The following is a 57,671-nucleotide window of genomic DNA, read 5'->3' as shown; positions in this document are numbered from 1 at the left end:
CCCGTAGGTCTGACCAGATTATGTCACGGCTCAGTCGACAGCCGCGAGCTGGCTCACCGGTTCATAGGTCTCTTCGTAGTGATCAAGCTCCGCCTGATACCAGGCGGTGCCGCGCGTTGCGCTGCCCAAGGCCTGGAATAACTCGTCTTCGGCGGTGGCCGGCAAGAGCGCGTTGAACACGTCCCAACCGGAGGCATCCGGATTGGCCTCGAAGCCCAGAACCTGCCCCTTGAGCCCGGTGATCAGCGGCATCAGCCCGCCGGAATAGATGCTCGGCACATGGACCGCGATCTTGTCGATCGGCTGCAGCACCACCGGTTTGCACTCATTCAAAGCCTCACGCACGGCAGATTTCGCAGCGACGCGGAAGGCATAGTCGGAACTGTCCACCGCGTGGTGTTTGCCATCTGTGAGCGTGACCTTGAGATCCACCACCGGCAGGCCATTGGGTCCGGCCTCGAGCGCATCCCGCACACCGGCCTCGACCGCCGACATATAGTTGCGCGGCACCGCGCCGCCCTTGACGATCTCCTCGAAGACAAAACCGGCACCGCGCTCGAGCGGGGTCACTTCGATCACCACATCGGCAAACTGCCCGGCGCCGCCGGATTGCTTGCGATGACGGTAATGCGTCCCGCCCGGCTTGGTGATGGTCTCGCGCAGCGCCGGCGGAATATGCTGGGTCTCCACCGCGACGCCGAACACATCGGCAAGCTTCTCGATCACATGGCGCTGATGCAGCGCCCCTTGCGTGGCAAGGATCGCCTTGCCGCTCTGCGGATCCTGTTCGACCGCGAGGCCCGGATCGATATCTGCCAATTTGCCCAGCGCCACCGAAAGCCGCGCCTCATCGCGTTCGCTCTCGGGCGTCACGAGAACGCGGTTCTTCGGCTTGTGCGGCACCGCCCAGTCGGGCGTGTCGATGGCCCCCCCTGCCCCGTAAATCGGGGCCCGCAAGGCAAGGTGATCGGTTTTCACAGTGAGCGCAATTTCACCCAAGGCAAGTTCGGTCACGGCCGTCTTGGTGTCGATATCGACGAGCGACCCGATCGCGCCGCCCATCAGCTCGGCCCCGGGTTTGAGCGCGGCCCCCACGGCGCGGATCAACACGGTCTTGCCGAGATGTTTGACCTGATCGGCGAATATGCCCACGGCCACCGGGGTCTCGCCGAACCGTTCGGTCAGCGCCGCGACACCGGGCACCTCATGACGCAGGCTTTTCATCAGGCGGGTCAGCCCGTTGCCATGGGAGGCAGAGCCGAGAAAAGCCGGGATCAGATCGTGATGCTGCAACACCCGGGTGGCGACATCATAGAGCTCGTCGCTCATCGGCTTCTGATCTTCGATCAGCTCTTCGAGCAAACGATCGTCGAAATCCGCGAGATGCTCCAACAACTCGGCACGCGCCTCTTCCTCACGCGCCCGCGCAGAGTCGGGCATCTCAACCAGAGACGAGCGTTCGCCCTCATGGAAGGCCCAGGCGCGTTCGGAGATCAGATCGACCATACCGGTGATTTCGCCATTTTCGCGGATCGGAATTTCACGGAGCACGATGCCATGGGCAGAATAGGTCTGAAGCGCCGCGGCAATGTCGGCGGTGCGGTCGCTGGCGGCATCCACCTTGTTGATGAACAGAAGCGTCGGCACGCCGGACGCTTCCAGAAGCCGCAGGTAAGGCGCGGCCAGGACCGCGGCATCGGCCTCGGCCGGTACGCAGAGCACAGCGGCATCGCTCACCGCCAGCGCCGAGCCGGATTGTGCCAGCCCTTCGGCGCCACCGGGACAATCGAGGAGGCTCCAGTCCTGATCGAGATAGTTGAACATGGTCACCGCGGTCTCGCCGAACAGGCTCAGGGAGCGGGGCTTGCCCGTATCCAGCCCGGCCAGAGCCGCGGCCAATGACGATTTGCCGGATTGCGAAGGTCCAAGGATTGTGACGGTCTTCATGGCGAGTGCCTCCCGATGATTGTGCACCCACCACGGGCGCTGTCCGGGTCTACGCTATACGTCCATGGTGGGGGCTGACCTTGGCTCAGGTCAAGTTTCTCGGGTTTTGTTCAGCCATTCTCCGCCCTTCACCCGGTGTTGCGATAGTCCTGAACCGCGAAATCGATCAGCGCCCGCACCTTGCGCGGCAAACGTCTCCCCTCGAGATAGACCGCGCTCACCGGGATGGCCGGCTTGGTCACTTCGGGCAAAAGTTCGACCAGATCCCCGCTGGCAAGCGCCTTTTCAAGCACGAAACGCGGGCAAAAGGCCACGCCCATGCCCTCGGCGGCAAGATCCCGCGCCACCCGTGCGCTGTTGACCATGAACCGGCTCGGCACATCCACCACCTCTTCCTGACCTTCGGCGCCGAATTCCCAACGAGTCGCGCGCCGACGATTGGTATCGACGATACAGCTGTGCCCGGTCAGGTCCTGTGGCCGCTCTGGCGTGCCATGGGTGGCGAGATACTCCGGCGAGGCGACCAGAACCGAGCGGATTTCGCCGAGCTTCCGCGCCTTCAACACCGAGAGATCGGAGCGCCCGATGCGAAAGGCCAGATCGATGCCCTCGCGCGCCAGATCGACAAAGCTGTCGCTCAGGCGCAGATCAATGGTGAGATCGGGATGCCGCACGGTGAAACGGCTGAGCAGATCCTTGACGTAGATCTCGCCAAAGGTCACCGGCGCCGAAAGCCGCAACACGCCGGAAAAGCCGCGCGAATCCTCGGTGACCGCACCCAGCATCTCGTCCATTTCATCGAGAAGCGCAGGCGCCCGGGCCAGCAATTCCTCCCCCGCGGCGGTCAGTCCGACCCTGCGCGTTGTGCGCTGCAACAGCCGCACTCCCAGACGATCCTCCAGCTCGGCGACATATTTCGAACTCAGCCGGTTCGACATGCCAAGCCGTTCGGCCGCGGCGGTGAAAGAGCCGGTCTCCGCCGTCGCCACAAAAGCGCGCAATCCGTCGATCAGATCCATGAGACCTCCATTAAGAACAATATGACGAAAGTCATTCCACACCTTCACCATTTTATTCCGCCGAGACAAGGCGCATCTTGAGCCCATCGAAAGAACACATGGCGTCAGCAACGGCAGACAGGCTGGGACGCAAGCAACACATAAGGATCAAGACCATGAACATCGCAATTATCGGCAGCGGCAATATCGGTTCCGGCCTCGCCCGCACCCTCGCCAAGACCTCGAACGGCATCGTCATTTCCGACCAGAACGGTGGCACGGAGGCCGCCGCGAAACTGAAAGATCTGGGCGTGACGGTTCAGGCCGCCGATGTCGCCACCGCCATCAAACAGGCCGAGGTGGTGATCCTCGCAACGCCGTACAACGCCAGCCTTGAGATCGCGAAATCCAACGATTTCAGCGGCAAGATCGTCGTCGATCTGTCGAACCCGGTGACCGAGGATTTCTCTGCCCTGCAGCTGGGCCATTCCTCTTCCGCCGCCGAAGAGATCGCCAAGCTGGTCGATGCGCCGGTGGTGAAAGCCTTCAACACCGTCTTTGCCGAGCTTTACGCGGGCGATCTGACCCTCGAAGGCCGCAAGGTACAGACCTTTGTCGCCGCCGACGACGCCGCGGCCAAAGCGCGAGTGATCGAACTGGCCAATGATGCTGGCTTCGACGCCCGCGATGCCGGCGGGCTGTCGAATGCCCGTTACCTCGAACCGCTCGGCTACATGAACATCAGCTTCGGCTACATGCTCGGCCAGGGCACCAATATCGCGCCCGTCTGGCTCGCCGCGTAACCCTTTGATCGGAGACATGACATGATCGACCTGAAAACCGCCCCCTACGCCGCCCTGCTGCTGCGTCTCACCACCGGCGCCCTGTTCCTCATCCACGGGCTGACCAAGCTTTTCGTCTTCACGCCCGCCGGCACCATGGGCTTTTTCGAAAGCCTCGGCCTGCCCGGCTGGCTCGGGGCCCTGACCATGATCGTGGAAATTGCCGGTGGCATCGCGCTCATTCTCGGCATCGCCACGCGTCTGGTTTCTGCCGCTCTGATCTTCCCGCTGCTGGGCGCTGTGATCTTTGCCCATTGGGGCAATGGGTTCGGTTTCGGCAACCCGGGCGGCGGCTGGGAATACCCGGCGATGTGGGCGCTGGTGCAGGCCGCACTCGCGCTGATCGGGGATGGCGCCTATGCGCTCTACCCGCTCAAGCGCCGGTAAATGCGCGTCAGAAATTTGCGCTCATAAATTCGCACAATCATCGCGCGCTGCCGCGTCTATCTCGACGCGGCAGCGCCGGTTACCCTAGACACATCTTCCTCTGAAAGGAGCCTGCCATGAGCATCGTACAACAGCTTCAGCGTCTCAAAGACAGCCTCAAATCCTCCGACCGCCTGCCGGTCGTCTTCCTCGGCCATGGCAGCCCGATGAACGCCATCGAGGACAATGACTATTCCCGCAGCTGGAAGAAACTCGGCGAGGCCCTGCCGCATCCGCAGGCGATCCTCGTGGTCTCGGCGCATTGGATGACCCGCGGCTCGACCCTGGTCAATATCTCGAAAATGCCCAAGACCATTCACGATTTCTACGGCTTTCCAGACGAGCTTTTCGCCCAGCAATACCCCGCCCCCGGGGCGCCCGAGATGGCGCAGGAAGTGGTGAGCCTTTTGGCCAGCCACCATGCCGAGGGCGATGACACCTGGGGTCTGGATCATGGCGCCTGGTCTGTCTTGAAATTCCTCTACCCCGAGGCCGATGTGCCGGTATTTCAGCTCTCGATCGACATGAGCGCCGACCTGCCGCATCACCTCGAGATCGGTCAGAGCCTGAAAGAGCTGCGCAATCGCGGCGTGCTCATTCTCGGCTCCGGCAATATCGTCCACAACCTGCGCACCATGCGCTTTGGCGGCAAAGCCTATGACTGGGCGGAAGAATTCGACACGCTCTTCGCCGACCGGCTGCAAATGCGCGACCATGCCACGCTCACCGACCGGACCGGCCTCGGCAATCTGCTCAAGATGGCGCACCCGTCGCTTGATCACTACCTGCCGGCCCTGACCATCGCGGGCGCCTCCGACAAGGAAGATCAGCTGTTGTTCATGAATGACACGATCGACATCGCCTCTGTCTCGATGCGCAGCTTCATCTACTACTGAGGAGCCTGACATGCTTGTAGACGGCAAATGGACGAAGAAATGGGACCCGGTGCAAAAGGCCGATGCCAAGGGCCGCTTTGTGCGGCAGGTCTCGAGCTTTCGCAACTGGATCACCCCGGACGGCACAAAAGGGCCGACCGGGGAGGCCGGGTTCAAGGCGGAAGCCGGGCGCTACCGGCTCTATGTCGCCTATATCTGTCCCTGGGCCTCGCGCACGCTGATGGCGCGGAGTCTGAAAGGGCTCGAAGAGATCATTCCGGTGACCGTGGTGAACCCGGTGATGACCGATCAGGGCTGGCAATTCGGTGGCTATGACGACGCGGATGAAGACCCGCTCTTCGGATCCACCTACATGCACGAGCTTTACACCCAGGCCGATCCGAACGTGTCCGGCCGGGCCACCGTGCCGGTGCTCTGGGACACCAAGACCCAGACCATCGTCAACAATGAAAGCGCTGACATCGTCCGCATGTTCGACACGGCCTTTGACGAGCTCATCGCCCTCGAATTCAAACAGGTGCGCCTCTACCCCGAGGATCTCGCCGCTGAAATCGAGGCGCTCAACCCGGAGATCTATGACAAGCTCAACAATGGCGTCTACAAGGCCGGGTTTGCCTCGTCTCAGGAGGCCTATGACGAGGCCGTCGCCGGCGTGTTCGAAACCCTCGACATGCTGGAAGCCCGGCTGACCGGCGAGTATCTGTTCGGCGGCCGCTTCACAGAAACCGACATCCGCACTTTCGTGACGCTCATCCGCTTTGATGCCGCCTATCACGGCGTGTTCAAATGCAACCGCAAACAGATCGCCGATTACCCGCGTCTCTCGGCCTATATGGAACGGATCTACCGCCTGCCGGGCATTCGCGAGACGGTGAACATGGACCATATCACCCGCGGCTATTACGCGATCAAAGCGCTGAACCCGACCCGTATCCGCCCCACCGGACCGAAACATATCGAGGCGCTTCTTGCGTCGGCCTGAGCCTCGGTTCGGCTCAGTGCCGCTCAGCGCGGCGCGCTGATCTCCAGCGGCAGGACATCGACCGCCTGTTCGCTGTCCTGCCCGCCCGAGGAGCGCAGCGCACCACGCACCGGTGCGACATCGCCATAATCGCGCCCGTGCCCGAGCGTGATGTAATCCGACCCGGCGAATTGATTGTTCGTCGGGTCGAACTCAACCCAGCCCAGCTGTTTGCCGGCCCAGGCACGCACCCAGGCATGCATCGCATCCGCCCCTTCGAGACGTGGCTGACCCGGCGGCGGAAAGGTCCGCAGAAAGCCGGAGACATAGCCCGCCGGAATGCCGATGCCTCTGAGCGCTGCGATCATCACATGGGCGAAATCCTGACAGACCCCGTGGCGGTTCTCGAACGCCTCCTCGGGGCTGGTATCCACATCGGTGGCTTCCGGATCGAAGCTCATGTCGCGATGAAGCGCCCGGCCCAGGGTCTCGACCGCTTTGAGCACCGTCACACCCGGCTCTGCCGTCGTTTCAAGACAGTCCCAGCCATAGTCGGTGATCTTCGGGGACAGCCTGACGCGTGGCGAGGCCGCCACAAAATGATGCGGCGAGCCGGGCGCGATCGAGGCCATCTGAATCAACTCCTGATGCAGCTCCTCCAGCGGCGGCGACAGATCCAGCAGCGGCGCCGGTTCGAACCGTTCGATTCGCGCCGAAAGATGCAACATCAGCGCATCGATGGGGCGATGCCAGGCCACCATACAGGTCTCATTGCCGAAGAAATCCCGCCCGTCGCGCCGTTCCTGCGGCTGCGGTTCGATGGTCAGACGCCGCTGCACCAACCGCTGCACGCCGGCGACATCACCGGGCAAAAGCCGCAAAATGTTGCGCGTCCGATCCGACGACGCATCATAGCGGTATTCGATGGTCAGGCGCAGATCATACAGCATCGCTCACCTCAGATAGATCGAGGACAGGAGATCTGAAATCCCCGCAAGTTCCGCGCGGATCTCGATCAGACGCTGCGAGCTCACGTCCTGCGGCGCGGCACAGGCCAGCCCCGCCTCGAGCGGCAGGATCGCCCGCAACAGCGCCGAGGGCCGGCCATGCTCATGGGCATGCGGCAGAGCTTCGGCATGTCTGCGCAGCTCCCGGATCTGGAACAGAAGCGCGCGCGGATTGTCGGCATCGAGCGCCAGAAGATCGACCACCGCATTGCGGCTGGTCTCAACCCGGTAGCGCCGCTGATGGGTGATGATCGAATCCCCGACCTCGACCGCCAGATCGAGCGAGCCATCCGGGGCGCCGGGATCGGCAAATTCGGCCAAGAAGGCCGCCACCGCATCGGCGCGCTCGAGCGCCCGGCCAAAACTCAGGAACCGCCAGCCGCTCGAACGGTACATGTTCTCATGCACAAGCCCGCTGATCCCGGCGATCTTGCGCACCAGAACCGACATGGCGCGGGCGCAATCGTCGCCGGGCTGCACCGTCTTGGTCATCCGGCGCGCGGTTTTCAACAGATCGCCCAGTGCCAGCAACCCGTCGGTCGAAAACCGGTCACGCACCCGCATGGCACAGCCGCGCGCCGCCACGATCCGGGCGATCAAAGCATGGGGCAGAGGCTCCTCGAGATTGATGCCGAAACCGGCGAGATAGGCGCGCACGGACTTGAGCCGCGCATCGCCACGATTGTCGGTCGCCGCCAGCCGCAGATGATAGGCCCGGACCAGACGTGCCGCATCCTCGAACCGTTCGACATAGCGCCCGAGCCAGAACAGATTGTCGGCGGCACGTGCCGGCAAGGTTCCCGGGCTGACCCGCAGATAGGATTCATCCCTGTCGCTTTGGGTAGCATGCCGTGTCAGAGGCCGGTCGGAGACCACCCAGACATCGGCCACGGACCCGCCGCGCTGCATCGCCAGTGCGGTTGAATCGCCCGAGCGTCCGATCCGGGCGTAACCGCCTTTCATGAATTTCCATCCGCTCGACGTTCGCGCCGCGAACACCCGCACCGTCATCGGCTTGGGCACGACCGAACCACCGCCCGCGCCATCCTCCTGCCACGCCGGTGTGGTCGAGAGGGTCACCGCCTCCTGACCGACCAGCCGGTCGCCTTCGCGATCGAGCCAATCGGCGATCGAACCCATGGCGGTGCCGCGAAACTCTCCGCCCAGCGCCGTGGTCGCGCCGAGATCGAAGGGCAGGTTCACCGCATCCGCCGGGCTGATCAGCATATTCTGGGCATTGTCATGCACATAGGCGCGCTCGGCGGCACCGCCGCACCACCATGTGGCGATATTCGGAAGGCGCAAAGATGCCCCGGTCAGCACCTCGCTAATCCGCGGCATGAAGGCCATCATCGCCCGCATTTCCAGAACCCCGGACCCAAGCGCATTGGCCATCGCCAGATGCCCGGTCCGCACCGCTTCCATCAGGCCCGGTGTGCCGATCTGGGAATGCGGGTTGAATTCCAGCGGATCGGCGAAACTGGCATCGATCCGCCGCCAGAGCATGCCCAAGGGCTGCAGCCCCTCGATGGTGCGCACCATGGCCTCGCCATTCTCGACCACGATATCCTCACCCTCGAGCAGCATCATCCCGAGATAGCGGGCGATATAGGTGTGCTCGTAATAGGTGTCATTCGAGGGGCCCGGGGTCAGGATACCGCTCACCCGCGGGTGTTTGAAAGATGGAGAGGCGAGATCCTCCATCGCGTCGCGAAAAGCACTGAAGAAGCCGGCGAGCCTGTGGATATGCGCCCGCGGGAAACGTTCCGGGAAAATGCGCCCGGTTGCCATCCGGTTCTCCAGCGCAAACCCTGCACCCGAGGGCGCCTGTGTCCGGTCGCCCAGCACGAACCACGATCCGTCGGGCGAGCGCCCGATCTCGAAAGCGATGAAATGCAGATAATGGCCGCCGCGCGGCTGGACCCCGACCATCGGACGGAGCCATTGCGGCGAGCGGGCAATGAGTTCAGCCGGCAAATGCCCGTCCGAGACCAGTTGCCCCGGCCCGTAGAGATCGGCCATCACCCGTTCCAAGAGATCCGCGCGCTGTGTGAGCCCTTCGCAGATGTGCTCCCATTCCTCCTCGTGCAGGATCACCGGGATATGCGAGAGCGGCCAGTCGCGCTCGGTCAGCGGATCATTGGAATATTGCCGGTAGAACACACCGGCATCGCGCAGATATTGATTGCCGCGCTCAAACCGCGCCTGAATATCCTCGGGCGACAGCCGGGAAAACCGTTCCACGAAACGGCGCCAGACGGGCCGCATCTGGCCCGAGGCATCAAACAGCTCATCGGCCACGCCGGGGGTTTGCCGGTAGGCGGCAAACAGATCCCTTTGTGCGGAGACCCCTGTCGGGCTTTGCGTCATCTCAGGTCGGCTACGTTGCTCAGGTGTTTCACAAGAGCCCAATGGGCCGCCGGAGGTCAAGCGTCAAGGGAAACTCCGGATGCGGCATCTCTGTCGCGGGCGTATAGCTTCCCGGCGTATGACCATAGGGTTCGAACCGCGCCAGACGCCGCGCCTCCGCCTCGTTGCCATTGACCGGGAAAGTGTCGTAATTGCGCCCGCCCGGATGCGCGACATGATAGGTACAGCCCGCGATGGCCCGTCCGGTCCAGTCGTCATAGATGTCGAAATGCAGCGGCGCGTTGACCTTGAGCACCGGATGCAGCGCCTCGGGCGGCTGCCAGGCCTTGAACCGCACGCCAGCGACCGAAACGCCCGAGATCTGGGTACGCGCAAGCGGCACCGGCCGGCGGTTGCACATGACCCGATAGCGATCCTGATGCAGGGTCGTCATCTTGACCTGAAGCCGCTCGACCGAGCTATCCGTATAGCGCACCGTGCCGCCAATCGCCCCGGTCTCGCCCAGCACATGCCAGGGTTCCAGAGCCTGACGCACCTCGAGATGCACGCCTTCCGCTTCGATCTGTCCACAGAAGGGGAAGCGGAACTCGGCCTGCGCCTTGAACCATTCGGGGTCCATGTCGAACCCGTGGTGTTTCAGATCGGCCAGCAGCGACAGCAGATCTTCCCAGAGGTAATGCGGCAGCATGAACCGGTCGTGCAGCACCGTGCCCCAACGCACCGGCTTGCCCTCGACCGGCGCATTCCAACAGCGGGCGATGATGGCGCGCAGAAGGAGCTGTTGCGCCAGAGACATGCGCGGGTCCGGCGGCATCTCGAAGCCGCGGAATTCCACGAGACCCAGACGCCCGGTCGGCCCGTCCGGCGAAAACAGCTTGTCGATACAGATCTCCGCCCGGTGGGTGTTGCCGGTGACATCCGTGAGCATGTTGCGCAGGAGCCGGTCCACCAACCAGGCGGGCGGCACGGCGGCCTCCGAGGGAGGCTTGATCTGCGACAGCGCGATTTCCAACTCGTAGAGCGTGTCATGGCGCGCCTCATCGATGCGCGGCGCCTGAGAAGTCGGCCCGATGAACAGCCCCGAGAACAGATAGGACAGCGACGGATGGCGCTGCCAGATCAGAATGAGCGACTTGAGCAAATCCGGACGCCGCAGGAAAGGGCTGTCCGGAGGGGTCGCGCCGCCGACCACAACATGGTTGCCACCGCCGGTGCCGGTGTGGCGCCCGTCGATCATGAATTTATCGGCACCGAGCCGCGACTGGCGGGCTTCCTCATAGATCGCCTCCGTGGTGGCGACGCAATCATCCCAGCTGTGGGCCGGATGGATGTTCACCTCGATCACGCCGGGATCGGGGGCCACACGGATGACATTGAGCCGCGGGTCCTCGGGCGGGGAATAGCCTTCGACATGGATCGGCAGACCCAGCTCAGCGGCGGTCTCCTCCGCCGTGGTCAGCAGATCGAGATAGTCCTCGAGCGTCTCGCATGGCGGCATGAACAGGCACAGGCGTCCGTCGCGCGGCTCGATCGCGATCGCGGTCCGGACCTGACTGGTTTCGGGATCGACACCCTGCGCAATCAGGGCCTGACGCACGGTGTCGTCGTGCTGCGCTTCAGAGACCGGCTGGCTGTGGCCTTCGGAGGTTTCCGGCAGAAGCTCGGATTTCTCCTTGGCTTCCCGCGCTGCCGCGGCCTCTTCCTCTGCGGCAAGCTTGGCGATCTCGGCCTCGATCCGTTTGCGACGCTCGGAAACCTCCGCATGGAAATCCGGCAGCGGCGCATGATCCTGCATCGGATCGGACGGATAGGAATAGGGGTAGGAGGCGGGTGGAATATGCGGCAGCGCCCCCAGTGGCAGACGGAAGCCCACCGGGCTGTCTCCGGGAATGAGGAACAGATGCCCGCGCCGGGTCTTCCAAACCTCGGACAGCCAGGTCGACCCGGCCTTCGACTGCCAGCGCTGGATCGGCAGGATGTAGCCAGAGGGTTCGGTCAACCCGCGCTCGAACACCCGGGCATAGCGGGCGCGATCCTCCGGGTTCTTCAGCTTGCTGTTTTCCGGGCTGACATTCTCCGGCAGGAGCGATTCCTTCAAAATCCATTCGCCCGGATCCTCATAGGCCGGCTGGGCACAGACCGGATCGACGCCTAGATTGGCGGCAAAGCGGGTCATGAACGCCCCCGCGTCCTCGGCACCCGCCGGGCTCGGCGTGTCTTCCCGGGCGATCAGCTCCGGGTTCTTCCACACCGGTTTGCCATCGCGACGCCAGTAAAGCGAGAAGGTCCAGCGCGGCAAGCTCTCGCCCGGATACCATTTCCCCTGACCGTAATGCAGGAAGCCACCGGGGGCGAAACGGCCCTGCAACCGGCGAATGAGCGTATCCGCCAGCGCCCGCTTTTGCGGCCCGACCGCTGCCGTGTTCCATTCGTCGCTCTCGAAGTCATCGATCGACACGAAGGTCGGTTCACCGCCCATGGTCAGGCGCACATCGCCTTTTTCAAGCGCCTCATCGACCTTGTGGCCCAGAGTGTTCAACCGCTCCCAGCTTTCTTCCGAGAAGGGCATGGTGATCCGCGGATGTTCGGCGACGCGCTTGACCTGCATGTCAAAGTCAAACGTGACCTCGGGCGTGCCGACCGCGGCAAAGCCCCCGGCGATCGGTGCGGCGTTGCGGTAATGCGGCGTGGCGGAAAGCGGGATATGGCTCTCCCCGGTCAAAAGCCCCGAGGTCGGGTCGAGCCCGACCCAGCCGGCCCCGGGCAGAAAGACCTCGCACCAGGCGTGCAGATCGGTGAAATCATGATCCGTGCCAGACGGCCCGTCCAGCGCCTCGAGATCGGGTTTGAGCTGAATGAGATAGCCGGAGACGAACCGCGCGGCAAAGCCCAGATGCCGCAGCACCTGCACCAGCAACCACGAGGAGTCGCGACACGACCCGGATTTGCACGACAGCGTCTCGTCCGGCGTCTGAACCCCCGGCTCCATCCGGATCGTGTAATCAACATAGTCGGAGATCTTCGCGTTCAATCCGACGAGAAAATCAACCGTGCGCTCCTTTTCCCCATCTTGTGGAAAGTCGATCGAACCCATGAATTGCGCCAGAAGCGGGCCTTCGGGTTCCGGCGTCCGATAGATCACCAGATCGTCCTTGAGATCATCCGGATAGTCGAACGGCCAATGTTCGGCACTTTCTTCGACGAAGAAATCGAACGGGTTGTAGACCGTCATATCGGCGACCAGATCGACCTCGATCTTGAATTCGCGCACCGGTTCCGGAAACACGAAACGCGATTGCCAGTTGCCATAGGGGTCTTGCTGATGATTGACGAAATGCTCTGCCGGCGTGACTTTCAAGGAATGCGAAATCACCCGTGTGCGGGAATGCGGCGCGGGCCTGAGACGGATGATTTGAGGCCCCAAGTCGACGTTGCGGTCGTATTTGTAATGGGTGACGTGATGGATGGATGCATAGATCGCCATGGCCCTGAAATCGCCCTTTCCCGGTCTGTATTGCCTTTGAGCCTATAAGCCCACCCAAGGTGCATCACGAGCAAAACGACCGGTTGCCCCGGCATGGGCCTAATTTCGAGCCGAACGTCTATTTTTTAACCAGAGCAAACAACAAAGCCGTGCCACGCAGAGACGCGGCACGGCTTGTTCTTTCCCCGTGAGAGATCAGTTGAACTTCTTGATCTCGCCGGTTTTCAGACGGTCGAGATAGGACCAGACCTCGCGTTTCACGATCGGCATCAGGGCGTAGAGCGCGATGATATTGACCACGGCCATGGCAAAGATCGCCGCATCCGAGAAATCGATCACCGGGCCGAGGCTCGCCGCCGCGCCGACGACGACGAAGAGGCAAAAGATCACCTTGAAGCTCAGGGCCGCGCCCTTGCTCTCACCAAAGAGAAAGGTCCAGGCCTTGAGCCCGTAATAGGACCAGCTGATCATGGTCGAGAAGGCGAACATCACCACGGCGATCACCAGAATGTATTTGAACCAGCCGAAGCTCGAGGAAAACGCCGCCGATGTCAGGGCCACACCTGAGGACCCATCGAGCGTCTGGATCGTGCCGCCCTCGGTCAGGATGTAGCGACCGGTTTCCGGGTCGGCGACGAGTTGACCGGTGATGATGATCACCAGAGCGGTCATGGTACAGATCACCACCGTGTCGATGAACGGTTCCAGAAGCGACACGAAGCCTTCGGTCGAGGGCTCCTTTGTGCGCACGGCGGAATGCGCGATGGCGGCGGAACCGACACCGGCCTCGTTGGAAAAGGCGGCGCGTTTGAAGCCCTGGATCAGCGCCCCGGCCATGCCGCCCGCGACCCCGAGCCCGGTAAAGGCGCCGGCAAAGATCTGTCCGAAAGCCCAGCCGATCATGTTGAAATTCATCAAGAGGATGATCAGCGCGGTGCCGACATAGAGCACGCCCATGATCGGCACGATCTTTTCGGTCACCTGGGCGATGGATTTCAGCCCGCCGACGATCACCGCAAAGACCAGCGCGGCAAAGATCACCCCGGTGATCACCCCCGGATAATCGCCGATCACGCCGGAGATCTGCGCATGAGCCTGATTGGCCTGGAACATGTTGCCGCCACCGAAAGAGCCCAGAATGGTGAAGATCGAAAACAGCACGGCGAGCACCCGGCCACCGGGCAGGCCACGTTCCTTGAAACCCTTGGTCATGTAATACATCGGCCCGCCGGAGACGGTGCCGTCGTCCAGCTCATTGCGGTATTTCACGGCGAGCGTGCATTCGGTGAATTTCGAGGCCATCCCCATCAGCCCTGCAAGGATCATCCAGAAGGTCGCCCCCGGGCCACCGATGCCGACCGCCACCGCGACACCAGCGATATTACCGAGCCCGACGGTGCCGGACAAAGCCGTGGCGAGCGCCTGGAAATGGCTCACCTCACCGGCATCATCCGGATCGGAATAATCGCCTTTGACCAGCGCGATCGAATGCGGAAAGGCGCGGAACTGAATGAACCCGAAATAGAGGGTGAAAATCGTCGCCGCGACGACGAGCCAGGCGACGATCCAGGGAAAGCTGGTGCCGGGAAACGGGCTGAAGATCAGGTTGACGAACCAGCCCGTGGCGCTGGCGAAAACCGAATTGATTTTTTCATCGATGGATTGTGCGAATGCGGGTGTTGCCGTGGCTGCAAAGAGCAATGGCATCAAACCCGCGCGTTTGAGAGTGCGTTTCATGAGTGTCCCCAAAATTGTCTGTGCGTTACGGCAGGATCGTCAGAGCGACCGGGCAGGATTGCGCCAGCGAACTGGCGACGGAGCCAAAGAGCCGGGTCGACAGGTTGGATTGACCGGTGCGGCCGACGACCAGTTGCACCGCCTCTTCCTTTTTGACGATCTTGATCAGCGTCTCGGCCACATGGCCGTAGGTGATGACGGGTTTGAGCGGCACGCCGCTGTCGGCGTATTTCGCGATCATCGGGCTGATCACCGCCTCTTCGGCGCGTTTGAGCTCTTCCTTGCGGCGCTTGTGCCGCTGTTCGATCTCGTCAGGGGTCAGGAACTGGTAAGGGGACCATTCCAGCACATAGGCCACAACGACGGAGCCGTTGAGATGTTTGGCGCGGTCGACGGCAAATTCCAGCGCCCGAACTGCGCTGTCACTGCCGTCATAGGCCACGACGATAGTATTGGTCATATGACTTCTCCTGGTTGGGTGAAATGGGCCCTTTGGCGGGCCACTTATTGGTGTTCAATATGTCAAAAATGCTGAGGGAAGGGGCGCTCCCCTGCCCTCAGCATGCGGCTCAGACCGGCCCGTCACCAGACAAAAGCGCCGCATTGCCGCCCGCGGCGGTGGTATCGACGCAGAGATGGCGTTCATGCAGGACATGTGCCGCATCGGGCAGCGCCGTGAGAAACGGCAGGATCGGCCCCAGACGCTGCGCCAGCGCCGTGGCATAGGCCCGCGTGTTCGGATGATCCGCCCCGCCCCACCAGATCGCACCGCCGAATCCGGTGACGGTCTTGAGCGCATGGCTCGGCAAAAGCCCCTCGGCCCGGACCGCGACACCGCCCAGCGCCTCGACCGCCTCGGCCTGCGCGCGGGTGGCATCAAGCCCCGGCCCGAGACAGAGGAAAGGCGGCCGCACATGGGTCGAAAGCGTATTGGCCTCGCCGGTCGGGCCGGGAAGCTGTTCGGAGGACAGGGCCTCCGTCGGCACCGTCACCGCGTTGATCGCGCGCTGGATCGCTGCGGCATCCATGGGGGCCTCCCAAGTTCCGGCCACTTGCGGCCCCTGCGGCGTTGCAAACCGGTCGAGATAGCACGGCCCGCCGGCTTTCGGCCCAGTGCCCGAGAGTCCCTCACCACCGAACGGTTGCGAGCCGACAATGGCGCCGATCTGGTTGCGGTTGACATAGAGATTGCCGACATGCAGCCGATCGCAGACCTGTTGCACCCGGTCATCGATCCGCGTGTGCAGCCCGAAGGTCAGCCCATACCCCGTCGCGTTAATCGCATCGATCACCTTGTCGAGATCGCGCGCCTTGTACGTGGCGACATGCAGCACCGGCCCGAAGATCTCGCGTTCCAGCTCCTCGATCCCGGCGACCTCGATCAGGGTCGGGGCGACGAATGTGCCAGCATTCGGCGCCTTGAGACGGTGGAGCACCTGAGCGCTGCGCCCGGCGACATAGGCGTCAATCTGCGTCTTGGCCTCCCGATCGATCACCGGACCGACATCCGTGGCAAGCTCCCAGGGGTCACCGACCGCAAGTTCGTCCATCGCGCCCTTGATCATCTCGATCAGCGCAGGCGCGATATCTTCCTGGACATAGAGGCAGCGCAGCGCCGAACAGCGCTGACCCGCCGATTGGAAAGCAGAGGCGACAATGTCACGTACGGCTTGCTCCGGCAGGGCGGTGCTGTCGACAATCATTGCATTGAGCCCGCCGGTCTCTGCGATCAGCGGCGCGCCGGGGGTGAGGTTTTTCGCCATGGCGCGCTGAATGCGCTTGGCCGTCTCGGTCGAACCGGTGAAAACAACGCCATCGATCCGCGGATCAGAGGTGAGCGCCGCACCTACGGTCGGGCCATCGCCGGGCAGAAGCTGCAAGGCGCTCCGCGGCACACCGGCCTCGTGCAGGAGCGCCACCGCATGCGCGGCAATGAGCGGAGTCTGTTCGGCGGGTTTCGCCAGAACCGCATTGCCCATCGCCAGCGCGGCGGCGATCTGGCCGGTGAAAATGGCGAGCGGGAAATTCCACGGCGAAATGGCCGTTACCCGCCCGAGCGGCAGGGCGTCGGGACGGCGCTCCGCCTCCCCCGCATAATAGCGCAGGAAATCCACCGCCTCGCGCAATTCCCCGACGGCGTCGAGCTGGGTCTTGCCCGCCTCGCGCGCCAGAAGCGCAAAGATCACGCCGAAATCGCGCTCGTAGAGATCCGCGGCCTTGCGCAGAATGGCGGCGCGTTCCGTCACCGGCGCGTCCCAGATCGCAGCATCGGACATCGCCCGGGCGACACAGTCCTGATCGGCCTGAACCACCGAGCCGATAACCTCACCTGTGGCGGGGTTGCGCAGGTCCACGGCACCGCCCGTCGCTTCACCCACCGTGAGCGGTGTGGCTTGCAGGGGTGCAAGGCTCTTGCGCCCGTTCTCGATCCGGGCGAGCGTCTTGTCATCGCTCAGGTCATAGCCTTCGGAATTGCGGCGGCTTTCTCCGAACAGCGTGGCGGGTGGCACCAGCCCGGCAGGGGCCATGGCCCCCGGCAGCATGTCGAACGGATCGCCGGCGATTTCCTCGGGGCTGACCTCCTCGTCGACGATCTGATTGACGAAGGAGGAGTTGGCACCGTTTTCCAACAGGCGCCGCACAAGATAGGCCAGAAGATCGCGATGCGCGCCCACCGGCGCATAGATGCGGCAACGGCTGCCCTCTTCTTTCAGGACGATGTCATGCAGACGCTCGCCCATGCCGTGCAGGCGCTGGAACTCGAACTGCGTGTCGCCGGCCAATTCCAACACGGCGGCAACCGTATGGGCGTTATGGGTGGCGAATTGCGGATAGATCCGGTCGCTGTAGCGGATAAGCTTTTTCGCATTGGCGATATAGCTGACATCGGTGGCGGTCTTGGAGGTGAAAAGCGGAAAATCCGGATGACCCTCGACCTGCGCGAGTTTCATTTCCGTGTCCCAATAGGCGCCTTTCACCAGCCGCACCATCAGACGGCGGTCCAGCACCTCGGCCGTTTGATAGAGCCAGTCGATGACATGACCGGCGCGTTTGCCATAGGCCTGCACCACCACGCCGAACCCGTCCCAGCCAGCCAATTCCTCATCGGCCAGGACCGCGCGGATCACCTTGAGCGACAGCGTCAGCCGCGCCTGTTCCTCGGCATCGATGTTGAAGCCCATATTGGCGGCACGCGCCTGTCGCGCCAGATCGCGCAGAACCGGCACCAGCTCGTCCATGACACGGGCTTCTTTCGCCACCTCGTAGCGCGGATGCAGGGCGGAGAGTTTCACGGAAATCCCCGGGTTCTCGGCCACCGAGTCTTTGGTGCAGCCCTTGGCGATCTCAACCATCGCCTCAGAGTAGGCCCTTGCATAATGCTCCGCATCCTTGCGGGTCATCGCCGCCTCGCCCAGCATGTCATAGCTATATGTGTAGCCCTTGGCCTCCTGGCCCTTGGCCCGGGACATCGCCGCTTTGATCGTCTGACCGAGCACGAATTGCTGCCCCATTTCCTTCATCGCGCGGGACACGGCGGCGCGGATCACCGGCTCGCCCAGACGTTTGACCAACCCGCGCAGCGTTCCCGCCATGCCCGGCTGCTCATCGTCCAGCACCCGGCCCGTCAGCATCAAGGCCCAGGTCGAAGCATTGACCATGGTCGAGGACGAATGCCCCATGTGCTGGCCCCAGTCCGAAGGCGCGACCTTGTCCTCGATCAGATCATCGATGGTCTCGCGATCCGGCACCCGCAGCATCGCTTCGGCGAGACACATCAGCGCCACGCCTTCGCGGGTCGACAGCCCGTATTCGGCGAGGAAATATTCCATCAGTGTCGGCGCAGAGTCCTTGCGGATGCGTCGCACATAATCGGCGGCCCGATCGGAAATGCGATTGCGCAAAGACAGGGGCAAAGCGGTTTCGGTCAGCAACCGGTGCAGAACCACCGCCTCATCGCTGAACTTTTCAGAGGACAGAACAGAGCTCAGATCGCTGAGAGACGCAGAGTAACCCATGGTGAAATCCTGAAGCTAGGGGATATTTACCCTATGATACACGGTTTCAACCTAGTGATTTTCCCATATTATGTGATATGGCATGACATAATCACCATTATTAAGGAAATTTTTGGTCCAATGCTAAAGGACATCGATTCCTATGACCGCAAGATTCTCGACTGTCTCGCCACCGATGCCCGTATGTCGATCACCGAACTGAGCCGTAAGGTCGGCTTGTCAAAAAACCCGGTGACCCTGCGCGTTAAGGCGTTGGAGGCCGCCGGGATCATCACCGGTTACCGGGCGATCCTGTCGACGCAACAGCTTGGGCTGAGCCATGTTTCCTTTGTCGAGGTCAAGCTGACCGACACCCGCGACACGGCACTCAGAGAGTTCAACGACGCGGTGAAAGCCGTGCCCGAAGTGTCGGAATGCCACATGATCGCCGGCAATTTCGATTACCTGCTGAAAGTGCGCACCGCCTCGATGGAAGACTATCGCGAGGTGATGGGACGGAAGATCTCGAGCCTGCCGCATGTACAGGCCACCTCGACCTTCGTGGTCATGGAAGCCGTGGTCGAACAGACCAACCCGCCGTTGCCCGATCTCTAAAGACATGAAAAGGGCGCCCGAAGGCGCCCTTTCACAGATTGGATTGGTCCAGTCTTAGAGCGAGGCGTCCAGCGCCGCGATAATCGCGTCGCCCATGCCGGAGGTCGACACCGGGGTGACGCCTTCATCGGCCAGCAGATCGCCGGTGCGCACACCATCGGCGAGCACTTTTTCGATCGCGGTCTCGAGACGGGTCGCCTCGTCGCCCTGATCGAAGGAATAGCGCAGCGCCATGGCGAAGCTGAGGATACAGGCGATCGGGTTGGCCTTGCCCTGACCGGCAATGTCGGGCGCGGAGCCGTGCACCGGCTCGTACATCGCTTTCGGGCGACCGTTTTCCATCGGCGCGCCGAGAGAGGCGGAGGGCAGCATGCCCAAGGAGCCGGTGAGCATGGCGGCACAGTCGGAAAGGATATCGCCAAACAGGTTGTCGGTGACGATCACATCGAACTGTTTCGGCGCCCGCACCAGCTGCATCGCGCCATTGTCGGCATACATATGCGACACGGCAACTTCCGGGTAATCCTTGGCCACCTCTTCGACGACTTCGCGCCAGAGAATGCCGCTCTCCATCACATTGGCCTTTTCCATCGAGCAGAGTTTCTTGCCCCGTTTCATCGCCAGCTCAAAGGCGGCGATGGCAACGCGACGGATCTCGCTCTCGGTGTAGCGCTGGGTGTTGATGCCGACACGCTCGTTGCCCTCGGTGATGATGCCACGCGGCTCACCGAAATAGATGCCCGAGGTCAGCTCGCGCACGATCATGATGTCGAGACCGGCGACCACGTCTTTTTTCAGGGACGAGAAATCGGCCAGCGCGTCGAAACACTGTGCCGGGCGCAGGTTGGCGAAGAGGTCCATTTCCTTGCGCAGGCGCAGCAGACCGCGTTCCGGTTTCACGGAGAAATCGAGCACGTCGTATTTCGGACCGCCCACGGCGCCCAGAAGCACCGCGTCCACCTCCTGGGCTTTCGCCATGGTTTCATCGGCGAGCGGCACACCGTGCTTGTCGTAGGCGGCACCGCCCACGAGATCCATGGTCACATCGAATTTCAGGTCGCGCTTTTCGCCGTACCAGTCGATGATCTTGACCACTTCGGCCATCACTTCGGGGCCAATGCCGTCACCGGGGAGAATGAGAAGAGAAGGCGTGCTCATGGTCGCGTCCAGTCCTTGGTTTTCTTAAGGTCGGCTCGGCGTAACGGCTGCATGCCCCTTCGTCAAGGAATGGGAGCGATATCAACCCAGACGAGCCCGTGCCGAAAGTCGTTTTTTTCCGATTTTCCCGTGTGCCAGGCGATACCCGAGGCCAAAACCGTCAAATCGGCAGAGGGTAGGACATAATCGACCCGCAGATTCCCCGGCACCGGATCGCCCCAATCCGCCGTGTCCAAAGCCGGATCGCCACGCTGGCCGGGATTGGCCATCTCTGCCCCATGATCGGCGACGGGACGCGGGTCCTGCAAGCGCGGGTCAGTGAGCAATGCCTGCATCTGGTCGCGCCGCCCGTCACCATCCATCGGGTCGAGATTGCTGTCGCCCAGAAGGACAAACGGACCTTCGGGCGCCGACACCGACAGGTTCCCGTCGAGATAGAGCGACCAGAACCGCGTCTCGTCACCATTGCGCCGCCCGTTGCGATCCTCCTCGCCATCGAACACCGGCGAGGTGGCGGCATAGGCGAACAGATGCAGCCGGGCCTCGCCCCAGACCAGCGGCACATCCCAATGCACATGCGAAGAAAGCCGCAACACATCGAGATCTCCCTCATCGAAATACCCCTCCGGCAATTGCGCCCCGGGCAGATCGTGCCAGAGCATCTCGGAGAAATCGCGAAACCCCGCCATGTCAACCGGCAGTCGCGACAGCAATGCCACGCCCCCCTGCCCCGTAAACTCCCCGTAGGATTGCGCATCTTCCGGCTCGCCCAGATGCCCATCCTTGTCCAAATCACGCCCCGTCGGGCGCCCGGAATTGCCGAGCCGGGTCAGGAGATAGGGATAATCGAGCCCTTCGGCGAAAGCCCGAAGCACCACCGCGTCGGGATCGGTGTCGAAGCCGGTGAGCAGGATCACATCCGGTGACAGCTCCCGAAGATGCGCCTGCGCCGCCGCGACCTGCGGGTCGCCCTCGAGAATATCCTGTAGCAGCAGCCCCGGCCCCTTGCGGCTCAGCTCGACATGCCAGGTCGCCACGCGCAGCACATCCTGCGCGCAAGACGCATGAGAGAGCCACAAAAGAACAAGTGCTAGAAGGGTCCGGATCAGGCCGGCATCTGTTCGAGATCGGCACGGGCGTAGGCCTGACGCCGTTTCTCCATGATCATCGAGGCCACACGCCCCATGGCGATGCCCCGCATGAACAGAGAAGATGGCAGGAAGGCCCATGCCGCAACGACCCAGATCATCGATTGATCATTGAAAACGCTCAGACCTCCGAACAGGTCCGAGGCCGAGTCTATCACGGCCGGGATCACGAAAGGCAGCAAAAATCCGATCACCACATTGACCCGCGCATCGCGGCGCAGACGCGCCACCACATCGCCGCCGACAGTCGGATCGAACGTCGGCAGGTTGATCCAGACATTGAAAGAGCCGGAGCGCGACGGCCAATGTCCGAGACGCAGCACGATCAGAAAGATCGACAGGGCCATGAGCGAAATCAGATAGCTCATACCCGCGGCCTCGCGCATCATTTCGATATCGGTGAGCGAACTGCCCTCGGGCAGAGCCAGCAGCATCAGCCGCACCGGCGAATAGGGAAAATCGAGCACATAGCCAATGAGCGCTCCGATCGCGGTGACGAATTCGGAAATCGGCCCCGGCGTGGTGGTCCCGCGCAGGATCATCGTCAGCAACAGCACGGTGATGAACAAAGAGCCGAAACGCAGCCGGTTGAACGGCGGCGCATCGCGGAACTCGATCAACCCGGGATAAGCGGACACATATTCGAAAAAGGTGAGCGCCGCACCGAACAGGGCAACCAGAGCAACAACCTGAGCCGTGTCGCTGGGCACGGAGGGCAATAGCACAGAGGGCATCGTGACCAGCAAAATCACGAAAGCCGCACGCACAAGCGCTCCAAGAATCCGCTGAATCACGGTCCACTTCCCTTCAAACTGGTCGAGTGCGATACGAAGCCGCGCTCTTTTCCCATTTTGATTCCGCCAAATATGGCAGGCTGCCTCAATCTTGCCCAACTTTTGCCCCTTTTCGACTTGCGCAGCAAGGAATGGTTAAGGTTAACGATTGAAATTGGGCGGTTTCGTGGACAAAGCGGTGCGATTTTGCATCATTGTCCGCCATCCTTGTGGTCGGCAGAACAGCCCACACCAGATCTAGCGGCGCGCCGGGTCCCTTCTCTCCTTTATCCTGCTTTCACCTATTTTCGCACATGTTTGACCCAGAGCATGGAATCGCTGCCTTTTTAGGCATGATATCCTCCGCGCGAGGAAAACCACTGGAGGAGACAATATGCATCTGGCCATATCTGTAGAGGAAGCCGTGGATCTCATCCCGGACGGGGCGACGGTCATGCTCTCGGGCTTCATGGGAGTCGGCGTCCCCGACGGGATCGTCCATGCGCTGGCTGGCGCCGGCAAAAGGGAGTTGACGCTGATCTCCAATGACACGGCCCGCGATGCCACCGGCCCCGGCCCGCTGTTTGCCGCGCATTGCGTCAAGAAACTGATCTGCAGCCATATGGGGCTCAACACCATCGTGCAGGCACAATTCGCCTCCGGTGAGCTGGAAGTCGAGCTGGTGCCACAGGGCACGCTGGTCGAACGCATCCGCGCCGCCGGCGTCGGGCTTGGTGGCATTCTCACCCCCACGGGCGTCGGCACGAAAGTGGCCGAAGGCAAGGAGATCGTCACCCTCGATGGCAAGGATTTTCTGCTGGAGAAACCCTTGAAGGCGGATTTCGCGCTGATCGCGGCGCGCAGCTGTGACTATGTCGGCAACCTCGCCTATATGCTGACCGCGACGAATTTCAATCCGATCATGGCGCTCGCCGCCGAGACGGTGATTTGCGAACCCGAAGAGATCGTGCCCGTCGGCATGATCCCACCGGATCTGGTCAAAACCCCCGGCGTGCTTGTCGATCACGTCATCAGAGCATCGGCATAAGGAGGCATGATCATGAACCCGAAAGAACTCATTGCCCGCCGCGTCGCTCAGGAAATCGCACCGCGCAGCCTGGTCAATCTCGGCATCGGCATCCCGACCCTGGTCTCCGATTATCTCGATGAATCCCTTGGCGTGTTCTTCCAGGCCGAAAACGGCGCCGTCGGCATGGGCCATCGCCCGCCCGAAGGCATGACCGACCGGCATCTTACCGATGCCGGTGGACGCTTCGTCTCCTTCGTTCCCGGTGCCTCGACGCTCGACAGTGCCTTTTCCTTCGGCCTCATTCGCGGTGGCCATCTCGATCTGACCGTGCTTGGTGCGTTGCAGGTGGATGAAAAAGGCCATCTGGCGAATTGGGCGATCCCCGGTCATTACACCCCCGGCATGGGGGGCGCGATGGATCTGGTCACCGGCGCGAAAAAGGTCATCGTCGCCATGCAGCACACCGCCAAGGGCGAGTCGAAAATCGTGCCGGAATGCACATTGCCGCTGACCTCGCAGCGCCAGGTCGACCTGATCGTCACCGAATTGGCGGTGATGAAACCCGAAGAGGACGGGCTGCATCTGCTCGAGCGTGCTCCGAATGTCCCGGTCGAGGTGATCAGGGAAATGACTGCCGCGACCCTCATCACCTCGGGGGAGGTGCCGGAAATGCAATTGAACGCCTGTCCGTAACGGCAAAACCCAAACGACGGGGGGCTTCGGCCCCCTTTTTGATTTCAAGACCCCGGCGCAGACCACTTGGCCGATCTGGCAAGCTGTTGCCGAAAACCACCGGGGCTTTCCGCCGAATTGCCGAAACCCGCCGAAAAACGCGCGGGTTTCCGCATGTGGAAGGCGATAGGACGCGCAAAGTCTTCCCAATGATTTCCAACACTTGAGCCTTTCTCAGCCACACGTATCTCTCAGGGCAGCGGTTCAAACCCGTTTCGATTTGCCCGCCGGAAGACCCGCGGGCAACAACCCAAGAAAGGATACTGAACATGAAAAAGATTGCATTCACCCTCGGCGCTCTGACCCTCGCTGCCGCACCGGCTTTTGCGCAAACGGAACTCGTCGACAGCGACGAGAACGGCACCTATTCGATGGCGGAGATGCTCGTCGCCTATCCGGACATGAGCGAAGAGACCTTTGCCGCGATCGACACGGATGAGAGCGGCGAGATCTCCATCGAGGAACTGGCCGCGGCCCAGACCGACGGTCTGCTCCCGACCATGGAATAATCCCAAGGCATGGCGGCTCGAAAGGGCCGCCATTTCTCCCAAAACTTGTCGAACAGCTTATCGACGATTGCGCAGGAACAGGCCAAACCCGATGAGCCCCATGCCATCGACCAAGAGATCGATGCCAAGGAGAAGCCCCAGGAGCGAGAGCGAGATCGCAGCGAAATAGGCGACGATATAGCTGCCAAGAAGAACCGTTGCAGCCCCCGAAAAAAGCAACATCCAGAAATAGCCGGTCTCGCGCATCCGCCACGCCATCATGAGCCGGATCACCCCGGAGGCGAGAAGAAACCCGGTGACCACAATGGTCAGGGACACGGTGCCCTCGACCGGATTGGCGATGAAACTCACCCCGATCATCAGGCTCACCAGCCCCCAGAGCAGAGAGAACAGCCGATGCTCCTGAGATGCCTCTGCGGAGAACCCGGCCCAAAGCTTGGCCGCCCCGGCAATGGCAAAGACAGTCCCCAGAAGGATCGTCACGGCCAGCGAGGCCACGATGGTATTGCCGAGCGCTAGGAGGCCGAAGACAAAACTCAAGGCACCGATGCTCACCCAGGTTTTCCAGTTGGTCATGAGACCCTCCTCTGCGTAGAACCTCTGACCTTCATATATGACGGCTGCGCCAAATAAAAACGGCGAGCCCGGGCCCGCCGTTTCAATCTTTTGATGCTCCGCGTGAACGGATCGCGATCAGGTCAAATACGCCCCGGTCAGACCCAGGGACGCTCCTGTGCCATCTTGCCCTCGAACGCATCGATATCCTTGACGTTGTTCATCGTCAGGCCGATGTCGTCGAGACCTTCGAGCAGGCAGTGTTTCTTGAACGCGTCAACCTCGAACGGGAAGCTCTCGCCATCCGAAGTGGTCACGGTCTGCGCTTCGAGATCGACCACCATGCGGGCGTTGGAGCCTTTCTCGGCATCCTTCATCAGCACATCCACAACCTCTTGCGGCATCACGATCGGCAGAATGCCGTTCTTGAAGCAGTTGTTGTAGAAAATGTCGGCGAAAGACGTGGAGATCACGCATTTGATGCCGAAATCCGCAATCGCCCAAGGCGCGTGTTCGCGCGAGGAGCCACAGCCGAAGTTGTCGCCGGCGACAAGGATCTGCGTGTCGCGATACTGCGGTTTGTTCAGGACGAAATCGGGGTTTTCATTGCCCTGACGGTCATAACGCATCTCGTCAAAGAGATTCACACCAAGGCCGGAGCGCTTGATGGTTTTCAGGAACACCTTGGGGATGATCATATCCGTGTCGATGTTCACCAGCGGCATGGGCGCCGCGATACCGGTCAGTTTTTCGAACTTTTCCATTCTGCTGGCTCCTTACATCAGCTCGCGAACATCGGTCAGGTGACCGGTAATGGCAGCGGCGGCAGCCATGGCCGGCGACACGAGATGGGTGCGGCCCTTGTAGCCTTGCCGCCCCTCGAAGTTGCGGTTCGAGGTGGACGCGCAACGCTCGCCCTCGGCCAGCTGGTCGGGGTTCATCGCCAGACACATCGAGCACCCCGCAAGGCGCCATTCGAACCCGGCCTCTTTGAAGATGTCGGCGAGACCTTCCTCTTCGGCTTGCGCGCGCACGAGACCGGAGCCAGGCACGACCATGGCCCGCATACCGTCCTTGATCTTCTTGCCTTTGAGGATCTCGGCGGCGGCGCGCAGATCCTCGATCCGGCCGTTGGTGCAGGAGCCGATGAACACCGTGTCGATCTGGATGTCGGTCAGTTTCTGACCCACTTCGAGCCCCATGTATTCGATGGCGCGTTTCGCCGCGTCCACCTTGCCGCCTTTGAACGACTCGGGCGCGGGCACCACGGCGGAAATCGGCAGAACGTCCTCGGGCGAGGTGCCCCAGGTCACGACCGGCTCGATCTCTTCGCCCTTGAGCGTCACGACCTTGTCGAAATGCGCGCCCTCATCGGTGTAGAGGGTTTTCCACCAATTCAGCGCCGCTTCCCATTGCGCGCCTTTCGGGGCGTGCGGGCGGCCTTTGACATATTCAAAAGTGACCTCATCCGGGGCGATCAGACCGGCACGGGCGCCACCCTCGATCGCCATGTTACAGACGGTCATCCGGCCTTCCATCGACAGATCGCGGATCGCTTCGCCGCAATACTCAATCACGTAGCCGGTGCCACCGGCGGTGCCGGTCTCGCCGATCACGGCGAGGGTGATGTCCTTGGCGGTCACACCGGGCTTCAGCTTGCCGGTGATCTCCACCTTCATGTTCTTGGACTTCTTCTGGATCAACGTCTGGGTCGCCAGAACGTGTTCGACCTCGGAAGTGCCGATACCATGGGCCAACGCGCCAAAAGCGCCGTGCGTCGCTGTGTGGCTGTCACCACAGACCACAGTCATGCCCGGCAGGGTCCAGCCCTGCTCCGGGCCGACGATGTGCACGATGCCCTGACGAATGTCAGACACCGGGTAGTAATTCACACCGAATTCCTTGGCGTTCTTGTCGAGGGCTTCGACCTGAATGCGGCTCTCTTCGTTGGCGATCACACCGGACACGCGGTCCAAAGTGGTCGGCACGTTGTGATCCGGCACGGCGATGGTCTTTTCCGGCGCGCGCACCTTGCGGCCCGCCATGCGCAGACCTTCAAAGGCCTGAGGCGAGGTCACTTCGTGGACGAGGTGGCGGTCGATATAGAGCAGGCAGGTGCCATCCTCTTGCTCATGGGCCACATGGGCGTCCCAGATTTTATCATAGAGTGTCTTCGGGGCGGTCATTTCGCTCTCCCGTGGATGTTCTTGGAATATGGAATTACGTCAACAGGCGTGCAGCCACGCCAAAAGGCCCGACTTCAAAGTCGGGCTAGGACGGACTGCATTGCGCCGTGGAATCTCCATGGCAGCCATGCACGGTCTGCGATCTCAAACATACGTTCCATGCCCGATCACATATAGGCTGCCGATGAGTCCCGCAAGGGAGATGCTGCCGCCATCCGTGCAAGCGGAGCGCCACGCTTGCAGGGGGCGGCCCGCCCGTGCCAAGCTGCGAGAAAAAGGGAAGGCGCATTGGACCCGGCACAGCTCTCTGACCAGCTCTCGAACCAGCTCACCGGTATTCTCGGTGACACCGGCGGCGATATGTTGTCATTCCTGCAAGGCTTGCTGCGCCGGTGGAACCTTTACCAGATCGTGATCTCGGCGGCGGCGCTGATCATCGCCCTGGTCCTCGGACGCACGCTCTCGACCCATATGCGGGGCTGGATGCGCAGCCTAGAAGGTCGACCGAAATGGCAGCTTCGCGCTCTGTTGGCGGTGGAAAAGCGTCTGGCACTGATCGTCTGGGCCCTGCTCCTTTGGGCCACCTACCTGGTGATGCACGAGATCACTTGGCCGTCGCGATCCTATCTGATCGGCATCCTCGCCAAGGTCGTTTCAGCCTGGATTGGGGTCGAATTCGTCGTCCATCTGATCCGCAACCGGGCGCTCAGACGTCTCAGCCGCTGGGGGCTCTGGGCCTATGTGACGCTGTATTTCTTCGGTGGGCTCGACTCGGCGGCGAGCTTTCTCGACAATCTGGCGATCTCCTTCGGCACCTTCCGCCTCTCGGCGCTTTCCGTGCTCAAGGCGCTGGTGGTCACCGGGCTTCTGTTCACCTTCGCGCGGTTGATCTCCGGTCAGACGTCGACCCGAATCCGGCGCAATGAAGATATCTCCCCCTCGATGCGCGAGTTGATCATCAAGGGCGTGCAGGTCTCTCTCTATGGCGCCGCCTTCTTTATCGGCCTCAAGGCCGTGGGCTTCGATCTCACCGGGCTTGCCGTGCTCTCGGGGGCCATCGGTGTCGGGCTCGGCTTCGGGCTTCAGAAAGTCGTCTCCAACCTGGTCTCCGGCGTGATCATCCTGTTGGACAAGTCGATCAAGCCCGGGGATGTCATTTCGCTGGGCGAGACCTTCGGCTGGATCAACACGCTGGGCGCACGCTACGCCTCGATCACCACCCGGGACGGCAAGGAATTCCTGATCCCCAATGAGGATCTGATCACCGGCCAGGTGGTGAACTGGTCGCACACCAATGATTTTGTCCGGCTCGACATCTATTTCGGCACCGCCTATGGCGACGACCCGCATAAGGTGCGCGAGATCGCCATCGAGGCGGCAAAATCCGTGGATCGCGTGCTCACCAGCAAACCGCCGGTCTGTCACATCGTCGGTTTTGGCGACAGCTCGGTCGATTACATCCTGCGCTTCTGGATCACCGACCCGACCGGCGGGCTGACCAATGTGCGCGGCAATGTCTATCTGGCGCTCTGGGACGCCTTCAAAGCCCATGAAATTTCGATCCCCTTCCCGCAGCGCGAAGTCCGTGTGCTCGAAGGGTCCAGCCTGAGCACCAAAGCGCTCGATTGATTGCAGATTCATCCCTGATCAGGTCCACTGTGGCCCAAATATTGAGATTTGACCGAAGCGATGCTACATTTGACCTATGCCCAGCGCCGGGGCGGAACGGCGCCTATCCCAAGGAGGACTATGTCCTGTCTCACGCACAGAGCGCGGCAACGAATGCCGCAACCCCGGAGACGCTCATGACGAGTGCCATGCCGGAACAAATCGGTGGCGAGCAATTGCTCGACTTCGTGACCCATTCCCTCGATCAAGACAAAGCCGAAGACCTCGTGTCCATCGACCTTCAGGGCAAATCTGAAGTCGCCGATTACATGGTCATTTGCTCGGGCCGCTCAACCCGTCAGGTCTCGGCCATGGCCGAGAAACTCTCCGACACGCTGAAACAGCGCTTCGGCATCTTTTCGCGGGTCGAGGGCAAGGACCAGGGTGACTGGGTGCTGATCGATGCGGGCGATGTGATCGTCCATATCTTCCGCCCGGAGGTCCGCGACTTCTACCAGCTCGAAAAAATGTGGATGTCCCCGGAAGAGGCCAAAGAGGCGCTTGCCGGCAAATCCGCGACCCTGTCGACCGAGAGCTGATGCGGGTCCAGATATGTGCCGTGGGCCGGCTGCGCGCCGGTCCCGAGGCGGCACTGATTGACGATTACACCACCCGGTTCGACCGTACCGGGCGCGCTCTGGGGCTCGGCCCTCTGACCATCTCCGAAGTCGAGGACAAGAAGGGCGGCGGCATGAAAGCCGAGGCGCAGCTCTTGGAACGAGCCCTGCCGAAGGGCGCGGTGATCGTGACGATGGACGAGCGCGGCAAGCTGATCTCCTCGCCGGAATTTGCCAACAAACTCGCCGAGTGGCGCGACACCGGCCGCTCGGATGTCGCCTTTGTTATCGGGGGGGCGGACGGCATCGACCCGAGCCTGCGGACACAGGCGGATTTTTCCATTTCCCTAGGCAAAATGGTCTGGCCGCATATGCTGGCCCGCGCCATGCTGACCGAACAGCTCTACCGCGCCGCCTCCATTCTCGCCGGCGCACCGTATCATCGCGTCTGATCAGAGGAAATTTACCCGCTCAGGAACCTTCTTGGTTCAACTGCAAGACGTCTGGCGTTAGACAGAGGGCAATTGCGTTGCTCTCGTGAAAAGGAAGCCCGTCATGGCCACACCGAAACCCGTCGTTCTCTGTATTCTCGATGGTTGGGGGATTGGCCCGACCGATGAGGCCAACGCCCCTGTTCTGGCAAAAACGCCAACCTTTGACCGGCTGATGGCCGAGTGCCCGAACAACACGCTGATCACCTTTGGTCCCGATGTCGGCCTGCCCACCGGACAGATGGGCAACTCCGAGGTCGGCCACACCAATATCGGCGCGGGCCGGGTGGTGGCAATGGATCTGGGCCAGATCGACCTCGCCATCGAAGACGGGTCGTTCTTCAAAAATGAAGCCATTCTCAAATTCGCCGCAGAGGTCAAAGCCGCGGGCGGCACCGCGCATCTGATGGGGTTGATCTCGGATGGTGGCGTGCATGGTCATATCGAACACACGCTGGCCGCCGCGAAACTGGTCACCGAGCAAGGCGTGCCGGTGGTGATCCACGCGATCACCGACGGGCGCGATGTACCGCCGCAATCCTCGGACAAGTTCCTCGCCGATCTCGCCGCCCGCCTGCCCGAAGGGGCCAGCATCGGCACGGTGATCGGTCGCTATTACGCCATGGACCGCGACAACCGTTGGGAACGCGTGTCCCAGGCCTATGACGCGATGATCCATGGTAAGGGCGTCGAGACCGCGCCGGATGCGGTGACGGCGGTCAAAGCCTCTTACGCGCGTGGCGATGTGGACGAATTCATCAAGGCCACGGTGATCGACGGCTACACCGGCGTGAAAGAGGGCGACGGCTTCTTCTGCAACAACTTCCGCGCCGACCGGGCGCGCGAAATCCTGCGCGCCATCGGTGAGCCGGACTTTGCCGAGTTCGACATCGGGGATCGCCCGACATTCTCGGCGCTCTTGGGCATGGTGGAATATTCCACCGATCACAACGCCTATATGCAGACCGCCTACCCGCCGCGCGACATCCGCAACACGCTGGGCGAATGGGTGGCCAAGAAGGGCCTCAAGCAATTCCGTCTCGCCGAGACCGAGAAATACCCGCATGTCACCTTCTTCCTGAACGGCGGCAAGGAAGTGCCCGAGGTGGGCGAAGACCGGTTCATGCCCAAATCGCCGAAAGTGGCGACCTACGATCTGCAACCCGAGATGAGTGAACCGGAAGTGGCGGAGAAATTCGTCTGGGCGATCGACGAGGGCTATGACCTGATCGTCACCAATTTCGCCAACCCGGACATGGTCGGGCATACCGGCATTCTCGAGGCCGCCATGGCCGCTTGCGAAGCTGTGGACGATGGTCTGGGCAAGGTCGTCGCCGAACTGGAAAAGGTCGGGGGCGCAATGCTGGTGATCGCGGATCACGGCAATTGCGAAACCATGGTGGATCCGGAGACCGGCGGGCCGCACACCGCGCATACGACGAACCCGGTGCCGGTAATCCTGTTCGGCGGCCCCGAGGGGGCGAAACTGCGCGATGGCGGTCGCTTGGCCGATGTCGCACCGACGATCCTCGAACTCATGGGGCTCGAGCAGCCCCCCGAGATGACCGGCGTGAGCCTGATCGTCAAATGAGGTCACGCATCTCCGCACTCTGCGCCGCAGTGCTGTTTACCGGCCTGTTTGCAGCCCTGTCCGGCCCGGTGCTGGCACAGGAAGCAAGCCCTGCGGCGCTGGCGGAAGATGCTCTGGCGCAATTCAACGCCGCCCACGCCCGGCTGGAACAGGCCGAGTCGGCCCCGGATCGGGTCAAGGCGCTCACCGGTGTGGTGCAGGCCTATGAAAACGGACTTGAGGCGATGCGCGCCGGCTTGCGGCAAGTCTCGCTACGCGAGGCGGAACTGTCGCGCCAGTTTGCCGATGAAAGCGGCCGGTTCTCGCAGCTTCTGGGCGTGTTGATCGGTATGAAACCCGATGCTTCTCCCGAGGCGCTGGTACATCCGAACGGGCCGCTGGGGCAGGCCCGCGCCGGCATGCTGGTCTCCGCCGTCACCCCCGGGCTTCAGGCCGAGGTCGAGAACATGCGGGTACGGCTCGAAGAGGTGCAGATTCTGCGGGAATTGCAGAGCGATGCGCTCGACACCCTGTCGAAAGGGCTGCAGGACGTGCAACAGGCCCGCACGGACCTGTCGCAGGCCATGTCCGATCGCACCGATCTGCCGCACCGCTTCACCACCGATGCGGAGCGGATGCAGGTGCTGATCGACAGCTCAGAAAGCCTCGAAAGCTTTGCCACCGGCCTGGCGGTGATGGATGTGGTCGATGGGATCACACCGCTGCCGAACCTGGCCGCGAGCCGGGGCACCTGGCCCATGCCCGCACCCGGGCGGTTGCTCCGGAGCTATAACGAGGCCGATGCTGCGGGCGTCAAACGCCCCGGCTGGCTCTGGGCCACCCGCCCGCTGTCTCTGGTCACCACACCCTGGCCGGCGACCCTGCGCTACAAGGGGCCTTTTCTCGACTACGGAAACGTGATCATCCTTGAGCCCGGAAATGACGTATTGCTCGTATTGGCTGGTCTCGATGAGGTCTATGGTGATGTCGGTGCCGTGCTTCCTGCAGGCACTGCTGTCGGCCTCATGGGCGGCGCAGCCCCCGATCTCGACGCCTTTGTCAAAAATGCCACCCAAGGCACTGGCGCCGCTTTGTCGGAGACGCTTTATATAGAGGTAAGAGAGGGCGGGCAGCCCGTGAACCCGGAACGCTGGTTTGCCGATGCTCCGCTTTGAGACGGTCAAGGGCACGCTAACACGCGTACCGGAGAGAGGAAAGAGATGAAGAAATATCTGATGGCTGGCGTCGCCGGCATTTTGGCAGGCACGTTGATCTCGACGCAATTCGCCGGTCCGCTTCTGGCTCAGGAGGCCGAGAAGAACACCAATGTCTATGAACAGCTCGATCTGTTCGGCGATGTCTTCGAACGCATCCGCGCGCAATATGTCGAGGATGTCGACCCCGAGGCGCTGATCGAATCGGCGATCGACGGCATGCTTTCCTCGCTCGATCCGCATTCCTCCTATCTCTCTCCAAAAGACGCCGCCGATATGCGGGTGCAGACTTCCGGCTCCTTTGGCGGTCTGGGTATCGAAGTCACCCAGGAAGACGGGATCGTCAAGGTCGTCGCCCCGATGGACGGCACGCCGGCCGATATCGCCGGTGTCGAGACCGGGGATTTCATCACCGCTGTCGATGGCCAGAGCGTCATGGGCATGACCCTCGACCAGACGGTCGAGCTGATGCGCGGGCCGGTCGGCTCCGAGATCGTGATCACCGTTGTGCGTGACGGGGTCGAGGAGCCTTTCGACATCTCCATCATCCGCGACACGATCAAGCTGACCGCGGTGCGGTCCCGCGTCGAAGGCAACGCCATCGTGCTGCGGGTGACCACCTTCAACGAACAGACCTATCCGAATCTCGAAAGCGGGTTGAAAGACGGCATCGAGGAGCTGGGCGGCATCGACAACGTGAACGGCATCGTCGTCGACCTGCGCAACAACCCCGGCGGCCTTCTGGATCAGGCGATCAAGGTCTCGGATGCTTTCCTCGACGAGGGCGAGATCGTTTCCACCCGTGGCCGCTCCCCGGAAGACAGCACCCGCGCCAATGCCACGCCGGGCGATCTGGCCGAGGGCAAACCCCTCGTCGTGCTGATCAACGGCGGCTCGGCCTCGGCCTCCGAGATTGTCTCCGGTGCCCTGCAGGATCATCACCGGGCGGTGGTCGTCGGCACCAAATCTTTCGGCAAAGGCTCGGTGCAGACCGTGATGCCACTGCGCTCCGACGGCGCCATGCGCCTGACCACGGCGCGGTATTACACGCCTTCGGGCCGCTCGATTCAGGCGCTCGGCATTTCCCCCGACATCGTCGTCCAGCAGCCGCCGCGCCAGCCCGCGGATGCAACTGAGGCCGAGAGCTCGCCGCGGTTCCGCTCCGAGGCCGACCTGCGCGGGGCGCTCAACAATGACAGCCTCACCGAGGACCAGCGCGCCAAGATCGAAGAGGAACGCGCCGCCGCCGAAGAGGCCGCGAAACTGCGCGATGAGGATTTCCAGCTGGCCTATGCGATCGACCTTCTCAAAGGCCTGTCGAAAATCGGCGATTGAGACCGGGATCGGGGCGCCTTCGGGCGCCCTTTTCACCTGCAAGACAGAACGAACATACCATGACCAGAGACCTCTCCACCCTGCCCTACCGCCCCTGCGTCGGGGTCATGCTGCTCGATGAGAGCGGCCGCATCTTCGTCGGCGAACGCAAGGACACCAAGGACGCCTGGCAAATGCCGCAAGGCGGGATCGATCCGGGCGAGGAACCGCAAGAGGCGGCCCTACGCGAGCTCTGGGAAGAGATCGGCGTCACCACGGACCATGTCGACGTGATCGGCCAGACCAGCAACTGGCTGACCTATGACCTGCCCAAACACCTTTTGGGCAAGGTCTGGAAAGGCAAATACCGCGGCCAGAAACAGCTCTGGTTCGTGCTGCGTTTCAAGGGCCGCGACGAGGATGTGAATATCGAGACCGAACACCCGGAATTCGACCGCTGGAAGTGGTCGAATGCCAATGATCTGGTGGCAGAAATCGTGCCCTTCAAACGCGATATCTATATGGCACTGGTCAGGGAGTTCGAGGCGCTTTTGGCCTGAAACCGGCTCCGAAAGCGCCCCTCGCTTATCTCAACAGCGCCATCAGCGCCTGCGACGGGTAGCCATCCGGGGTCACACCCACGGAAGTCTGAAAGGCCCGGATCGCATTGATCGTGTTCGGGCCGATGATCCCGTCCACCTTGTCATCAAGGAAGCCCTTGCGTTTGAGAATACGCTGCATCTGCTGCTTTTCCTTGAAGGACAGGGGCTGATATCCGCGCGGCCAGGCGGCCTGAATCGCCGGTCCGCCCTTCAAACGATCCGACAAATGCCCGACACCGATCACATAGGCATCCGCCTTGTTGTAGCGTTCGAGCACGGCGAAATTGTCGAAAATCATGAAGGCCGCGCCCTGAGCCCCGGCGGGCAAAAGGATCGACGCCCGGCCATAATTCGGAACCGGCTTGCCATCGACCCCAACCACGCCCAGAGCGGCCCAATCGCCGGGGGCACGCATGTTGTCGCGGCGCGCGGACGTATAGTCGAAGCCACGCGGAAGTCGCACTTCGACGCCCCAGGGTTGGCCCTTGTTCCACCCGTGCCGCGCCAGATAGGCCGCCGTCGAGGCCAGCGCATCGGTCGGATCATCCGACCAGATGTCCCGCTTGCCATCGCCATCGCCATCGACCGCGAAAGCCTCGAACGAGGTCGGAATGAACTGGGTGTGCCCCATGGCTCCGGCCCAGCTGCCCTTCATGTTGCGGGGATGGGTGTCCCCCGCCTGCAAAATCTTCAGCGCCGCCAGAAGTTGCCCCTCGAAAAACCGTCCGCGCCGCCCGTCATAAGCGAGCGTTGCCATGGCCTCGATCACGTTGATATCGCCACGATGTTCGCCGTAAGCACTTTCCAGCCCCCAAACGGCGGCCACCACGTATTTGTCGACCCCGAAGCGGCGTTCGATCGCATCGAGCACCCGCGCATGCTGCCGCATGGCTTTCTGACCATTCGATACGCGTGTCGGCGAGGCGGCACTATCGAGATAGTCCCAGATCTGTTTGGTGAACTCGGATTGCTTTCGATCCTTGGCGATCACATCGCTATTGTATTGGATGCCACGAAACGCGCGGGTCAGCACCGTCTCGGAAATGCCTTCGCGCCGGGCGCGGGTCTTGAAAGTCTCGACCCAAGCCTCGAACCCCGCCTGAGATGCCACGTCCTGCACCAAATTCTCCCCCGGAAGTTTCGACGGCTCCCCCGCCATTTGTCCTGCTGCCTGCGCAGGTGAAATATACTGGCTAAGTGAAATATACAGGCCAAGACCCAAAACCGCGGTCGTGGTAAAGGTAGAAAGGGAACGCATTCTGACTGCTCCTATTGGTTTTGGCCGAATCCTAAACCGAATCCTGCGGCCTTAAACCCTCGAAAATCACCACTGGCAAAATCTTGCTGTCTTCGTGATCGTCCGCTCAGGACCGCCGCCTGCGTTCTACCTTCTTCTTGATCTTGGCCCGCTTGACCTTGCCCTTGTTATATTTGCGCGACACCGGTCGGCCCTTGGCCCGGCGCGGTCCGCGCGGCAGCGAAGCCCCATCGACCGACAGAAGTTCCAACTCCAGCCCGCCGGTCACCGGCACCGCCTCGGCGATGCGCACCACCACCTTCTGGCCGATCGAGATCACCATGCCGGTGTCCGATCCCATGAGCGTCTGCTCATCCGGGTCATAGTGAAAGAACTCGGCACCAAGGCTCCGCACCGGCACCAGCCCGTCGGCGCCGGTCTCGTCGAGCTTGACGAAAGCGCCGAATTTCTGAATGCCGGAGATATGCCCGGTCATCTCATTGCCGACACGCTCGCTCAGATAGGAGGCCAGATAGCGATCATTGGTGTCGCGCTCGGCGGTCATCGAGCGACGCTCGGTCTCGGAAATATGCTTGGCGGTCTCTTCCAGACGTTCGATTTCCTCGGGCGACAGACCGTCCTTGCCCCAGCCATGCGCCGCGATCAGCGCCCGGTGCACGATCAGATCGGCATAGCGGCGAATGGGCGAGGTGAAATGCGCGTAAGACCGCAGGGCGAGTCCGAAGTGACCGTAATTCTCCGGGTGATAATAGGCCTGGGTCATCGAGCGCAGAGTGGAGATATTGATCAGCTCGTCGTGATCGCTGCCCTCGGCCTGGGCCAGCAGCTTGTTGAGATGCGAGGTGTGGATCACCTGCCCCTTGGCCAGCGTGAAACCCGAGGCCTGCGCCACTTCCCGGAGCGCATCCATCTTCTCCTGCGACGGCTCTTCGTGCACACGGTACAAAAGTGGCCGGTTGCGATGGAACAGCTCTTCGGCGGCGGCGACATTGGCCAGCACCATGAATTCCTCGATCAGCCGATGCGCGTCGAACCGCTCGGCCACGGCCACGGATTTCACCCGGCCGTCCTCACCCAAGACGATCTTGCGTTCGGGCAGATCCAAATCGAGCGGTTGACGATGTTTGCGGGCCCGGGTCAGCGCCTCGTAGGCGCCATAGAGCGGGGTGATCACCGTCTCCATCAGCGGGCCGCAGGCCTCGTTCACCTGACCATCCCGCGCCGCCTGCACCTCCGCATAATTCAGCGAGGCGGCGGATTTCATCAGCCCGCGCATGAAGCGATGCGAGAGCTTCTTGCCCTCCGAATCGATGACCATGCGCACGGCAAGGCAAGCCCGCGGCACGCCTTCGTGCAGGGAACAGAGATCGCCCGAGAGGCGATCCGGCAACATCGGCACCACGCGATCCGGGAAATAGGTCGAATTGCCGCGCTTCCAGGCTTCGCGATCCAGAGCCGAGCCGGGCGTCACGTAATGCGCCACATCGGCAATCGCCACCCAGAGGATGAAGCCACCTTCATTCTTCGGATCAGGGTCCAACTCGGCCCAAACCGCGTCATCATGGTCGCGCGCATCCGCCGGGTCGATCGTCACCAAAGGCAAATCGCGCAGGTCTTCGCGGCCCTTGAGACCGGCGGGTTTTGCCTTGTCCGCCTCCTCGATCACCGCATCCGGAAAATCATCCGGGATACCATGTTGGTGAATGGCGATGAGCGAGACGGCTTTGGGCGCGCTTGGGTCCCCCAGACGCGTGACGATCCGGGCCTGAGGCAGGCCCATGCGGTTCTTCGGCCCGGATTGTTCCGCCTCGACCAATTCACCATCCTGCGCGCCATGCTCATTGCCGGCGCGCACGAGGTAATCCTTGTCATTGCCCTTGTCGATCGGGACCACGCGCCCGCCCTCGGCGCCCTTGCGGTAGACCCCGAGGATCTTGCGCGGGTTGGAGCCGATTTTGCGAATGAGCCGGGCGAGATACTGATGATCTTCCCCCTTCACCTCTTGCAGCTTGGCGAGGATGCGTTCGCCTTCGCCCAGGGCCGGGTCGCTTTCCCGCAGCGACATCAGCACGCGGGGCTCCGGCCCCTCGCCCGCCCATTCGAGCGGTCGGGCGAAAAGATCGCCATCCTTGTCAGGGGCCAGAACAGAAAGTACGGACACCGGCGGCAGCTTGTCGGGGTCGCGATAGGTCTTGCCGCGCTTGCGCAGATGCCCCTCGTCTTCAAGCTCCTTGAGCACCCGTTTCAAATCGATACGGGCGGCGCCCTTGATGCCAAAGGCCTTGGCGATGTCGCGTTTCGCGGTCTGGGTCGGGTGGTCCGAAATCCACTGAAGAATTTCGTCCTTGGTCGGGATCCTGCTCATAGGATGAATCTATCACGGGTGCTGTGCCCCCACCATGGGCAAAGCACTTTGTCGCGCGGAATTCATGATCGCGAACGAGACTACGAACGATCACCGCCCGCAAGGGTCCCGGAGCACCCCCGATCCACGTAGAAAGCGCTGAAATCCGCACCGCTGTCGATGTCAGACAGTGTCTCCAATCCGGCCCAATTCAGGGATTTCGCAGAAGCAATCGTATCTTGCCGCGCCCAGCGCGTGGACCATCGGACATTCCGCAAGAAGCCGCTCGGTTGGCGCGCCGGATGCCGCAGCCCGATCAGCCAATACCCCCCATCCGTGGCCGGACCGAGACAGGCAGAATGCGAGCCCAAAGCAGCGAAACCCGCCGCAATATGGCGTTTTTCGATCCCCGGAATGTCGGACCCGATGAGACATGTCGGATGGGGGGCACAGGCGCGCAGCGCGCGCGCCATGCGTTGCCCGAGATCCCCGCCGCCTTGCGGGATCCGCGGCAGCTCCGCCGGCCAGAAGCGACTCGTGGAAACGGCGGCATCCGGGGTGACGGCCAGGACGATCTGCCAGCGCGGGTCGGCAAGCCGACGCAGGGTTCTCAGAGCCTCGTGCCGATACCATCGGGTTGCCTGAATGAGACCCAAATCCCGCGCAAGTCGCGTCTTCACGCGCCCGGCACGCGGCTCTTTGACCATGACGATCAATCTGGGTTTCAGGCCGCCGGTCAAAAGGTGAGGACCATGTCCTGATGCGGGATGCCGCCGTCCATGTACTCGTCTCCGATCACGTGAAAGCCGAAGCGTTCGTAAAAGCCGATCGCATGCGTCTGGGCGCCGAGCTTGGCCTGTTTGAGATGCGAACGTTGCCGCAACTCCTGCAAACAGACCTCGATCAGACGCGCCCCGAGCCCGGTGCCACGATGCGATTTCGCGACACAAACCCGGCCGATCTTGCCGATCTCCCCCTGTTCGTAAATGCGGGCGGTGCCGACCGCGGCCCCCGCCGTATCCATCGCCAGAAAATGCGTCGCCACATCGTCGAGGTCGTCGATTTCCTCCTCGAGCGGCACGTTCTGTTCTTCGACGAAGACCTCGAGCCGCAGGGCGAGACAGGCTTTGACATCCTCGGTCACAGTAATCGTCACGCTCATGCGAAATAGTCTCCAATCAGGCGGGAATAGATGGTTTTGAGCATTTCAATATCGGCCACGCCCACATGTTCATCGACCTTGTGCATGGTTTTTCCGACAAGACCGAATTCGACCACCGGGCAGTGGTCTTTGATAAACCGCGCATCCGAGGTGCCGCCCGAGGTCGAGAGCTCGGGACGCTGGCCGGTTACGGTCTCAACGGAATCGGCCACCAGATCGACAAACCGCCCCGGCGGGGTGAGAAAGCTTTCCCCGGAGATCTGGAACCGCACATCGATGTCGATCCCGGTCTCCTCCGTCATCTTTCTCGCCTTGGCCGTCATCCACTCGCTCAGCGACGCCCCGCTATGGGCATCGTTGAAACGGATATTCACCGTGGCCGCGGCCTGGGCCGGGACCACATTGGTGGCAGGGTTGCCGACATCGAATGTGGTCACTTCCAGATTGCTCGCATCGAAATGTTCGGTGCCCTGATCGAGCACATGCTCCGAGAGCTCCGCCATCAAACGGGCCAGCACCGGCACCGGGTTATGAGTGCGCTGCGGATAGGCGACATGGCCCTGAACGCCTCGGGCGGTGAAATAGCCTGTGATCGATCCGCGGCGGCCGATTTTCATCATCTCGCCCATGGTCTCGGGGCAAGTGGGTTCGCCAACGAGGCAATCGCTCATCGCCTCGCCTTGCTCGACCATGTAGTCGAGCAGCGCGATGGTGCCGTCGGTCGCGTCGCCCTCTTCATCACCGGTGATGGTGATGAGGATCGCGGTATCCGTCGGCTCGGTTTGGTTCGCATAATCGCAAGCGGCGGCGACAAAGGCCGCGACACCGGATTTCATATCGGTCGCGCCCCGACCCCAAACAATACCTTCGGAAATCTCCCCGCCAAACGGATCGCGGGTCCAGGCGTCCAGATCACCGACCGGCACGACATCCGTATGGCCATTGAAACCAAGCGTGCGCGCCGCCCCCTTTGCGCCCCAGCGCGCAAACAGGTTCGGTGTGCCATTGCGATCGACCCGGACGCAGGTGAAATTTGCCTCCGAAAGCACGGATTCAAGCAGCGACAAGGCTCCCGCCTCCTGCGGCGTTACGCTTTGACAACGAATCAGAGCGGCGGTCAGTTCGACAGGATCGCAGGTCATTCAGGGTTCCTTTTCGGCAGGGATCAACGGCGAGGACCGGATCAGCATTACCTGCCCATCCGGCAGGGAGCAATCCGTTGGTTGGAACCTGATGGTCACAGCCGCTTTGCCGCGATCACTGTGCCGGCCTGTCGCCTCTCTGCGCCAAAGCAACCCCAAGGCCAAAAGGCATTGCCGGGACTTTGATGCCTCATGAGGCAATCGTTCTCTTGTCTGAGCGTTATCTGCCATCTGTCTCAACCTTATCTCGGATCGAAGATTGAAAGCGTAGCTCGGGTTGTGCCATAGCGGGATCAGATGAGGGAATAACATGATATACACGTTTCGCTTGGCTGCGGCGCTTTTGCTGTGGCTCGGTCCGATCTCCGTATGGGCGCAGGACCTGACGATCAAGACCGTGACGCGCATGCCGTTTTCCATGGAAGTCGACGGTGAACAGACCGGTTTTGCCATGGAGCTCTGGCAGGCGCTGGCGGAAGATCTGGGCTGGGAGTACACGATTTCCCGGGTCGACAGTTTCGCCGACATGCTCGGCGCGATCGAGGACGGCAGCGCAGACGCGGCGGTCGCAAATATCTCGATCACCGCGAACCGTGAATTGGTGATGGATTTCTCACAACCGATTTTCGAAGCGGGCCTCCAGATCATGACCCATGCCGATGGCGGTTCCGTCTCGATCTGGACGGCGATCATGTCGAAGGACATGTTGCTGGCCATCGCCGGGGCCTTCGCACTGCTGTTCGGCGGCGGCATGCTGATGTGGTATTTCGAAAAGCACCATCAGGACTATTTTGCCATGCCGGCCAAAAAGGCGATGTTTCCCGCCTTCTGGTGGGCCCTCAACCTGGTCGTCAACGGAGGCTTCGAAGAACGTCAGCCCCGCTCCCCTCTCGGCCGGGTGTTCGGCGTCTTTCTGGTGATCTCATCGCTGTTTCTGGTGTCGATTTTCGTCGCCCGGATCACCGCGGTTCTCACCATCGACGCGATCCAGTCCAATGTGACCGGGATCAGCGATCTCTACGGCAAACCCATCGGCACGGTTCAGGCCTCGACAGCGGCCGATTTTCTCGAACGCCGCGATCTCAGGTTCGATGCCTATGCCAATCCGGCCGAGCTGATCGACGCCTTTGAGCAGGGTGAGATTGATGCGGTCGTCTTCGATGCGCCGATCCTCGCCTATTACGTGACTCACGAAGGCCGCAAACAGGCCCGCCTCGTCGGTCAGATCTTTTTGCCGGAAAACTACGGGATCGCACTTCCGACCAGCTCGCCCTATGCCGATCAGATCAACCACAGCCTGTTGAAGCTGCGCGAAGACGGTACGTATGACACGATCTACCGCAAGTGGTTCGGTGCCAAATAAGCCTGTCCGGTGCAGCCCCGGGGAGACGGATATGCTGCGCCAGAGAGGCGTCAGTGCCGCTTGCCGTCGTCGCCTTCGTAAAACGGCGTCATCTGCGCCACGACGACCGAGTTTTCGTCCAGTGCGCGTTGCATGAGGGCGCGCTCGTCCTCACCGATCTCATGCCCCATCTCTTCACGCTCGTTGAGCGTGCCATAGCCGGTGACATCCAAGGGCGCAAGATCGGCCTGTTTCAGGATCGCGACCGTTTCGCGCACCGCTTCCGCCTCGTCGACGCCGGAAGCAAAAATCATCAGCGCCCCACCCGTCGCCTCTTTCGGCAGGCCGTCGCCCTCCTTGCGGCCAACTTCGACCAGGAGCGTGTAGACTTTTTGGCGGGAGGGTTTGGATGATTTAGACATGACTCTCCTTTGCGGAGATGGCCCCGGAAAGTCAAGCCGGCTCTCGCCTGCCCCGCCCGGTCGATAGATCATCGCTCTCGCAAGGCAGCTTGACGTTATGTTATTACATATCTATTCTCTCGCCCTGTTTCACACACTCTATCTCTCCATAAAGGATCGCCCCATGGCTGAACGTCTCCCCGTCACCGTCCTCTCCGGCTTTCTCGGCTCCGGCAAGACCACTCTGCTCAATCGCCTGTTGAACAACCGCGCCGGGCTCAAGGTTGCGGTCATCGTCAATGACATGTCCGAGGTGAATATCGACGCCGACCTGGTGCGTCAGGCTGGTGCAGACCTGTCGCGTACCGAGGAAAAACTAGTCGAGATGAGCAACGGCTGCATTTGCTGCACGCTCCGCGACGATCTTTTGACCGAGGTGCGCCGCCTCGCGGAGGCCGGTCAGTATGACTATCTCTTGATCGAATCCACCGGCATTGCCGAACCGCTGCCGGTCGCCGCCACATTCGCGTTTCGGGATGAGGCCGGCGAAAGTCTCGACGACGTCGCTCGACTCGACACCATGGTCACCGTGGTCGATGCCGCCAATATGCTGAATGACTATTCCAGCCATGATTTCTTGGAGGACCGTGGCGAGGTGGCGGGCGAAGGCGATATGCGTCGCATCGTCGACCTGCTGGTCGATCAGATCGAATTCGCCGATGTCATCATCCTGAACAAGGTGAGCGACGCCGGAGCGGAGAAGGTCCTCGCCGCGCGCAAGATCATCGCCGCGCTCAACCCCGATGCCAAGGTGATCGAAAGCGATTTCTCCGAGGTGGCGAGCGACGAGGTTCTCGGCACCGGCCGCTTCGACTTTGACCGCGCGCATGAACATCCGCTCTGGGCGAAAGAGCTTTATGGCTTTGCCAATCACGTGCCCGAAACCGATGAATACGATGTCAGCAGCTTTGTCTACCGCGCCCGGCGTCCTTTCGATCCGACCGAGATCGAACGGGTGCTGAATGGCGATCTGCCCGGGGTGATCCGTGCGAAAGGCCATCTCTGGCTCGCCACACGGCCCGATTGGGCGGTGGAATTCTCCATGGCCGGCGCGCTCAGCACGATCAAGCCGCTGGGCCAATGGTGGGCCGCCGTGCCGGAACACTATTGGCCCGCCCATCCGGAAGGTCAGGCCCAGATTGCCGAGGTCTGGGTCGACGGGTTCGGTGACCGGCGTCAGGAGCTCGTGTTCATCGGCTCCGGCATGAATGAGACACAGATCCGCGCCAAACTCGATGCCGCACTGATCGGACCAGAGGATCATTTCGACCCAAACCTGGCCCAAAGCCTCGCCGATCCCTTCCCGCAATGGACACGAGCATCTGCGTGAGAAATCTGAGCAGCAGTTTGAAGCGCCGCAGGCGCGCGGGCGATCCGATGCGGGAGTTCGACTGCTTGCCCCGCCCTCTGCGGCGCTGGCTGTCACAGGCCGCCCTGCCCTGGTCGCCGCGCTCGGCGCGGCGGCTCTGGCTGTCTGCGCTCAAGGATCACGATGGGTGCGAAAAACGCGCTCTGGCACATCTCTCCTCGGTCGAGGCCAGACGGCTCGCGACGGACATTTTCAGTCTCGAACCCGGCTCAACGAAAGCGGCGTCCCACCCAGATCAATAGGATCGCGCCAAAGACCCCGACCACCAGCTGCGGCAGCCAGCTGTTCTGGGCATAGATCCCGAGCGTGGAGAGGATCAGGTTCAGGACAAAAGCCCCGATGATGCCCAAAAGGATGTTCGCGAACAGCCCGGTTCTGGCCTCCATCAAACGGCTGGCGATCCAGCCCGCGAAGCCACCAACAATGATCGAAGCGATCAGCCCAAGTCCCATAAATCTCTCCTCTCTGCGACATCACCAAAACGAGCGGGCGCGCAAAGGTTGCCCTCTGCGCGCCCGCCTCATGGTCTTGATGTAAGCACGATCAGTCGCGAAGCAACTCGTTGATGCCGGTTTTGGAACGGGTCTGCGCATCGACGCGTTTCACGATCACCGCGCAATAGAGGCTGACGTTGTTCTTCGACGGCATGGAGCCGGCGACGACCACCGAATAGGGCGGCACTTCGCCATACATCACTTCGCCGGTCTCGCGATCGACGATCTTGGTGGATTTGCCGATGAACACGCCCATGCCGAGCACGGAGCCTTCGCGGACGATACAGCCCTCGACGACTTCGGAGCGCGCACCGATGAAACAGTTGTCCTCGATGATGGTCGGGCCGGCCTGCATCGGTTCCAGCACGCCGCCGATGCCGACACCGCCGGAGAGGTGGACGTTCTTGCCGATCTGGGCACAGGAGCCGACGGTGGCCCATGTGTCGACCATGGTGCCCTCATCGACGTAAGCGCCGAGGTTCACGAAAGACGGCATCAGCACCACGCCCGGGGCGATATAGGCGGATTTGCGCACCACCGCATTGGGCACGGCACGGAAGCCGGCGGCCTGCCAGGCATTGTCACCCCAGCCCTTGAACTTGCTGTCGACCTTGTCCCACCAGCTGCCGCCTTGCGGACCGTTGTCATGCATTTCCATATCTTTGATGCGGAACCCCAGAAGCACGGCCTTCTTGGCCCACTGGTTCACATGCCAATCACCGCTATCGAGTTTCTCGGCCACCCGCAGCTTGCCACTGTCGAGCGCATTGAGCGTATCCTCGATGGCTTCGCGGGTCTCGCCACCCGTGGAGGGGGTGATGGTATCGCGCGCGTCCCACGCGGCTTCAATGGCGGCTTCGAGCTGTGCATTCGACATGAGGGTCTCCGAGGTCGTCGTGGAAGTTTCGTTCCCGCAGGCTATAGTCGCTCCGAACCCGTCGCGCAATCGATGAGCGCGCACAGGGGACGAGACAAAACGACCTAAGAGGCAAAGACAATGACCGAGCAACCGCACATCACCCGTCGCCATCCGTTGCGCGACAGCCGTATCGATCAGGACACGGCGCGCCAGATCCCCGACACGCCACAGACCCGCTCGCCCTCCTATCCGCTGGCCTTCAACGATCCCGAATTCATGCTGCGCGATCAACTGCGCCCGGTGCGGCTGCAATTGGAACTGCTGAAACCTGAGATCATGATGGAGGAATTCGGGGTCGAAAGCACCATCGTCATGTTCGGCGGCGCCCGCATCCCGGCCCCCGACCAAAGGCACACCGCCAAGACCGAGACGCTGGCCGAGCTGTCGAGTTTTTATGACGAGGCGCGCGACTTTGCCCGGATCATGACCGAACGCGCCAAGAACAACGGTCACAAGGAAAACGTCATCGTCACCGGCGGCGGTCCCGGCGTGATGGAAGCTGGCAACCGTGGCGCAAAGGACGCCGGCGGGCTTTCCATGGGGCTCAATATCGTGCTGCCGCATGAGCAGGCGCCGAATGAATATGTCACCCCGGAACTCTGTTTCAACTTCCACTATTTCGCCGTGCGCAAGATGCATTTCCTGATGCGCGCCAAGGCCATCGTCGTGTTCCCCGGCGGCTTCGGCACGCTGGACGAAATGTTCGAGAGCCTGACGCTGATCCAGACCGGGCGGATGAATCAGGTGCCTTTCCTGCTGTTCGGCAAGAGTTTCTGGGAAAAGATCATCAATTGGGAGGCGCTGGCCGACGCCGGAACGATTTCACGCGACGATCTCGATCTGTTCAAATTCGTCGAAACCGCGGAAGAGGCGGTGGCGGCGATCGACAGTTGGACCGCACAGGAAGAACGCCGGGCGAATATCCCGGGGCGCTGAACACGCCCCGGATTCATCAATCCTTGGCCAGAAAGCCGCCGGACTGGCGCGCCCAAAGATCGGCATAAAGCCCGCCTTTGGCGACCAGCGCCTCATGCGAGCCGTTCTCGACCACACGGCCATGATCGAGCACCACGATCCGGTCCATCCGGGCAATCGTGGACAGGCGGTGAGCGATGGCGATCACCGTCTTGCCCTCCATCACACCGTAAAGCGTATCCTGAATGGCCGCCTCCACCTCACTGTCCAGAGCCGAGGTCGCCTCGTCGAGAATCAGGATCGGCGCATCTTTCAGAATGACCCGCGCGATGGCGATCCTCTGGCGTTGCCCGCCCGAGAGTTTTACCCCGCGTTCGCCGACATAGGCGTCATAGCCGGTGCGGCCCTCGCGGTCCTGCAATCCCATGATGAACTTATGCGCCTCGGCCCGTTTGGCAGCGGCGATCATCATCTCTTCGCTGGCCTCGGGACGCCCGTAGAGCAGATTGGCCCGCACCGAACGGTGCATGAGCGAACTGTCCTGGGTCACCATGCCGATGGCCTGACGCAGGCTGTCCTGTGTCACGTCACTGACATTCTGGCCGTCGATCAGGATGCGCCCCGCTTCGGCGTCGCGCATCCGCAACAGCAGATTGACGAAGCTCGACTTGCCGGCGCCCGAACGCCCCACCAGACCAATCTTCTGCCCCGCCGGGATGGTCAGGCTGACATGATCCAAACCACCGGTGCCCTTGCCATAATGGTGGCTCAGATCCTCGATCCGGATCTCCCCCTTTGTCAGGCCAAGCGCCGGCGCCTCTGGCGCATCCACCACCGAATGCGCGACCGAGATCGAACGCAGACCCTCGCGGATCACACCGGATTGCTCGAACAGGCGAATGACGATCCAGGAAATCCAGCCGGACATGCCGCTCAAACGGTTGACCAGCGTCAGCGCCACGGCAATCGCCCCCACGGTCATGTCGTCGTGCAGCCAGAGCCAGATCGCAGGCCCGATCAGCATCACCATCATGATACCATTGAGCAGGTTGAGGCCAAAGGACAGCTCGGTCATCAGCCGCAGGAAGCGTTGAAAATTGAGCCGGAGCCGTTTCAGCGACGACAGGGCAAATTGTGCCTCGCGCCCGCCATGGGCAAAGAGTTTCACCGATTCGACATTGGCATAGGCATCGACGATCCGGCCCGCGGTGCGCGACCGGGCATCGGAATGCTTTTCCGAGGCGGCGCCAACCCGGCGCGCCAGTGACCGGACATAGAGCCCGTAGGCAAAGGCCCAGAGCAAGAGCGGAATGGCCAGGCGTGGATCGAGATCGGAGAGCATCACCACCGCCGCCGCGACATAGGCCACGGCATAGACGATCGCCTCGAAGAACATATAGACGCTGTCCTCGGTCGCACCGCCGAGTTGCATCACCCGGTTCGACAGACGCCCGGCAAAATCATTCTGAAAGAAGGTCGAGGACTGGCCCAGAAGCCAGTGATGCGCGCGCCAACGGACCTGTTCTTGCATATTGCCGGCCAGTGTCTGCTCCAGCAGAAGATGCTGCAGGAGCACGGCTGCTGGGCGCAACAGCAGGACCACTAGGGCCACGCCCATGAGCTCGAGCCCATACCGCCCGATAAAGGCCTCCGGCCCGGTGGCGGTCATCAGGTCGATCAACCGACCGCCGTAAAAGATCAATCCGATCTCAATGATGGCAACCAGAACACCGCTGGCCGCCAGCCAGGGCAGGACACGCGCAAAGGGCCGGAGCTGTTCCCGCATGAAGCCGAAATAGCTGCCCGGCGGGGTGGTGTTGCGATGCGAGGTAAAGGGATCGACGAGATTTTCGAAAAAACGGAACATGCGGAATGCCCTCCGGGCAAAAAAATTGGTGCAAAAGATGAATGGCGGGCCATCGGCCAGCCGTCACAGGGACCGGGCCTTAGCCTTGGCGTGGGTTATCCCTGTGATGATCCATCGTGCACCTCCGTCATGTTCACATAATCCTGATACCCGCCCGCGGCGGATGAGTCATACAAAATTTTTGCAACAGTGGGTTGCGACGCAAGATTTCGCGCAGATCAGCGCGACGCTTGTCCCGGAGCCTGTGGCGAAGCAGGTTCTGCATGGCCCTCGATCGTCATATGCGCACGCACCACCCGGTCCTGCATATAGCGATCCAACGCCATGTCCTGAATGATCTTGCCAAGCGTCTGGCCGCTGTCACGCGCCAGAAGATGCAGCATGTCTACCGTGCTCTCCGGCAAAAGAATCGTCAGCTTTTCCATCGTTACATCCTTTGAAACATCACCCGAAACCATGCCCACAACCATGCCCTGAGCACGGTTAAAGCCGCGTTATCGATCCCCAACCTTCCGCCCCCCGCACCACGCGAACGGCAGTCTCACGGCCATGTGACCCCGCTTCAGGGAATAACCGGACCGCTGCCGATGTATCTCCCCTGCGCAGATCGCGCGATTTTGCAAAATGGAGACCCCCATGCGTATGACACTCCTCACCGCCGCTTTGCTCGCCTCGGCGGCCCCTCTCTTCGCCCAGAGCTCGAGCCTCTACGACCCGGCGATCATACATGCCCCGCAGGATGGCGTGGTGAAGCTTTACGGTGCCGGCGGGCCACACACCGCGTTTCAGAAGGTCGCCGATGTCTGGATGGAAAAAACCGGCAACAAGATCGAAATCATCGCCGGTCCGGAAAGCAAATGGTCGCCGATGGCCCAGGCCGATGCCGACATTCTCTGGGGCACCTCGGAACAGTCGATGACCGCCTTTCTCGAGACCTATAAGACTTTTTCCTCCGATCAGGTCGAGCCGATCTACATCCGCCCGACCATCATCGCCGTCAAACAGGGCAATCCGAAAGGCATCAAGGGCTTTGACGATCTTCTGGCCCCCGGCATGAAAATCGTCGTGACCGAAGGCGCGGGGGTCTATAACACCTCGGGCACCGGTGCCTGGGAAGATGTCGCGGGACGTCTCGGCAATCTGGGGGATGTGACCGCGTTCCGCAAGAATATCACCGCTTTCGCCAAGGGCTCCGGCGCCAGCTACCGCGCCTTTGGCGAACAGGATGCCGATGCCTGGATCACCTGGCCGAACTGGCCCGCCACCAAGGATGATCTCGAGCAGATCGATCTGGCGCCCGAACGCACCGTCTGGCGCGATGTCAACGTCGCCCTGTCGCCGCTGGCCGATGCGGAAGCCGCGGCGTTCCTGGCCTTTCTGGTCACCGATGAGGCGCAAGAGCTGATGAAAACCGAAGGTTGGCTGCGCTGAGACCCGCGCACATCCCGCGCAACAAAAAGGGCCGGTCTGTCCTCGACCGGCCCTTCGTCATTTCGATTGAACACGGGGCTCAGAGCCCGGCGTCCGCCTCGATCTGTTTGCGCGACTTGCGCGCACGCTCGGTGGCGGATTTGAGCTGGCCACAGGCGGCCATGATATCCTCGCCCCGCGGCGTGCGGATCGGTGAGGCATAGCCTGCCTGCATCAGGATCGTGGCAAAGGCACGGATCCGGTTGTTCGAACTGCGCTCATAGGGCGAGCCGGGCCATTCGTTGAACGGGATCAGGTTGATCTTTGCCGGAATCTGGTAGTCCTTGAGGAGTTGCACGAGACGACGCGCATCCTCATCCGTGTCATTGATGCCCTTGAGCATGACATATTCAAAGGTGATCCGCTCCGAATTGGTGGCCTTGGGATATTCGCTCAGGGCCTCCAGAAGCTTCTCGATATTCCACTTCTTGTTGATCGGCACCAGCACGTCGCGGGTCTCGTCGGTGGTCGCGTGGAAGGACACGGCCAGCAGACAGCCGATCTCCTGCGCGGTGCGGTGGATCTCCGGCACCACCCCCGAGGTCGAAAGCGTGATCCGGCGGCGGCCCAGCGCGATACCTTCACCATCCATGACGATCTTCATCGCGTCGCGGACGTTTTCGAAATTGTACAGGGGTTCACCCATGCCCATCAGAACAATGTTGGACAGCAGGCGCCCGCCATCATTGGCCGCGCCTTTTTCCGGCCATTCATCGAGATCGTCCCGCGCCATCATCACCTGACCGACAATCTCGGCAGCGGTGAGGTTGCGCACAAGCTTCTGCGTGCCGGTGTGGCAGAAGGAACAGGTCAGCGTACAACCGACCTGCGAAGAGACGCAGAGCGTACCGCGGCCTTCCTCCGGGATATAGACCACCTCGACCTCGTGACCGCCATTGATCCGCACGAGATATTTGCGAGTGCCGTCCTCGGAGACCTGTTTCGAGACCACCTCGGGCACGCGCACCTCGAACTTTTCGGCAAGTTCGGCACGGTAGGCCTTGGCGAGGTTGGTCATCTCGGCGAAATCGCGCACGCCCCATTGGTAGATCCATTGCCAGATCTGGCCCGCGCGCATTTTCGCCTGTTTCTCCGGCGTGCCATTTTCGATCAGGACCTGACGCAGCGCATCACGGGTCAGCCCGACAAGATTGATCTTGTCGGTGGGCGTTTCCTTGCGCGGAAAAGTCATCACATCCTGCGTAATCGGTGCGCTGGGGTCCATGGCGGGTCTCTTCAATATGGTGATTAAGCGGCGCTCATAACGGATTCTCGAGCGTTATGGAAGGGATTTGGCCGGATATGCAAAGACCCCGCCAAAGCGGGGCCTCGATTCATCGGGTCTCGAACGCCGCGAAGGCCGTTACTGGGCGCAGCGCTTGGCCGCATCTTCCACGGAGGCGGTAAAGCCCAGAAGCGAGAATGTGTCCTTGGTGATCGTGCCGCGCGCGGAGCGCCCGGTCAGCGTCGCCGAGGCGCCGCGTTTCATCGCCGCGATGATCTTGGCATCATCCTCGGCGGTCACGGCCCAGGCGGTTTCCTTCTCTTCCTTGGTCGGCAGATCGGCATTGGTGAACAACGTGAACTCGGTGCCGCCGATCTCCATCGTCACACCGGAGCCGGGGGCAAACGGATAGCCGCCGAGGAAGGACACCTGACCATTGACGCCATTGCCCGGCGCATAGGTCACGAACAGCATGATCTCGGAACGCGTCACCGATTTCGGGCGCCCGGCGCTGTCGGTGTTGAGCGTCTCTTTCGGGATCGACACGGCCCAGCAGGACTTCGCCGGCTCGCTCTCTTCATAGACGTACCAATCGGTGTTGGAGCCGACCTGATTGGTGCTTTCCTGTGCCAGTGCGGGACCGGTGACGATCACCGCCGCTGCGGCAAGCAGGGTCTGTTTCACGGAAAAGCTCATGTTCTCTCGCTGCCTCTCATTTGCGGCCATTCCGACCGGTCTCTGGCCCTCGTGACCCATTCGTCCGCTGTCTATAGCTGCGGTTTGGAAACAGGGTCAGGCCGAATTACATCAACTGCGGGCACAGTAACGTAATTCCGCCGAATTGGGAAAGGCCCTTGGCAGAAATTCGCTGAAACGTGAAAGGGCCGCAAACCAACCCGCCCCCTGTGCGATCACCGGCCGCCGGCATCAGCCCCATACGGGCTTCAATCCGGCTCAAAACCATTCAGAAATCAGTTTGAGCGCCAGCGCGGTCGAGGCGATCACCAGAACCGGTTTGATCAGCTTGGCGCCCACCTTGGTGGCCAGTGTCGAGCCGACATAAGCCCCGGCGATCTGCGCCACGCCCATGGCGAGGCCGAGCATCCACAGGGGTTTCGCGACCAGCACGAAACCGACCACGCCGCCGATGTTGGAGGCAAAATTCAACAGCTTGGTATGCGCCGTGGCCTTGAGGATGCCGTAGCCCGCGAGGCTGACGAACCCGAGCATGAAAAACGCACCGGTGCCGGGGCCAAGCAAGCCGTCGTAAAACCCGATGAAGGGCACGAAGGTCGCCGTAAAGATCAGCGGCGTGATCCTTGCGCTGCGGTCGATATCGTTGAGACCGGGCCGGAAGGCAAAGAACAGCGCCACCGCGATCAGCAACACCGGCAGGCCGAGACGGATCACATCGATGGGCAGCGAACTCGCCAAAAGCGCGCCACAGACGGCGCCGAGGAACGACAGCCCCGCCGCACCGATCTGTTTGCGCAGATCGACATGCCCGGCGCGCGCATAGTTCAGCGCCGCCGTCCCCGCGCCGAACAGGCCTTGTACCTTATTCGTCGCCAGCGCCTGCACCGGCGGGATGCCCGACAAGAGCAGCACCGGAATGGTGATCAGCCCGCCACCGCCGGCGATCGAATCGACAAACCCGGCGACGAAAGCCGCGCCGACCAGGATCATCAACAGGTCAAATGAGACTTCAAACACCCGCGAACTCGGATTTGGCGTAGCCCTGCACGTAAAGCAGCGCGGAGAGATCGCCATGGTTGATGCGAATCTCGCATTCGGCGGCGACCGAGGGTTTTGCGTGCAATGCCACGCCGAAGCCCGCCAGTTTCAACATGCCGAGATCATTGGCACCGTCCCCGACCGCGATCACCTCGTCATGGGCGAGACCCAGCCGTGCGGTGATCTCTTCGAGCGCCCGCACCTTCGCCTCACGACCGAGAATCGGCAGACCGGGCTTGCCCACGAGCTTGCCATCCTCGACCAGAAGCCTGTTGGCGCGATTCTCGTCGAACCCCAACGCCTCGGCCACAAACCCGGTGAAAGCGGTGAAACCGCCGGAGACCAGCGCGCAATAGGCGCCCGCGTCTTTCATCGTCGCCAAAAGCGCCTTGCCACCGGGCATGAAACTGATCCGTTCGTCGATGACCTGTTGGATAACGCTTTCCGGCAGGTCCTTCAAAAGCCCGACCCGCTCGGTCAGCGCGCCTTCGAAATCCAGCTCGCCATTCATCGCCTTGGCAGTGATCTCCTTGACCCGCTCGCCGACGCCGGCGACATCCGCCAGCTCGTCGATGCATTCCTGTTGAATCATCGTCGAGTCCATATCGGCCAGGAGCATCTTCTTCTGCCGGCCTTCGGCGGGCGTCACAATCAAATCGATCCCTTGGGTCTGAAGGCCCTGCCAGACATCCCATTGATTCGACGGCACGCTTTCGACCGTGAATTCCGCGGCCTCGCCCAGCGCCAGCCATTTCAGATCGCCTCCGCCCCAGGCCGAGCGCAGCGCGTCCGCAGTGGTCAGGTTGAGCGCCGGCGCGGCGGGGTTTGTCAAAAGAATGCAGCTGTACATGAAGGCCTCCGTTTGGCGCCTGTCTACGCAATAGAACAGGCCAGTTCCAGCCACTGTTTGTGCAATCTTCAGCGCGCGATTTTCACGCCTCTATGCGCACCACCATGCACACCGCCACGCGCGGACGCAGAATTTCCGATCGGAAACAATCCAGATCATCTGCGACATATGTCGGATAAAAATACGACGCGAAGACGCGAATTTCAGTTGCCGAACGTCGAGAAACCGCCTAATTCGATCCGCGGGACACCTCTCCCCAACGAGAGGCATTTATCTGGAAGGATAGCATATATGGCTACCAAGCACCCGCAGTCGCGCCCCGCGAATCCGCGTTTCTCTTCTGGCCCCTGCGCCAAAATCCCCAATTATTCTCTCGATATGCTGGCTGACGCGCCCCTGGGCCGTTCGCACCGTGCCAAAGTTGGCAAGGACAAGCTGAAAGCCGCAATCGAAACCACCCGCGAGATCCTGGGCATCCCGGCCGATTACAAGATCGGCATCGTCCCCGCCTCCGACACCGGCGCCGTCGAAATGGCGCTCTGGTCGCTTCTGGGCGAACGCAAGGCCACCATGTGTGCCTGGGAAAGCTTTGGCGCGGGCTGGGTCACCGACGTGGTGAAACAGCTCAAGATCGACGCCGAGGTGAAAACCGCCGACTACGGCCAGATCGTCGATTTCGCCGATGTGGACTTCAACACCGATGTGGTCTTCACCTGGAACGGCACCACCTCGGGGGTGCGCGTGCCGAATGGCGATGCGATCCCGGCCGACCGTGAAGGTCTGACCATCTGTGATGCGACCTCGGCCGCTTTCGCGATGGATCTGCCCTGGGACAAGCTCGATGTCACCACCTTCTCCTGGCAGAAGGTGATGGGCGGCGAAGCGGCCCATGGCATGCTGATCCTCTCGCCGCGCGCTGTCGAACGTCTCGAAAGCTACACCCCGGCCTGGCCGCTGCCGAAAATCTTCCGCCTGACCAAAGGCGGCAAGCTGATCGACGGCATCTTCACCGGCGCGACGATCAACACGCCGTCCATGCTCGCCGTCGAGGATTACCTCGTGGCTCTCGATTGGGCGAAAAAAGTCGGAGGTCTTCAAGGCCTTATCGCGCGTTCCACCACGAATGCGAAAGTGCTCTGGGACTTCTGCGACCGCAACGACTGGATCGCCAATCTCGCCGAAGACGAGGCAACGCGCTCCAACACCTCGGTCTGCCTGAAGTTCACCGACGCACGCATCAAAGACGGCGCCGCCTTTGCCAAGGCCGTGGCCAAGAAACTCGAAGATTACAACGCCGCCTATGACATCGGCGCCTATCGTGATGCCCCCGCGGGCCTGCGCGTCTGGTGCGGTGCGACGGTCGAATCCTCGGATATCGAAGCCCTGACGCTCTGGCTCAAATGGGCCTTCGAAGAGTGCATCGCCGATCAGTAAGAGCTGATTGTGACGGTCGGCAAAGCGTCGGACTTTCGTCGGACATTTGCCGGACCCCATAGGATCAAAGCGCCGGGCGGCCCCGCCCGGCCCCCAATCCCAACATATTCCTGAGGAGTGCCCAACATGGCCCCCAAAGTTCTCGTCTCCGACAAACTCTCGGAAACCGCCGTTCAGATCTTTCGCGATCGCGGCATCGACGTCGATTTCATGCCGGAACTCGGCAAAGACAAAGAAAAACTCGCCGAGGTGATCGGCAAATATGACGGTCTGGCGATCCGCTCCGCCACCAAGGTGACCCCGTCGCTTCTCGAGCATGCCGACAATCTGAAAGTCGTCGGCCGTGCCGGCATCGGCACCGACAACGTCGACAAGGAAGCCGCCTCGAAGAAAGGCGTGATCGTGATGAACACGCCGTTCGGCAACATGATCACCACCGCCGAACACGCCATCGCGATGATGTTCGCCGTGGCCCGTCAGATCCCGGAAGCCTCCGCCTCGACCCATGCCGGCAAATGGGAAAAGTCGAAATTCATGGGCACCGAGCTGACCGCCAAGACGCTCGGCGTCATCGGCGCCGGCAACATCGGTGGTATCGTCTGCAACCGTGCGCTGGGTCTCAAGATGAAAGTGATCGCCTATGATCCCTTCCTCTCGGAAGAACGCGCCGCCGAGATGGGCGTCGAGAAAGTCGAGCTCGACGAGCTTCTGAAACGCGCCGATTTCATCACGCTGCATGTGCCGCTGACCGACAGCACCCGCAACATCCTCTCGAAAGAAAATCTCGAGAAGACCAAGAAAGGCGTGCGCATCATCAACTGTGCCCGTGGTGGTCTGGTCGATGAGGTGGCTCTGGCCGAGCTGTTGAAATCCGGTCATGTCGCCGGCGCCGCTTTCGACGTGTTTGCAGAAGAGCCCGCCACCGAGAACGTGTTGTTCGGCCTTCCGAACGTGGTCTGCACCCCGCACCTCGGCGCCTCCACCACGGAAGCCCAGGAAAACGTGGCGCTGCAAGTGGCGGAGCAGATGTCCAACTACCTCTTGGACGGCGCCGTCGAAAATGCGCTCAACATGCCCTCGATGACCGCCGAAGAAGCCAAGGTCATGGGCCCCTGGGTGAAACTGGCCGAAAGCCTCGGCTCCTTCATCGGGCAGGTCACCGAGGAAGCCATCGAGACCATCAACATCACCTATGATGGTGTCGCGTCCGAAATGAACCTCAAGGCGCTGGAAGCCGCCGTGGTCGCCGGCATCATGCAGGCGGTGAACCCGGATGTGAACATGGTCTCGGCCCCGCTGATCGCCAAGGAGCGCGGCATCCAGATCTCGAAAACCACCCAGGATGCTTCCGGCACCTTCGAGGGGTACATCAAGCTCGATATCCAGACCGTCGAGAAATACCGCACCATCGCCGGCACGGTCTTCTCCGATGGCAAGCCGCGCTTCATCCAGATCAAAGGGATCACCATCGATTCCGAAGTGGGTGAGCACATGCTCTACACCACCAACCAGGATACGCCCGGCATCATCGGCAAACTCGGCACGCTTCTGGCCGAGCATGACGAGAACATCGCCAACTTCACCCTCGGCCGCGCCAAGGCCGGTGGCGACGCGATCGCGATGACCTTCCTCGACACGCCGATCAAACCGGAAACGGTCAAGGCGTTGAAAGATTCCGGCCTGTTCCAGCGTGTGATCCCGCTGCATTTCAAGGCCTGATCGCACAGGCACCTTTTTAAAATCTATCAGGAGGGCCGCTGGACAAATCAGCGGCCCTTCGTCTTTTTGTGGCCTAACGCAGCGTCAGGACGTTACCATGCGTCAACACACAACGGGGCGAGGGCCCCAACTGGAAGGAAAGAGCCCATGAGAACCAAAGCCGCCGTTGCCCTTGAGGCCGGGAAGCCGCTCGAGATTATGGAAGTCGAGCTCGAAGGTCCGAAGAAGGGCGAAGTTCTGATCGAGGTGAAGGCCACCGGGCTGTGTCACACCGACGAATTCACCCGCTCTGGCGCCGATCCGGAGGGGATCTTTCCCTGTATCCTCGGCCATGAGGGCGCCGGTGTGGTGCTCGAGGTGGGCGAAGGCGTGACCACGCTGAAACCCGGCGATCACGTGATCCCGCTCTATACGCCCGAGTGCCGCGAATGCCCGTCCTGCCTGTCGGGCAAGACCAACCTCTGCACCGCCATTCGCAACACCCAGGGCCAGGGCCTGATGCCCGATGGCACCACGCGGTTCTCGATGCTCGATGGCACGCCGATCTACCATTACATGGGCTGCTCGACCTTCGCCAACCACACGGTGATGCCGGAGATTGCCCTGGCGAAAGTCCGCGAGGACGCGCCGTTCGACAAGATCTGCTACATCGGTTGCGGCGTGACCACCGGCATCGGCGCGGTGATCAACACCGCCGGTGTCGAGATCGGCGCGACGGCGGCCGTCTTCGGTCTCGGTGGCATCGGGCTGAACGTGATCCAGGGGTTGCGCATGGCCGGGGCCGACATGATCATCGGCGTCGATCTCAACGATGACAAAGAGGAAATGGCCCGCAAATTCGGCCTGACCCATTTCATCAACCCGACGAAGATCGAGGGCACCGTGGTCGAGGAGATCGTCAACCTGACCAAGCGTGGCGCCGATCAGATCGGCGGCGTGGATTACAGCTTTGATGCCACCGGCAACGTCAAGGTGATGCGCGATGCGCTCGAATGCAGCCACCGCGGCTGGGGCGTTTCCGTCGTGATCGGCGTGGCACCTTCGGGGGCCGAGATCTCGACCCGTCCGTTCCAGCTGGTGACCGGCCGGGTCTGGAAAGGCACGGCGTTTGGCGGCGCCAAGGGCCGCACCGATGTGCCGAAATTCGTCGAATGGTACATGGACGGCAAGATCGAGATCGA

General features: G+C 61.8%; 51 protein-coding genes. 23 read left to right on the top strand and 28 right to left on the bottom strand.

From position 1 onward, the window contains the following. Window positions 1–30: 30 nt before the first annotated feature. Entirely contained in the window at window positions 31–1,947 is a 1,917-nt protein-coding gene (locus tag BM151_RS18970; protein ID WP_090062582.1) for an elongation factor G, read from the bottom strand. A gap of 128 nt (window positions 1,948–2,075) precedes the next feature. Beyond that, the gene (locus BM151_RS18965) at window positions 2,076–2,966 is read right to left on the bottom strand and encodes a LysR family transcriptional regulator (protein WP_090062580.1); all 891 of its coding nucleotides are present in this window, start codon (window positions 2,964–2,966) and stop codon (window positions 2,076–2,078) included. Between the two features lie 98 nt (window positions 2,967–3,064). Between BM151_RS18965 and BM151_RS18960 the strand changes: the two genes are divergently transcribed. The 4 genes from BM151_RS18960 (at window position 3,065) to BM151_RS18945 (ending at window position 6,091) form a co-directional block, all read left to right on the top strand. Further along, complete coding sequence (locus tag BM151_RS18960; RefSeq protein WP_090062577.1) at window positions 3,065–3,748, top strand: NADPH-dependent F420 reductase; 684 nt, start codon at window positions 3,065–3,067, stop codon at window positions 3,746–3,748. 21 nt (window positions 3,749–3,769) lie between these two features. Further along, window positions 3,770–4,174, top strand: a complete 405-nt coding sequence (locus BM151_RS18955) for a DoxX family protein (RefSeq protein ID WP_090062574.1) — start codon at window positions 3,770–3,772, stop codon at window positions 4,172–4,174. A 116-nt stretch (window positions 4,175–4,290) separates the two neighbouring features. Beyond that, window positions 4,291–5,109 carry a 4,5-DOPA-extradiol-dioxygenase gene (gene ygiD / locus BM151_RS18950; RefSeq protein ID WP_090062572.1) on the top strand — a complete coding sequence of 273 codons (819 nt, stop codon included), beginning with the start codon at window positions 4,291–4,293 and terminating at the stop codon, window positions 5,107–5,109. Window positions 5,110–5,119: 10 nt separating this feature from the next. Further along, window positions 5,120–6,091, top strand: a complete 972-nt coding sequence (locus BM151_RS18945) for a glutathione S-transferase family protein (protein WP_090062569.1) — start codon at window positions 5,120–5,122, stop codon at window positions 6,089–6,091. A 23-nt stretch (window positions 6,092–6,114) separates the two neighbouring features. On the opposite strand, the gene BM151_RS18940 is transcribed toward BM151_RS18945, so the two are convergent. The 6 genes from BM151_RS18940 to putA form a co-directional block, all read right to left on the bottom strand. Continuing rightward, entirely contained in the window at window positions 6,115–7,020 is a 906-nt protein-coding gene (locus tag BM151_RS18940) for a transglutaminase family protein (protein ID WP_090062566.1), read from the bottom strand. Between the two features lie 3 nt (window positions 7,021–7,023). Next, window positions 7,024–9,447, bottom strand: a complete 2,424-nt coding sequence (locus tag BM151_RS18935) for a circularly permuted type 2 ATP-grasp protein (RefSeq protein WP_090062564.1) — start codon at window positions 9,445–9,447, stop codon at window positions 7,024–7,026. 28 nt (window positions 9,448–9,475) lie between these two features. After that, complete coding sequence (locus BM151_RS18930; protein ID WP_090062562.1) at window positions 9,476–12,931, bottom strand: transglutaminase family protein; 3,456 nt, start codon at window positions 12,929–12,931, stop codon at window positions 9,476–9,478. Between the two features lie 195 nt (window positions 12,932–13,126). Beyond that, window positions 13,127–14,668, bottom strand: a complete 1,542-nt coding sequence (locus BM151_RS18925) for an alanine/glycine:cation symporter family protein (RefSeq protein ID WP_090062559.1) — start codon at window positions 14,666–14,668, stop codon at window positions 13,127–13,129. A 25-nt stretch (window positions 14,669–14,693) separates the two neighbouring features. Continuing rightward, window positions 14,694–15,128, bottom strand: coding sequence for a universal stress protein (locus BM151_RS18920; protein ID WP_090062557.1), 435 nt, complete (start codon window positions 15,126–15,128; stop codon window positions 14,694–14,696). Between the two features lie 109 nt (window positions 15,129–15,237). Continuing rightward, on the bottom strand, window positions 15,238–18,684 hold the full coding sequence (gene putA / locus BM151_RS18915; protein ID WP_090062554.1) for a bifunctional proline dehydrogenase/L-glutamate gamma-semialdehyde dehydrogenase PutA: 3,447 nt from the start codon (window positions 18,682–18,684) through the stop codon (window positions 15,238–15,240). Window positions 18,685–18,804: 120 nt separating this feature from the next. Between putA and BM151_RS18910 the strand changes: the two genes are divergently transcribed. Next, window positions 18,805–19,278 (top strand): Lrp/AsnC family transcriptional regulator, encoded by a 474-nt coding sequence (locus tag BM151_RS18910; RefSeq protein ID WP_090062551.1) that lies wholly within the window; start codon window positions 18,805–18,807, stop codon window positions 19,276–19,278. Window positions 19,279–19,332: 54 nt separating this feature from the next. Here the strand turns inward: BM151_RS18910 and leuB are convergent, their stop codons facing one another. From leuB to BM151_RS18895, 3 genes are all read right to left on the bottom strand, one after another. After that, window positions 19,333–20,436 carry a 3-isopropylmalate dehydrogenase gene (gene leuB / locus BM151_RS18905; RefSeq protein WP_090062548.1) on the bottom strand — a complete coding sequence of 368 codons (1,104 nt, stop codon included), beginning with the start codon at window positions 20,434–20,436 and terminating at the stop codon, window positions 19,333–19,335. 62 nt (window positions 20,437–20,498) lie between these two features. Further along, window positions 20,499–21,473 carry an endonuclease/exonuclease/phosphatase family protein gene (locus BM151_RS18900; RefSeq protein ID WP_177213228.1) on the bottom strand — a complete coding sequence of 325 codons (975 nt, stop codon included), beginning with the start codon at window positions 21,471–21,473 and terminating at the stop codon, window positions 20,499–20,501. A 68-nt stretch (window positions 21,474–21,541) separates the two neighbouring features. After that, window positions 21,542–22,378, bottom strand: coding sequence for a hypothetical protein (locus BM151_RS18895; protein WP_177213227.1), 837 nt, complete (start codon window positions 22,376–22,378; stop codon window positions 21,542–21,544). 373 nt (window positions 22,379–22,751) lie between these two features. Here BM151_RS18895 and BM151_RS18890 point away from each other — a divergent pair, with 373 nt between their 5' ends. The 3 genes from BM151_RS18890 (at window position 22,752) to BM151_RS18880 (ending at window position 24,628) form a co-directional block, all read left to right on the top strand. After that, entirely contained in the window at window positions 22,752–23,405 is a 654-nt protein-coding gene (locus tag BM151_RS18890) for a CoA transferase subunit A (protein WP_090062540.1), read from the top strand. 12 nt (window positions 23,406–23,417) lie between these two features. Next, on the top strand, window positions 23,418–24,080 hold the full coding sequence (locus BM151_RS18885; protein ID WP_090062901.1) for a 3-oxoacid CoA-transferase subunit B: 663 nt from the start codon (window positions 23,418–23,420) through the stop codon (window positions 24,078–24,080). A gap of 308 nt (window positions 24,081–24,388) precedes the next feature. Next, window positions 24,389–24,628 (top strand): EF-hand domain-containing protein, encoded by a 240-nt coding sequence (locus tag BM151_RS18880; RefSeq protein ID WP_090062537.1) that lies wholly within the window; start codon window positions 24,389–24,391, stop codon window positions 24,626–24,628. Window positions 24,629–24,685: 57 nt separating this feature from the next. On the opposite strand, the gene BM151_RS18875 is transcribed toward BM151_RS18880, so the two are convergent. The 3 genes from BM151_RS18875 to leuC all read right to left on the bottom strand — a co-directional run bounded on the left by BM151_RS18875 (window position 24,686) and on the right by leuC (window position 27,369). Continuing rightward, entirely contained in the window at window positions 24,686–25,204 is a 519-nt protein-coding gene (locus tag BM151_RS18875; RefSeq protein WP_090062533.1) for an HdeD family acid-resistance protein, read from the bottom strand. 137 nt (window positions 25,205–25,341) lie between these two features. Beyond that, window positions 25,342–25,947 carry a 3-isopropylmalate dehydratase small subunit gene (gene leuD, locus BM151_RS18870; RefSeq protein WP_090062529.1) on the bottom strand — a complete coding sequence of 202 codons (606 nt, stop codon included), beginning with the start codon at window positions 25,945–25,947 and terminating at the stop codon, window positions 25,342–25,344. Window positions 25,948–25,959: 12 nt separating this feature from the next. Next, window positions 25,960–27,369 (bottom strand): 3-isopropylmalate dehydratase large subunit, encoded by a 1,410-nt coding sequence (leuC, locus tag BM151_RS18865; protein WP_090062526.1) that lies wholly within the window; start codon window positions 27,367–27,369, stop codon window positions 25,960–25,962. 360 nt (window positions 27,370–27,729) lie between these two features. Here leuC and BM151_RS18860 point away from each other — a divergent pair, with 360 nt between their 5' ends. From BM151_RS18860 to BM151_RS18830, 7 genes are all read left to right on the top strand, one after another. Further along, window positions 27,730–28,998 carry a mechanosensitive ion channel family protein gene (locus BM151_RS18860; RefSeq protein WP_090062898.1) on the top strand — a complete coding sequence of 423 codons (1,269 nt, stop codon included), beginning with the start codon at window positions 27,730–27,732 and terminating at the stop codon, window positions 28,996–28,998. A 176-nt stretch (window positions 28,999–29,174) separates the two neighbouring features. After that, window positions 29,175–29,576 (top strand): ribosome silencing factor, encoded by a 402-nt coding sequence (gene rsfS, locus BM151_RS18855; RefSeq protein WP_090062524.1) that lies wholly within the window; start codon window positions 29,175–29,177, stop codon window positions 29,574–29,576. Further along, window positions 29,576–30,046, top strand: a complete 471-nt coding sequence (gene rlmH, locus BM151_RS18850; RefSeq protein WP_090062521.1) for a 23S rRNA (pseudouridine(1915)-N(3))-methyltransferase RlmH — start codon at window positions 29,576–29,578, stop codon at window positions 30,044–30,046. Before rsfS ends, rlmH begins: the two co-directional genes overlap by 1 nt. Before the next feature lie 103 nt (window positions 30,047–30,149). Next, the gene (gene gpmI, locus BM151_RS18845; protein WP_090062518.1) at window positions 30,150–31,676 is read left to right on the top strand and encodes a 2,3-bisphosphoglycerate-independent phosphoglycerate mutase; all 1,527 of its coding nucleotides are present in this window, start codon (window positions 30,150–30,152) and stop codon (window positions 31,674–31,676) included. Then, the gene (locus BM151_RS18840) at window positions 31,673–32,830 is read left to right on the top strand and encodes a murein hydrolase activator EnvC family protein (protein WP_090062516.1); all 1,158 of its coding nucleotides are present in this window, start codon (window positions 31,673–31,675) and stop codon (window positions 32,828–32,830) included. Before gpmI ends, BM151_RS18840 begins: the two co-directional genes overlap by 4 nt. Window positions 32,831–32,875: 45 nt before the next feature. Beyond that, the gene (locus BM151_RS18835) at window positions 32,876–34,204 is read left to right on the top strand and encodes a S41 family peptidase (protein WP_090062512.1); all 1,329 of its coding nucleotides are present in this window, start codon (window positions 32,876–32,878) and stop codon (window positions 34,202–34,204) included. 59 nt (window positions 34,205–34,263) lie between these two features. After that, entirely contained in the window at window positions 34,264–34,743 is a 480-nt protein-coding gene (locus tag BM151_RS18830) for an RNA pyrophosphohydrolase (protein ID WP_090062509.1), read from the top strand. A 25-nt stretch (window positions 34,744–34,768) separates the two neighbouring features. On the opposite strand, the gene BM151_RS18825 is transcribed toward BM151_RS18830, so the two are convergent. The 5 genes from BM151_RS18825 to dapE form a co-directional block, all read right to left on the bottom strand. Next, window positions 34,769–36,043: a lytic murein transglycosylase gene (locus BM151_RS18825; RefSeq protein WP_090062507.1), complete on the bottom strand. Its 1,275-nt coding sequence runs from the start codon at window positions 36,041–36,043 to the stop codon at window positions 34,769–34,771. A gap of 106 nt (window positions 36,044–36,149) precedes the next feature. Continuing rightward, window positions 36,150–38,408, bottom strand: coding sequence for a ribonuclease R (rnr, locus tag BM151_RS18820; protein ID WP_090062504.1), 2,259 nt, complete (start codon window positions 38,406–38,408; stop codon window positions 36,150–36,152). An 80-nt stretch (window positions 38,409–38,488) separates the two neighbouring features. Beyond that, window positions 38,489–39,094, bottom strand: coding sequence for a TIGR04282 family arsenosugar biosynthesis glycosyltransferase (locus tag BM151_RS18815; protein ID WP_090062895.1), 606 nt, complete (start codon window positions 39,092–39,094; stop codon window positions 38,489–38,491). Between the two features lie 29 nt (window positions 39,095–39,123). Then, the gene (locus tag BM151_RS18810) at window positions 39,124–39,549 is read right to left on the bottom strand and encodes a GNAT family N-acetyltransferase (RefSeq protein ID WP_090062501.1); all 426 of its coding nucleotides are present in this window, start codon (window positions 39,547–39,549) and stop codon (window positions 39,124–39,126) included. Then, window positions 39,546–40,691 (bottom strand): succinyl-diaminopimelate desuccinylase, encoded by a 1,146-nt coding sequence (dapE, locus tag BM151_RS18805; protein ID WP_090062498.1) that lies wholly within the window; start codon window positions 40,689–40,691, stop codon window positions 39,546–39,548. The genes BM151_RS18810 and dapE overlap by 4 nt, the downstream gene beginning before the upstream one ends. A gap of 310 nt (window positions 40,692–41,001) precedes the next feature. Here dapE and BM151_RS18795 point away from each other — a divergent pair, with 310 nt between their 5' ends. Next, complete coding sequence (locus BM151_RS18795) at window positions 41,002–42,054, top strand: transporter substrate-binding domain-containing protein (RefSeq protein ID WP_090062492.1); 1,053 nt, start codon at window positions 41,002–41,004, stop codon at window positions 42,052–42,054. A gap of 50 nt (window positions 42,055–42,104) precedes the next feature. Here the strand turns inward: BM151_RS18795 and BM151_RS18790 are convergent, their stop codons facing one another. After that, window positions 42,105–42,455, bottom strand: a complete 351-nt coding sequence (locus tag BM151_RS18790; protein WP_090062489.1) for a hypothetical protein — start codon at window positions 42,453–42,455, stop codon at window positions 42,105–42,107. Between the two features lie 163 nt (window positions 42,456–42,618). On the opposite strand from BM151_RS18790, the gene BM151_RS18785 reads away from it, so the two are divergent. Continuing rightward, window positions 42,619–43,824 carry a GTP-binding protein gene (locus tag BM151_RS18785; protein WP_090062486.1) on the top strand — a complete coding sequence of 402 codons (1,206 nt, stop codon included), beginning with the start codon at window positions 42,619–42,621 and terminating at the stop codon, window positions 43,822–43,824. Beyond that, a complete protein-coding gene (locus tag BM151_RS21895; protein ID WP_090062484.1) occupies window positions 43,803–44,105 on the top strand; it encodes a DUF6525 family protein in 303 nt (100 codons plus the stop codon). The genes BM151_RS18785 and BM151_RS21895 overlap by 22 nt, the downstream gene beginning before the upstream one ends. On the opposite strand, the gene BM151_RS18775 is transcribed toward BM151_RS21895, so the two are convergent. Both BM151_RS18775 and dapD read right to left on the bottom strand, forming a co-directional pair. Then, window positions 44,073–44,315: a GlsB/YeaQ/YmgE family stress response membrane protein gene (locus BM151_RS18775; RefSeq protein WP_090062481.1), complete on the bottom strand. Its 243-nt coding sequence runs from the start codon at window positions 44,313–44,315 to the stop codon at window positions 44,073–44,075. The two genes, BM151_RS21895 and BM151_RS18775, sit on opposite strands and share 33 nt — an antisense overlap. Window positions 44,316–44,406: 91 nt before the next feature. Next, complete coding sequence (gene dapD, locus BM151_RS18770; protein WP_090062479.1) at window positions 44,407–45,234, bottom strand: 2,3,4,5-tetrahydropyridine-2,6-dicarboxylate N-succinyltransferase; 828 nt, start codon at window positions 45,232–45,234, stop codon at window positions 44,407–44,409. A gap of 120 nt (window positions 45,235–45,354) precedes the next feature. Between dapD and BM151_RS18765 the strand changes: the two genes are divergently transcribed. Beyond that, the gene (locus BM151_RS18765; RefSeq protein WP_090062476.1) at window positions 45,355–46,212 is read left to right on the top strand and encodes an LOG family protein; all 858 of its coding nucleotides are present in this window, start codon (window positions 45,355–45,357) and stop codon (window positions 46,210–46,212) included. A 16-nt stretch (window positions 46,213–46,228) separates the two neighbouring features. Here BM151_RS18765 and BM151_RS18760 read toward each other — a convergent pair whose 3' ends face one another. Together BM151_RS18760 and BM151_RS18755 are read right to left on the bottom strand one after the other, a co-directional pair. After that, window positions 46,229–48,058: an ABC transporter ATP-binding protein gene (locus tag BM151_RS18760; RefSeq protein WP_090062473.1), complete on the bottom strand. Its 1,830-nt coding sequence runs from the start codon at window positions 48,056–48,058 to the stop codon at window positions 46,229–46,231. Window positions 48,059–48,276: 218 nt separating this feature from the next. Beyond that, on the bottom strand, window positions 48,277–48,483 hold the full coding sequence (locus tag BM151_RS18755; protein ID WP_090062471.1) for a hypothetical protein: 207 nt from the start codon (window positions 48,481–48,483) through the stop codon (window positions 48,277–48,279). 211 nt (window positions 48,484–48,694) lie between these two features. Here BM151_RS18755 and BM151_RS18750 point away from each other — a divergent pair, with 211 nt between their 5' ends. Further along, window positions 48,695–49,489 carry a substrate-binding domain-containing protein gene (locus BM151_RS18750; protein ID WP_090062468.1) on the top strand — a complete coding sequence of 265 codons (795 nt, stop codon included), beginning with the start codon at window positions 48,695–48,697 and terminating at the stop codon, window positions 49,487–49,489. 79 nt (window positions 49,490–49,568) lie between these two features. On the opposite strand, the gene rlmN is transcribed toward BM151_RS18750, so the two are convergent. The 4 genes from rlmN to serB form a co-directional block, all read right to left on the bottom strand. Then, window positions 49,569–50,753, bottom strand: coding sequence for a dual-specificity RNA methyltransferase RlmN (gene rlmN, locus BM151_RS18745; RefSeq protein WP_090062465.1), 1,185 nt, complete (start codon window positions 50,751–50,753; stop codon window positions 49,569–49,571). 138 nt (window positions 50,754–50,891) lie between these two features. Beyond that, window positions 50,892–51,449 (bottom strand): invasion associated locus B family protein, encoded by a 558-nt coding sequence (locus BM151_RS18740; RefSeq protein ID WP_090062462.1) that lies wholly within the window; start codon window positions 51,447–51,449, stop codon window positions 50,892–50,894. Between the two features lie 258 nt (window positions 51,450–51,707). Further along, window positions 51,708–52,466 carry a TSUP family transporter gene (locus tag BM151_RS18735; RefSeq protein ID WP_090062460.1) on the bottom strand — a complete coding sequence of 253 codons (759 nt, stop codon included), beginning with the start codon at window positions 52,464–52,466 and terminating at the stop codon, window positions 51,708–51,710. Next, window positions 52,459–53,337, bottom strand: a complete 879-nt coding sequence (serB, locus tag BM151_RS18730) for a phosphoserine phosphatase SerB (RefSeq protein ID WP_090062457.1) — start codon at window positions 53,335–53,337, stop codon at window positions 52,459–52,461. The genes BM151_RS18735 and serB overlap by 8 nt, the downstream gene beginning before the upstream one ends. 291 nt (window positions 53,338–53,628) lie before the next feature. Between serB and BM151_RS18725 the strand changes: the two genes are divergently transcribed. The 3 genes from BM151_RS18725 to BM151_RS18715 all read left to right on the top strand — a co-directional run. Beyond that, window positions 53,629–54,771 (top strand): phosphoserine transaminase, encoded by a 1,143-nt coding sequence (locus BM151_RS18725; RefSeq protein WP_090062454.1) that lies wholly within the window; start codon window positions 53,629–53,631, stop codon window positions 54,769–54,771. Window positions 54,772–54,897: 126 nt separating this feature from the next. Then, window positions 54,898–56,490 (top strand): phosphoglycerate dehydrogenase, encoded by a 1,593-nt coding sequence (serA, locus tag BM151_RS18720; RefSeq protein WP_090062451.1) that lies wholly within the window; start codon window positions 54,898–54,900, stop codon window positions 56,488–56,490. Window positions 56,491–56,637: 147 nt separating this feature from the next. Further along, window positions 56,638–57,671: S-(hydroxymethyl)glutathione dehydrogenase/class III alcohol dehydrogenase (locus BM151_RS18715; protein ID WP_090062447.1), on the top strand; the 1,034-nt coding region annotated here is incomplete at its 3' end.

Origin of the sequence: Celeribacter neptunius (assembly GCF_900113955.1) — a bacterium.
Taxonomy (GTDB): domain Bacteria; phylum Pseudomonadota; class Alphaproteobacteria; order Rhodobacterales; family Rhodobacteraceae; genus Celeribacter; species Celeribacter neptunius.
The sequence above is the reverse complement of the archived record's forward strand: the minus strand, read 5'-3'. Positions and strand labels throughout refer to the sequence as shown.

Bases quoted from the DNA above. Each gene is read 5' to 3' on its own strand.
- BM151_RS18970 (WP_090062582.1), bottom strand. From the start codon at position 1,947: ATGAAGACCGTCACAATCCTTGGACCTTCGCAATCCGGCAAATCGTCA.
- BM151_RS18965 (WP_090062580.1), bottom strand. From the start codon at position 2,966: ATGGATCTGATCGACGGATTGCGCGCTTTTGTGGCGACGGCGGAGACC.
- BM151_RS18960 (WP_090062577.1), top strand. From the start codon at position 3,065: ATGGCGTCAGCAACGGCAGACAGGCTGGGACGCAAGCAACACATAAGG.
- BM151_RS18955 (WP_090062574.1), top strand. From the start codon at position 3,770: ATGATCGACCTGAAAACCGCCCCCTACGCCGCCCTGCTGCTGCGTCTC.
- ygiD (WP_090062572.1), top strand. From the start codon at position 4,291: ATGAGCATCGTACAACAGCTTCAGCGTCTCAAAGACAGCCTCAAATCC.
- BM151_RS18945 (WP_090062569.1), top strand. From the start codon at position 5,120: ATGCTTGTAGACGGCAAATGGACGAAGAAATGGGACCCGGTGCAAAAG.
- BM151_RS18940 (WP_090062566.1), bottom strand. From the start codon at position 7,020: ATGCTGTATGATCTGCGCCTGACCATCGAATACCGCTATGATGCGTCG.
- BM151_RS18935 (WP_090062564.1), bottom strand. From the start codon at position 9,447: ATGACGCAAAGCCCGACAGGGGTCTCCGCACAAAGGGATCTGTTTGCC.
- BM151_RS18930 (WP_090062562.1), bottom strand. From the start codon at position 12,931: ATGGCGATCTATGCATCCATCCATCACGTCACCCATTACAAATACGAC.
- BM151_RS18925 (WP_090062559.1), bottom strand. From the start codon at position 14,668: ATGAAACGCACTCTCAAACGCGCGGGTTTGATGCCATTGCTCTTTGCA.
- BM151_RS18920 (WP_090062557.1), bottom strand. From the start codon at position 15,128: ATGACCAATACTATCGTCGTGGCCTATGACGGCAGTGACAGCGCAGTT.
- putA (WP_090062554.1), bottom strand. From the start codon at position 18,684: ATGGGTTACTCTGCGTCTCTCAGCGATCTGAGCTCTGTTCTGTCCTCT.
- BM151_RS18910 (WP_090062551.1), top strand. From the start codon at position 18,805: ATGCTAAAGGACATCGATTCCTATGACCGCAAGATTCTCGACTGTCTC.
- leuB (WP_090062548.1), bottom strand. From the start codon at position 20,436: ATGAGCACGCCTTCTCTTCTCATTCTCCCCGGTGACGGCATTGGCCCC.
- BM151_RS18890 (WP_090062540.1), top strand. From the start codon at position 22,752: ATGCATCTGGCCATATCTGTAGAGGAAGCCGTGGATCTCATCCCGGAC.
- BM151_RS18885 (WP_090062901.1), top strand. From the start codon at position 23,418: ATGAACCCGAAAGAACTCATTGCCCGCCGCGTCGCTCAGGAAATCGCA.
- BM151_RS18880 (WP_090062537.1), top strand. From the start codon at position 24,389: ATGAAAAAGATTGCATTCACCCTCGGCGCTCTGACCCTCGCTGCCGCA.
- BM151_RS18875 (WP_090062533.1), bottom strand. From the start codon at position 25,204: ATGACCAACTGGAAAACCTGGGTGAGCATCGGTGCCTTGAGTTTTGTC.
- leuD (WP_090062529.1), bottom strand. From the start codon at position 25,947: ATGGAAAAGTTCGAAAAACTGACCGGTATCGCGGCGCCCATGCCGCTG.
- leuC (WP_090062526.1), bottom strand. From the start codon at position 27,369: ATGACCGCCCCGAAGACACTCTATGATAAAATCTGGGACGCCCATGTG.
- BM151_RS18860 (WP_090062898.1), top strand. From the start codon at position 27,730: ATGTTGTCATTCCTGCAAGGCTTGCTGCGCCGGTGGAACCTTTACCAG.
- rsfS (WP_090062524.1), top strand. From the start codon at position 29,175: ATGACGAGTGCCATGCCGGAACAAATCGGTGGCGAGCAATTGCTCGAC.
- rlmH (WP_090062521.1), top strand. From the start codon at position 29,576: ATGCGGGTCCAGATATGTGCCGTGGGCCGGCTGCGCGCCGGTCCCGAG.
- gpmI (WP_090062518.1), top strand. From the start codon at position 30,150: ATGGCCACACCGAAACCCGTCGTTCTCTGTATTCTCGATGGTTGGGGG.
- BM151_RS18840 (WP_090062516.1), top strand. From the start codon at position 31,673: ATGAGGTCACGCATCTCCGCACTCTGCGCCGCAGTGCTGTTTACCGGC.
- BM151_RS18835 (WP_090062512.1), top strand. From the start codon at position 32,876: ATGAAGAAATATCTGATGGCTGGCGTCGCCGGCATTTTGGCAGGCACG.
- BM151_RS18830 (WP_090062509.1), top strand. From the start codon at position 34,264: ATGACCAGAGACCTCTCCACCCTGCCCTACCGCCCCTGCGTCGGGGTC.
- BM151_RS18825 (WP_090062507.1), bottom strand. From the start codon at position 36,043: ATGCGTTCCCTTTCTACCTTTACCACGACCGCGGTTTTGGGTCTTGGC.
- rnr (WP_090062504.1), bottom strand. From the start codon at position 38,408: ATGAGCAGGATCCCGACCAAGGACGAAATTCTTCAGTGGATTTCGGAC.
- BM151_RS18815 (WP_090062895.1), bottom strand. From the start codon at position 39,094: ATGGTCAAAGAGCCGCGTGCCGGGCGCGTGAAGACGCGACTTGCGCGG.
- BM151_RS18810 (WP_090062501.1), bottom strand. From the start codon at position 39,549: ATGAGCGTGACGATTACTGTGACCGAGGATGTCAAAGCCTGTCTCGCC.
- dapE (WP_090062498.1), bottom strand. From the start codon at position 40,691: ATGACCTGCGATCCTGTCGAACTGACCGCCGCTCTGATTCGTTGTCAA.
- BM151_RS18795 (WP_090062492.1), top strand. From the start codon at position 41,002: ATGATATACACGTTTCGCTTGGCTGCGGCGCTTTTGCTGTGGCTCGGT.
- BM151_RS18790 (WP_090062489.1), bottom strand. From the start codon at position 42,455: ATGTCTAAATCATCCAAACCCTCCCGCCAAAAAGTCTACACGCTCCTG.
- BM151_RS18785 (WP_090062486.1), top strand. From the start codon at position 42,619: ATGGCTGAACGTCTCCCCGTCACCGTCCTCTCCGGCTTTCTCGGCTCC.
- BM151_RS21895 (WP_090062484.1), top strand. From the start codon at position 43,803: ATGGACACGAGCATCTGCGTGAGAAATCTGAGCAGCAGTTTGAAGCGC.
- BM151_RS18775 (WP_090062481.1), bottom strand. From the start codon at position 44,315: ATGGGACTTGGGCTGATCGCTTCGATCATTGTTGGTGGCTTCGCGGGC.
- dapD (WP_090062479.1), bottom strand. From the start codon at position 45,234: ATGTCGAATGCACAGCTCGAAGCCGCCATTGAAGCCGCGTGGGACGCG.
- BM151_RS18765 (WP_090062476.1), top strand. From the start codon at position 45,355: ATGACCGAGCAACCGCACATCACCCGTCGCCATCCGTTGCGCGACAGC.
- BM151_RS18760 (WP_090062473.1), bottom strand. From the start codon at position 48,058: ATGTTCCGTTTTTTCGAAAATCTCGTCGATCCCTTTACCTCGCATCGC.
- BM151_RS18755 (WP_090062471.1), bottom strand. From the start codon at position 48,483: ATGGAAAAGCTGACGATTCTTTTGCCGGAGAGCACGGTAGACATGCTG.
- BM151_RS18750 (WP_090062468.1), top strand. From the start codon at position 48,695: ATGCGTATGACACTCCTCACCGCCGCTTTGCTCGCCTCGGCGGCCCCT.
- rlmN (WP_090062465.1), bottom strand. From the start codon at position 50,753: ATGGACCCCAGCGCACCGATTACGCAGGATGTGATGACTTTTCCGCGC.
- BM151_RS18740 (WP_090062462.1), bottom strand. From the start codon at position 51,449: ATGAGCTTTTCCGTGAAACAGACCCTGCTTGCCGCAGCGGCGGTGATC.
- serB (WP_090062457.1), bottom strand. From the start codon at position 53,337: ATGTACAGCTGCATTCTTTTGACAAACCCCGCCGCGCCGGCGCTCAAC.
- BM151_RS18725 (WP_090062454.1), top strand. From the start codon at position 53,629: ATGGCTACCAAGCACCCGCAGTCGCGCCCCGCGAATCCGCGTTTCTCT.
- serA (WP_090062451.1), top strand. From the start codon at position 54,898: ATGGCCCCCAAAGTTCTCGTCTCCGACAAACTCTCGGAAACCGCCGTT.